Source organism: Sphingomonas sp. (assembly GCF_036402235.1).
Classification (GTDB): Bacteria; Pseudomonadota; Alphaproteobacteria; order Sphingomonadales; family Sphingomonadaceae; genus Sphingomonas.
Window position 1 is genome coordinate 1 of the sequence record NZ_DASWTG010000046.1, and the last position, 56420, is coordinate 56420.

Consider the following 56420-nt stretch of genomic DNA (forward strand, 5'->3'; position numbering starts at 1 on the left):
GATCAGCGCGCCCGTGCCGTCGCTCACCGCGACGATGCTCCCGCGCTCGTCGGCATGCAGCCAGCGCCGGCCGCTGGTGCCGCTGCCCTCGTACCACACCAGCGGCTCGTCCATGCCCGGGCCATGGACATAGCGCCGCAGCACATTGCCGCCCGCATCGGTCTCGAATGCCAGGTCGAGCCCGTCCCACGCATAGCGCGTATCGGCGGCGCCGAGGGTGCGGATCAGCCGCCCGGCCGGATCGGGATAGAGCTGGCTCAACCCTCCGCCATGGGTCATCCAGTTCTCGACATCATAGCCATAGCCGACCGATCCGATCGCCGTGACATTGCCGCGCGCATCATGGCTCACCCCGGCCGCGCCGGTCGCCGTCACCTGGTTGAGGCCGTTGACCGTGTCGGTCCGGTTGACGTTGGCGAAACCCGGAAAGGCATAGCCGTCATTGCTGCGCGTCCGGCTCGCGATCTGGCCTGCGGGGTTGTGGTTGAACTGCAGGCTCATGTCGGCCACCGTCCCCGCATAGTCATGCGTCAGGGTCGCCAGCCGCGACACCGCGTCATAGCCGTAACTCGTCACCGCGCCATTGCCCCGCGTCAGGCTGGTCCGCCGGCCCAGATCGTCATAGCCGAACGACGCCAGCACGCCCGCCCCCGACGTCGCGCCATTCTCGCGGATCGCCGACACCTCCCCCGTCACCAGATAATCGTACTGGGCATAGAAGGCCCCGCCCGGATGCGTCACCCGCGTCCGCCGCCCCGCCAGGTCATAGTCATAGGTGAAGGTGCCCGAATTGGCCGCCGCGCTGATGTTGCGGCTCAGCGCGTCGAACCCGAAGGACAGCGCATGCCCATCGGTCCTCGACATGCCGGTCAACCGCCCGAGCAGGTCATAGCTGTAGCTGCTATCGGGGTTGCTGCCCGGCAGGTTCTTGAGCGTCAGCCGCGACAGATTGTCGTAGCCGAAGACGATCTCCTGCGTATCGCGCAGCCGCCGCTTCTCGATGTTCGATCCGGCATCGTAGAACAGCTCCTCATAGTCGCTGGCCGAGCTCATGCCCGCGGTCGCGGGATCGGGATAGCGCGTCTTCTTGAGACGATCATGCCCGTCATACTCGTACGTGGTCTTGTTGCCGTTTCCGTCGGTGACGGTCGCGACCTGTCCATTGTCGGTATAGGTGGCGGTCACCTCATCCGCCTGGACCCCGCTCACGCCATAGCCGGTCTGCACCTTGGTCGGCCGTCCCGCCGCATCGTAGCTGTAGCGAGTGATGCGGTCCGGCCCCGCCGGTCCCGTCGTCCCCAGCGTGCATGCCGAGGAGGGCAGCGAGGCCCAGCTCGCCGGGTTCATCCGCACCGCGACGCACTCGATCCGCCCGCGCGCATCATAGCCATATTGCGTCACCGCATAGTCGGTGCCGCCCGCCGAAAGCACGTCCTTCGCCTTGCGCCCGTTGGCCCAGCTCGTGGTCACCTTCTCCGCCGGAACGAATGCCGTCCAGGCGGTGTCGTCGGTGCCGGTGACCGTGCCGCGCTCGACGGTGGTCAGCCGCCCCGCCGAGTCATAGCCGCGCCGTTCGGCCCGGCGCTTGAGCGATCCGGCGCCGTCGGGATCGGGCGAGATGATGCCGGTCAACCGCCGCGCAGCATCGTAGCGATAACGTGTCGTGTCGTCTGTGCCGGCTAGCGGCCCGTCCACCGTCGCGACATCGCCCATCGCATTGTATGTCGCGATGGTCGTCGCCGTCAGGCTGCCGTTCCCCGCGCCCTTGCTCATGCTGGTGACGTTGCCCTGATTGTCATAGGCGATCACCGTCTTCACCTCGTCCGCGCCCGCTGCGCAGCTCGCTGTCGTCTGGCAGGTCGACGTGCTGGTCAGCACATATTCGCCATTGACCAGCGAGTAGCCGCCACGGACTTCCGGTCGCGGCGCGGTGCCGTCGGGCGACGGCGCCGTTGCCGCCGTAAGGCCGCCATGCGCGGCGTCGTAGCTATAGTCGGTCGTCTTGCCACGCGCATTGGTCACGCTGTTCGGCAGGTTGCAGGTCACGTCCGAACAGGTCGCGTCATATGCCGCGCTGGTGACGATGTCCGGCAGGCTCGATCCCGGCTTGGCGACGGCCCTGGTCTGGGTCGCATTGCCGCGCCCGTCCAGCGTCACCTCGACATAATTGCCCTCGTCGCCGGTAACGCGGGTCAGGCGCCCGTTCGCGTCATAGCTATAGCCGGTCGCACTGCCGGTGCCGTCGGTGACCGAGGTTGGGCGCATCTTGGTGAGATCCGACACGACTGTGGTCGTGTTGCTCAGCGCATCGGTCACCACCATCGTCGCGGTGCTGCCGCTGACGTTGCGCGCATAGCCCGTCGTGACGCCATCGCGCGTCACGCCTGTGACGGCCCAGGTCGTCCCGGACACGGTGAAGCTCGGCGTGCTCTCGCCCGGGCGGCGGATGCTGGTCGGCGTGACCTGCCAGACACTCCCCGCCATGTCCGTGATATCGACTGCAGGATAGGTGGCGGCAGCATAGCCGACGCTGGCCTGGACGCTGCTGCTCACTGCGTCGTTGCGAAAATCCGCGCTGGTGCGATCGTACCAGTTCGACGGCGGCGGCACATTGAACGACGCCGTTCCGGCATAGTTGAACGCGACCGAATAGCCGTAACTGTTGCTGACGCGGCTGATCCGGAAATAGAGATATGCGTCCGTCGGAAAGGTGAACGGGTCGTCATAGGTCGCGTGCGTCTCCCACTGGAGATCGACGGCCGCACCGTTCGGGCTGGTGATCGACACCGGCACCAGAACACAGGAAGTCTGCGGCACCTGGTCGGTGCAGATATTGCTCTGGCCACCCGCATAATAGCCGAGCGGATCGCCGAACATCCAGACAGTGCCGTCGGCTTCCCGATAGTAATAGTTTCCGCCGCTGTACGTCAGCGAAGCGCCATTTGCCTTCTCGGGCGCCAGGCTCCCCCCGGAGAACCGATCGTAGGTGCCGTCACCACGTCCGATCGTCACGACGTCCGACCCACCGGTGGTGACCTTGGTGAAGGTCATCAGGTCCCATTGCGTATGGCCGCTCAGTGTCGCGCGGCGGCGGATCAACGCGATCTCGGCTGCGCCCGATCCGATCGACCCTTCCTTGAACGCCATCACATAGTCGCCCTTGGTCAGGTCGACGCCGTTCTGGTCGAGATTGCGGTGAGCCGCGACATCCTGTGCGTGCGCAGGCAATGCCATACCTGCCGCCAGAATGCTCGTCGCCGCCAGCCATGTCCTGGCCCGGCGATATGGGCGCACGCCGCCCTGCCGTTGAATCAGCATGTTCAGATCTCCGTCGATTTCTTGAAAAATTGCGTTCCGCCGCGCGCCCGTTACGGCGCGCCGGTCACCGTCTTGTTGGTGCGGTTGTCCGCCTTGTCGTAGCTGTAATTGGCTTGGACGTTGTTGTTCACCGTCCCGCTGTGCTTCACCGCGACCAGCCGGCCGCGTGCGTCATAGCTATAGGTGACGGTCTCGCTCGCGAGCGCCGCCGCCGCGAGCCCCGTCAGCGCGGCAAGTCCAATCACCGCGCCGGTCCTGACGTTCTTCATGTTCCCACTCCGCCATTGAGGAACATTCTAGGAACATTTCAATTCCAACATTGCAAGCGCAAATATCCGCCGGCATAATCCGCCTGACGGTTCAATAACTTGCCAGTTGAAATGTTGGATTTCGCCTGCAAGCTTGGCTGACGGGCTTCATTTGTTGGATTCGCGGTGTCTCACGCGTGTAGCAGGATGACCTTTGCGACTTTCCGGTATCTAGATACCGCTCAGGCGTCCGCCCAGCGCCTCAGCAGATTGTGGTAGACGCCGGTCAGTTCAATCACGCTGCGGTCGGTGCCGCCGAGCTGGCCGGTCAGCCGCTGCACGCTCTGGTCGAGGTCGAACAGGATGCGCCGCGCGCCGTCGTCGCGGACCATCGACTGGAGCCAGAAGAAGCTCGCCACCCGCACGCCGCGCGTCACCGGAGTCACATGATGCAGGCTTGAGGAAGGATAGACCACCGCATGCCCCGCGGGCAGCTTCACCCGCTGCACGCCATAATGGTCCTCGACCACCAGCTCGCCGCCGTCATAGGCGGCCGGATCCTCGAGGAAGACGGTGATCGACAAGTCGCTGCGGATGCGGAACTCGCTGCCGCGCTTGATCCGGATCGCATTGTCGACATGCGTGCCGAAGGCCTGCCCCTCGCCATAGCGGTTGAACAGCGGCGGGAAGACCTTGAGCGGCAGCGCCGCGGCAAAGAACAGCGGGGAACGGCCGAGGGCATCCAGGATGACACCCCCGGCCTCAAGCGCTGCCGGGCTTCCCTCCGGCAGCTGCTCGTTCTTCTTGGCCAGCGCCGACTGGTGGCCGGAGGTGACGTTGCCGTCGACCCATTCCGCCGCATCGATGATTCGCCGCACTTGCGCCACCGCTTCGGCATCCAGCAGCTCGGGGATCGCGATCATCATGGCACTTGCCTAGCCTCAAGGGGTTGGAGCGGGCAACGGTCCGGGGACAGATGAACCGCCACCCGCTCCTCCCCCTTGTCTTCAGAAGCGGTAGCCGACGGTCAGCACCGCCGCCCGCGCATCGCCCGGGGTCGCCCAGCCATTGTTGCGGATGCGGGTGAAATAGAGCTCGTCGGTGAAATTCTTGACATTCACCAGCACGCTGAAGTTCGCGTTGATGTCGTAGGAGATCGACGCGTTGTGCACCCAATAGTCGTCGGAGCGGTAGACGATCGCCGACGCCGCGGTCGGCAGGTTCAGCGCGAAGCTGCCCTGATAGGTGACGCCGTACCCCAGCTTCAGCCCGAACGGCAGCGTGTAGGTGGTGTAGAGGCTGCCCGAATGGTTGGGCACGTTCTGCAGCTCTGCGCCTGCCGCCGGGTCCGGGCTGCCCACCGCGACCGACCGGATCAGCTTGGGCTCCAGATAGGTGTAGTTGGCGGTGATCGACCAGGCCGGGGTGATGTTGCCCGTCGCGCTCACCGCGATGCCGTCGACCCGCGAGTGGCCGTCGAGCACCTGGTCGGGCTCGACCGGATCGTTGGACGGCACCTTGTACTTGTCGCGCTCGTTGCGGAACAGCGCGACGCTGAACAGTGCATGGCCGATCTCGGCCTTGGCGCCGATCTCGTAATTCTTGGCGCTTTCCGGATCGACGTTGCAGCTGGTGGCGACGCAGGCGCCGTTGACCGCGCTCTGCGACGGCGTCTGCGAATTGCCATAGGCGGCATAGAGCGTCACCGCCTCGACCGGCTTGAACACCAGGCCGACGCGATAGGTGAACAGATCCGCCGCATTGTAGAAGCGTGGCCCGGTGACGATCGGTCCCTGCGGCGTCGCGGCGGTCGCCGCGGTCGACGTGTCGGTCTGGTAATTGCCCCTGTTGTTCTCGTACCGGATGCCGCCATTGATCTCGAACTTGCCGAACTTCATCGCGTCGAACAGATAGACCGCATAGTTGGTCACCTCGCCGCGCTGGCGACCGCCTTCGACATAGTTGACCGGGCCGGTGTAGACGTTGCTGCCATCAGTGAAGCCAGCAGGCCCGGCGACGACCTCGTTCGGGTTCGACCAGTTGACCAGCGGGAAAGTCGAATAGGCCAACGTACGATTGGCGTTGCGATAGACGTTTCCAGTCGACAGGAAGAACTTCTCCCACCCCGCCGACGCGCCCAGCACCAGGCTATGCTCGACCGGGCCGGTGGCGAACTGCGCCGACAGGTCGATCTGGTTGTACATCAGCTCGCTGGTCGTATCGCGCACGTTCCCGCGCGGGCCGCCGATCAGATAATAGCCCACCGGAACCGTTGCGGGGCAAGCCGTGCCGTTCGCCTGAACGCCGCCGGGCAGGCAATAGGTGCCCTGCGGCGGGCCGACGACCGTGCGCTGCGACACGCTCTGCCAGCGGGTCAGGTTGCGGAGCGAGAGCTTGTCGCTGAACGCATGGCTTGCGGTGATCGTCGCCTGGTCGATCGTGATGTCCTGCGTATCGACGTTGCGATAGCCGAAATAGTCGCTGCGATCGATGCCCGGCAGCGCGCCGTTGAAGGTCGCGTTCTTGTAATAGGGCACGCCATATTGCGGGATGTTGGTCTCTTCCTGATGCAGATATTGCAGCGTCAGGCTGGTCGGCCCGTCGATCCCGATCGTCGCCGAGGGCGCCACGCCCCAGCGATCGTAATCCTCGACGTCGCGCCCGGGCACGTCGGCCTTGTGGACCATCGCATTGAGGCGCAGCGCGACGAGGTCGCCGGCGCGGATATTGGCATCGATCGTGCCGCGATAATAATCGTCGGTGCCGATCCCGCCCTGCACCGCGATCGCGGTTTCCTTCTGCGGCTTCTTGGTGACGATGTTGATCGATCCGCCAACCGACCCTGATCCGTTGTAAACCGAATTGGCGCCGTTGGTGATCTCGACCTGCTCCAGGTTGAACGGGTCGCTGCGCGAATAGGGCGCACTGTCGCGCACGCCGTCGGTGGTGATGTCCGATGAGGCCGAATAGCCGCGCAGCGTGATCTGGTCGCTCGGCGCGACGCCGCCTTCGGCCGCGCCAAAGGTGATGCCAGGCACCGTCGACAGCACGTCGCGCAGCGTGAGCAGATTCTGCTCCTCGATGACCTTGTTGGTCAGGATCGTCACCGTCTGCGGCGTGTCGCGCACCGGCCGGGTCGCCTTGGGGCTGGCCTGTTCCGACCGCGTTTCCTGGCCGGTCACGACGACCTCGTCACGCTCCTGCGCCGCCGGGTCCTCCTTGGCGGCCGGATCGGCGGCGTGCGCGGGTGCGGAAGCGATGAAGCCGACCGCGGCAAGCGCAAGGAAGGCGGGCGCGGCCTTGCGGCCGTCGGCAGTGGTGCGAGTCATGTTGGCCCCTTTAGCCTTGTGTATTTTGGGGCCAGCTATTGAGAGTCGTTCGCAGAGTCAACGCTCTTGCGAATCATTTTCACCTTCGTCGCAACTTTGTCGCAACGCGAACAGCCAGCTGCGGATCGCGCTGGCAAGATTGGGAGGGTCCTCAGCACCGATCCGCAGGTGATCGATCTGTGCCACCAGCGCGTTGAGCGGCAGCCCGCGGCGCAGCGCCGCCCCCTCCAGCGCCGCCCAGAAGGCGGGCTCCAGGCTGATCGATGTCGGGTGGCCGGCAATGGTGATCGACCGCTTGACCGGCCCCTGGAACCCGCCGGGCGGGGCTTCGATCATGCGTCGACGTCGAACAGCGCGGCGAGCTGCTCGATCATCGTCCCGGCGAGCTGATCGGCGTCCATGATCGTCACCGCGCGATTGTAATAGCGCGTCACGTCGTGCCCGATGCCGATCGCGACCAGCCCGACCGGCGATCGTTGCTCGATCCAGCCGATCACCTGCCGCAGATGCCGCTCCAGATACGATCCGCTGTTCACGCTCAGCGTCGAATCATCGACCGGCGCGCCGTCGCTGATCACCATCAGGATCTTGCGGTCCTCGGGCCGTGCGATCAGCCGGTGGTGGGCCCATAGCAGCGCCTCGCCGTCGATATTCTCCTTGAGCAGCCCTTCGCGCATCATCAGGCCGAGCGACTTCTTCGCCCGGCGCCACGGCTCGTCGGCCTGCTTGTAGACGATGTGGCGCACGTCATTGAGGCGCCCCGGCTGCGGGATCCGCCCCTCGGCAAGCCATTTCTCGCGGCTCTGCCCGCCCTTCCACGCCTTGGTGGTGAAGCCCAGGATCTCGGTCTTGACCCCGACCCGCTCCAGTGTGCGCGCAAGGATGTCGGCGCTGATTGCGGCAATGCTGATCGGCCGTCCGCGCATCGATCCCGAATTGTCGATCAGCAGCGTCACGACGGTATCGCGGAACTTGGCGTCCTTCTCGATCTTGTAGCTCAGCGACTGCATCGGGTTGACGATCACGCGCGCCAGCCGTGCCGCATCGAGCAGCCCCTCGTCCTGATCGAAGTCCCAGCTGCGCGATTGCTGCGCCATCAGCCGCCGCTGCAACCGGTTGGCGAGCTTCGTCACCACGCCCTGCAGATGCAGCAGCTGCTGGTCGAGATAGGCGCGCAGCCGCTCCAGCTCTTCCTCGTCGCACAGCTCGGTCGCCGCGATCACCTCGTCATATGCGCAAGTGAACGCCTTGTAGTCGAACTGCGGCGGCAGGTCGGACCAGGGGCGATTGGGGCGGACCGGCATCATGCCCTCCTCGCCCTCGTCGCCCGGCTCGCCCTCGGCGTCGTCGAACTCGCCTTCTTCCTGCTCGCTCTCCTCGCCGTCCTCGGTCTCGGCCTCGCGCTCCTCGCCGCGCGCCTCGACCTCGCCTTCGCCGGTCTCGCCGTCCTGCTCGCCCTCGTCGCCTTCGTCCTGCTCCTGCTCCTGCGTGCCCTCGTCCTCGCCGCCGCCCTCATCGGCTTCGTCGGGCACCAGTTCGCCCTCGGTCAGCTCGAGATCCTCGAGCAGGTCGCCGACCAGCTTGGCGAACGCCGCCTGGTCGTCGACCGCCAGCGCCAGCGCGTCGAGATCGGCGCCACCCTTGTCCTCGATCCAGTCGCGCACCAGCGCCAGGCCCAGCGCTGCATCCGCCGGGGCCTCGCGCCCGGTCAGCCGTTCGCGCACCATCAGCTGGATCGCGGTCGACAGCGGCACCTCGTCGCGCGTCCGCGCACGGTTGATCGGGTCGGAGCGCATCCGCATCTCGAGCGCGCGGTCCAGATTCTCCGCGATCCCCGCATAGCCGCGCGATCCCAGCGCCTCGACGCGCGCCGTCTCGACCGCGTCGAACACCGCGCGCGCCACGGCCTCCTTGGGCGCGCGCTTCTGATGCAAGGCCGCGTCGTGCAACCGCATGCGCAGCGCGAAACTGTCGGCGAATCCGCGCGCTTCGGCGACCTGCTCGGGCGGCAGATTGCGGCCCGGCATCGGCACCTTGATGTGCCGTCCCGACTGGGCGGGCGCGTCGGCAGTGAAGGCGAGTTCGATCTCCGGCTCGCGCGCCAGCGCCCGCGCCGTGCCGGTGAGCACGGACTTGAACTGGTCGAGGGGCGAGTCGGCGGCCATCCGGGTCCGGCTTACGCCTTCCCCACCACGCTTTCGGGCAGATCCTTGCCGAACACGCGCTGGTAATATTCGGCCACCAGCGCGCGCTCCGCCTCGTCGCATTTGTTGAGGAAGGAGAGGCGGAAGGCGAAGCCGACATCCTTGAAGATCTCGGTGTTCTGCGCCCAGGTGATCACGGTCCGCGGGCTCATCACGGTCGAGATGTCGCCGCTGATGAAGCCGCGGCGCGTGAGATCCGCGACGCGCACCATGTTCTCGACCAGCTCCTTGCCGCCCGGCTTGTCATACTCACCGCTCTTGGCGAGCACGATCTGCGCCTCGGTCGCGGCGGGCAGATAGTTGAGCGTGACGACGATGTTCCAGCGGTCCATCTGGCCCTGGTTGATCTGCTGCGTGCCGTGATAGAGGCCGCTCGTGTCGCCCAGGCCCACCGTGTTGGCGGTTGCGAACAGGCGGAACCAGGGGTTCGGGCGGATCACGCGGTTCTGGTCGAGCAGGGTCAGCTTGCCCTCGGTCTCCAGCACGCGCTGGATCACGAACATCACGTCCGGCCGGCCCGCATCATATTCGTCGAAGACGAGCGCGGTCGGCGTCTGCAGCGCCCAGGGCAGCAGCCCCTCGCGGAACTCGGTGACCTGCTGCCCGTCCTTGAGCACGATCGCGTCGCGGCCGATCAGGTCGATGCGGCTGATATGCGCATCGAGGTTGATGCGGATGCACGGCCAGTTGAGGCGCGCCGCCACCTGCTCGATATGCGACGACTTCCCGGTGCCGTGATAGCCCTGGATCATCACGCGGCGGTTGTGCGCGAAGCCCGCCAGGATCGCGAGCGTCGTGTCCGGATCGAACACATAGGCGGGGTCGAGATCGGGCACCCGCTCGTCCGCCTCGCTGAACGCCGGCACCTCCATGTCGATATCGATGCCGAACAGGTCGCGCACGCTGACCTGCTTGTCGGGCGCCTCGAGGATCGTGGTTTCCCGGCTGTCGGGCTGGGTGTTGGGGATATCGGTCATGGCACGGCCTTTGGAGAGTCGGGCAGTCCCTAGCCCCCTGCGCGACCCCAAGTCGAGACACTTGTGCCGCGCCGCGTCATTTCCGCGACGGCGTCAGGCGAGTTTTTCGGGCAACGCGAACAGATCGACGAATTTCTGCGCCAGCGCGCGATCACCCGTCAGCCGCAGCCTCCCTTCCGCCTCCGACTCCTCGAACGGCCATTTGCCATAGACCAGGCTCACGAACCGCGTCGGATCGGTGTCGAAAACCACGTCGGCGCCATCGGTCTCGCCGCGCTCGATCGCCAGCTCATGCCTGTCCAGCTTGCCGACGAACGATGCGCCCGGAAAGCGGAAGCCGATCGTCATCTTAAGGTTCGGCCGATCGGGCTTGATCATCGTGCGCAGCGACAGCATCGCGGACACCGGCGAAAGCGGCAGCGTCGGATCGTGCAGCGGCGATCGCGTCGCCCAGCGCCCCATCGTCTGGAAGATCGGCTCGCTTTCATAGCCCCATTGCGTCAGCTCATAGACCTGCACGTTGGCCGGGGGCGGCAGCTTGCGCCGGACAAGGATCTCCGCGCGCTCGAGGCTTTCGAGCCGCTGGGTCAGCACATTGGCGCTGATTCCCATGAGGTCCGCCTTGAGTTCGCCAAAGCGCCGCGGCCCCAGCATCAGCTCGCGCACGATCAGCATCGACCAGCGCTCGCCCAGGAATTCCAGCGCCAGCGCGGTCCCGCACGCATCCGCGTACCAGCGCTTTTCCGCCACTTTTGGCTCTTTGGTCATTTTTTCTAACTTCATAGTTGCTTTTAATAACTCAATCGCGCATCAAGATCAAGCAAGCGATTCGCGGCCCCTCCGCGGCCTCGAGATGGAGATGTCCGATGCGTAACCTGTTCCGCGCATATCTGCCCGTCGCCCAGAGCGTAGCGATCGGCCTCGCAGCCTTCTGCCTGACCGCGGCCGCGATGCTCGGCCACGGCACGCTCAACGGCACCGGCCCCTTCGCCTGACCGCAACGGCAGGTCGTTGATCGAAAACCATTGGCGGGTCCCGCCTCGCGGGTCCGACATGAATTCAAGGAGAGAAACCATGACCAACCAACTCGTTACCTGCATCTGGTACAATCACACGGCCGAGGAAGCCGCGAACTTCTACGCGTCGGTGCTGCCCGGCGCCCGCGTCCTCGCGGTCCACAGGACGCCCTCCGATACCCCCTCGCAAAAGGCGGGCGACGTGATCACCGTCGACTTCGAGGTGGCGGGACAGAAGTTCGTCGGCCTCAACGGCGGCCCGATGTTCCCCCAGAGCGAAGCGGTCAGCTTCATGCTGCTGACCGACGATCAGGCTGAGACCGATCGCCTCTGGAACGCGATCGTCGGCAATGGCGGCCAGGAAAGCGCGTGCGGCTGGTGCAAGGACAAATGGGGCGTCAACTGGCAGGTCACGCCGCGCCGCCTGATGGAGCTGATCTGGGACAATAGCGACCCCGCCGCCGCCAAGCGCGCGATGGATGCGATGATGACGATGCGCAAGATCGACATCGCCACGGTCGAGGCCGCCGCCAACGGCGTTCCGGCCTGAGGGTGCGGCGATGATCAAGCTCCACTATCACCCGTTCGCGCAATACTGCCAGAAGGTGCTGATCGCGCTCTACGAGCATGACCTGCCCTTCGAGCGGGTGGTCGTGGACCTCGGCGATCCCGCTGAGCGCGCCGCGCTCGCCCGCGTCTGGCCCTTCACCAAATTCCCGGCGCTCGAAACCGGCGACGGGACGGTGCTGGGCGAGTCCGGGGTGATCGTCGAGTATCTCGATACGCTCGTCCCGCACCGCACCCCGCTGGTGCCGGAGGACCGGCTCGCCGGGCTCGAGCCGCGCATGCTCGAGCGGGTGATCGACCATTACATTGCCGATCCGCTCACCCGCCTCGTCCTCGCCCGCCTGATGGGCAAGCCGTGCGACGAGGATGCCGAGCGCGCGCTGATCGCCACTGCCTATGACTTCCTCGAAGCGCGCCTGCCCGGCCGGGCGTGGACGGCGGGTGCGGACTTCGGCCTCGCCGACTGCACCGCGGCGCCCGCGCTCTTCTACGCCAACCTCATGGTGCCGATCGGCGAGCGCCCGCTGCTCGCGGACCTGTTCGCACGGCTGCGTGCCCGCCCCTCGATCGCCCGCGTGATCGACGAGGCCCGTCCCTACCGCCCCGGCACGCCCTTCGACTGGCCAGACGGCTACTGAGCAAGAACAGGAAGGAGAGAGAAGATGCCAGCCACCCCGCAACCCGCCCAGCTCGAGATCACCGGCTTCGACTGGGTGCCCGATTTCGCCCGCGGCTTCGTCCGCGACCTGCGCCCGCGCTGGGCGTGCGAGGAGATCGGCCTGCCCTATTCGATGCGGCTGCTCAACGCCGCCGCGCCGCGCCCCGAAGCCTATTACAAGGAACAGCCCTGGGGGCAGGTGCCGGCGATGGTCGACCAGGGCTGCGATCTCACAATCTTTGAAAGCGGCGCGATCCTGCTGCACATCGGCGAGAAGGACGAGCGGCTGCTGCCGCGCGATCCCCAGGCCCGCGCCACGGCGATCAGCTGGCTGTTCGCGGCGTACAACAGCGTCGAGCCGATGGCCTTCGAGCTCTCGAACATCGAGATTTTCGCCGCCGGCGAGCAATGGGCGGAACTTCGCCGTCCCAGCCTCATTGAATTCGCGGGCCAGCGGCTCGATCGGCTCGCCACGGCGATCGAAGGACGCGAATGGCTTGCGGGCCAGTTCAGCGTCGCCGACATCGCGATGGCGACGGTGCTGCGGGACGTCGAGGGCAGCGGCCTGATCGAGGAACGCCCGGTGCTGATGGCGTATCTGGAGCGTGCGATCGCCCGGCCGGCGTTCAAGGCCGCGCTCGCCGCCCAGCTCGCCGATTTCAAGCCCGCCCCGGCCGCCGCGGCCTGAACGCAGACCTTACATTCCCAAGGAGAGAAACGATGACCTATGTCGAAGGATTCCTCACCCCCGTCCCCACCGCCAACAAGGATGCATACAAGAAGCACGCCGAGGGCGCCGTCGAGCTGTTCCGGAATCTCGGCGCCACCCGCTTCGTCGAAGCGTGGGGCGACGACGTGCCCGACGGCAAGGTCAACGACCTCAAGAAGTCGGTCGATCTCAAGGACGACGAGACCGTGCTGTTCAGCTGGCTCGAATATCCCGACAAGGCGACGCGCGACGCCGCCAACGAGAAGATGATGAACGACCCGAATGCGGGCGAGATGATGAAGGACATGCCGTTCGACGGCAGCCGCATGATCTTCGCCGGTTTCGAGCCGATCGTCGATGAGGGCTCTTCCCAAGGCGCCACTTATCTCGACGGCTATGTGCTGCCGGTGCCCAAGGGGAACAAGGATGCCTATCGCGACCTGGCGCAACGGATGAGCGGCGTCTTCAAGGAGTTCGGCGCGCTGCGTGTGGTCGAGGCGTGGAGCGAGGATACGCCCGACGGCAGCAAGACCGACTATAACCGCGCGACGCTCAAGAAGGACGACGAGGCGGTCGTCTACAGCTGGATCGAGTGGCCTGACAAGGCGACCCGCGATTCCGGCTGGGAGAAGATGATGAAGGACGAGCGGATGCAGAAGCAGGAGCAGCCGCCGTTCGACGGCCAGCGAATGATGTGGGGCGGCTTCGCGCCGATCCTCGACACCGCCAACTGACGCCCCCGCCGCCCGCAGCGGTGGAAACAGGCGCGGGCCGCCCCCTCCCGCGCCGCCCCCCGCTGCGGGCGGCTTCTCATGTCCGCAGGAGATTTCGCATGACCAATCCGAACGGAAGCTGGATCTGGTACGAGCTGCTGACCACCGATGCAGACGCGGCGATCGATTTCTACGGCCAGATCGTCGGGTGGACGGGGAGCAAGTTCCCCGGCGCCGGGATGGACTACAACATCATGTCCGCCGGCGAGGACAATGTCGCCGGGATCATGAAGAACCCGATGCCGACCGCGTCCGCCTGGCTCGGCTATATCGGCGTCGATGATGTCGATGCGGCCGTGGCGAAGGTCCAGTCGCTCGGCGGCACGGTGCATGTGCCGCCGACCGATCTCGAGGGCGTCGGCCGCATGTCGATGGTCGAGGATCCGCAGGGCGCGCATTTCTACGTCATGCGCGGCGCCTCGCCCGAAGCGAGCAAGGCCTATGCCCGTACCGAGTTCGGCAAGACGAGCTGGAACGAGCTCCAGACCACCGACGACGAGGCGGCCTTCGGCTTCTACAGCCGGATGTTCGGCTGGCGGAAGGACGGCGCCATGCCGATGCCCTGGGGCGACTACAGCTTCCTCAAGGGCGGCGGCAGCGACGAGATGTGGGGCGCGATGATGCCGCGCGAGAAGGCGGAGCATCCGGTCGCGTGGAACTTCTATTTCCGCGTCCCCGACATTGATGCCGCCTATGCCAAGGTGAAGGAACTGGGAGGCAATCCGGTGATGGAGCCGATGGAGGTTCCAGGCGGCGAACGCGTCTTCTTCGCCACTGACCCGCAAGGCGCCGGCTTCGGCCTCGTCGCCCCGAAATAGTCGCGCGAGCAGCGGGGCGGGCGTCCGTGCCATCTTGACAAAATCTCCTATTGTGATAGTAGGAGATCAGATGCGCGAAGCGGACCCCGTCCCCGCCTCAACCGCCGGACACCCGGTCTGGCAACGGATCTCCAGTTACGAATTCGGTCCCACGCAAGCGGCGCTGCCCTTCGCCGCGCGGCTCGCGCGCGACAATGGCTGGAGCGCCGAAAAAGCCGCACGGGTCATCCGGGAGTATCGCCGCTTCGCCTTCCTCGCCGCGACCGGCGAGACGCAGGTCACGCCGTCCGACGCGGTCGATCAGGCCTGGCACCTCCACCTTACCTACACCCGCGATTATTGGGAGCGCTTCTGCCCCGATGTGTTGGGCAAGCCGCTCCATCACGGCCCCACTGCAGGCGGGCAGGGCGAGCGCGACCGCTTCTTCCGCCAATATGCCGACACGCTGGCTCGCTACGAGGCCGCGTTCGGCACGGCGCCCCCCTCCGACATCTGGCCATCGGCCGCGCAGCGGCTGCTGGACGATCCCCGTGCGCGGCGGGTGCATCCGCGCGACGCGATCCTCCTTTCGCGCCCGCAGGCCGCGCTGCTCCTGCTGGCGTTCGTCGGGCTGGTCGCGCTCGCGCTTTTTCTGGGAGTGACCCTCTATGTCTCTCGGCCCCTTTGACTGGACCGGCGGACCCTTTCTCATTCTTTATCTGGTCCTGCTGGTGATCGTGGTGATCGCCGGTGTGATGATCCCGGCCTGGCAGTTGCCCGAAGGGCGGCGTCAGAAGGTGAGCGACCCCGACCAGCTTGCCATTCTTGCCGGCGGGCGCACGCGCTTCGCCGACAGCGTGGTCGCCCGCCTGCTCGCCGGACGCGCGCTGGCGATGAACGGCAAGGACAAACTCGACGTGCTGCTGCGCAACGGTGCGAACGCCGCGGAGAACAACGTCCTCGCGCTCCCGGCTCCGCTCGACTGGGCACGCATCGAACGCACGCTGCAGCCAACTGCCGACGGCCTGCTCGAACGCCTCCAGCGCGCTGGGCTGATGCTCACGGCCGCGGAGCGGTCGAGCCTGCGCTATTGGGCGCTGCTGCCCTATCTCGCGCTGCTGATGTTCGGCGCGGCCAAATGGTTCATCGGCGAAGCGCGCGATCGCCCGATCGGCTTCCTCACCGCGCTGCTGGTCGTCACCGCGATCTTCGCGCTGATCCGCGCCCTCACCATCCCCAAGCTCACCGATGCCGGGATCGCCGCGCTGCAAGACGCGCGCGAGGAAGCGGACCGCATCCGCCGCGCGCCGCTCGCGGGTGAGATGGGACTGGCGGTGGCCTTGTTCGGCACCGGGGTGCTGGCAGGCTCGGAGTTCGGCGCCTTCCACACGATGCGCGCAGGGGGTGGCGACAGCGGCTCATCGGGCGGTGATGGCGGCGGCGACGGTGGCGGTTGCGGCGGCGGAGGGTGCGGCGGATGTGGCGGCTGCGGCGGCTAACCCGCGACTTCACGCAAAGGCCGGGGACCCTTTGAGCTGCTGATACGCCTCGATCACCCGCTGCAACATGCCCTCATGGCTGCGGTCGCCACCATTGCGGTCCGGGTGATATTTCCGCACCAGCTCCGAATAGCGCCGCCGCAGCGCCATCCTGTCGGCATCGATCTCCAATGCCAGCGTGCGCAGCGCCTCGCGGTCCTTGCCCGACAGCGGCCGTCCGTCCTTGCGCTCGGCCGGCATGGCGTTGCGCCAGCGCGCGCCGATCGCGTCCAGCGGATCGCTGAAGTCGGCCCAGCGCGGCGGACGATCGACGCCCCCGGTCGCAAAGGCGCGCGTCTCGCGCTCCCACCCGGCCAGCGGCCGCTGCGCTTCATGGATCTCGTCGGGGCTCATCCCGCTGAAGAAGTTGTAGCTCGAGTTGAACGCGCGGACATGGTCGAGGCACAGCCAGCGATATTGCGGCGGCTGATCGCTCGGCCGCCGCTCCCCCAGCAGCGGCGCGCGGAACTCGCCCGGCTCGTTGCAGCCCGGCTCGGCGCATGGCCGTCCGGGCGCCTCCACCCGGCCGTGGAAACGCGTGTTGGGACGATATTTGGGCGGCTGACGAGACACTCGAACTCCGAGGGGTAAACCGCCTATATAGGCGCGATGACTCATCCCGCCACCGGCCCCGCCGCCCAGGAAATCACCGCCCGCCTCACCGCGGCGCTCGCCCCGTCGAAGCTCGACGTGATCAACGACAGCGCGAAGCATCGCGGCCATATGGGCGACGACGGCAGCGGCGAATCGCATTTCACCGTGGTGATCGAAAGCGCGGCCTTCGCCGGCAAATCCCGTCTCGAGCGCCAGCGCATGGTCAACCGCGCGCTCGGCGACATCATGGTCGAACGAGTCCACGCCCTCGCCATCCGCGCGACCGCGCCGGGGGAGTAGGGCCTGCGCCCATAGATGGCATGAGCGTTAGGTGCGGGCGCTGGCGAAGAACATCAGATAGACCAGCCGCCCATTCTCGATCCCGTCGCCAAAGGCCTTGCCCGCGGTGTGCCATAGCCAGGGGCGCAACAGCACCAGCCGGTTGAACCGCATCGGCACATGCATCGTCGTCTCCCATTTGTCGGGATCCAGCGTGTCGCGGTCGAGGATCGTCTGTACCATTTCGGGCGCGGACGCATGGCCGTGCGCCTGTGCCTGCGCATGGGTCAGCGGCGCATGATCGAGTCCGCTCTCCCTGTGCCGAAAGAAGTCCGTGCCGCCGCGGCAGTCCTCGGGGCGTGAAAGATAGAGGATACCCGACCAATAGGCCCGATCGATATGCACGCCGGCACGGCCCGGATCGCCCGCCAGGGTGATCCTGCATTTCGAATGCGATTCGAGCGGCTCCACCGGCCGCAGCGGTTCACCGGTCAGACGCGAACATTCCTCGGTCAATCCCTCGATCGCCAGCCGCTGCTGCGAGTTGCGCCCCGGAAAGGCGCCTTTCTGGTCGGGATAGTCGAGGCGGAGCGCGGCTTCGCGCAACGGCATGGCATTGTCGAGAAAGTCATCGACGACGATCAGGCTGGTCGGCATGAGTCGCGTTGTGGCGCAGGGGCGTATATCGCTCAAGCCGCCGGTGACAGCAGCTCTGGAGACCTCGAATGACTGACGACCTGTTCATCCAGACCATCACCCCCACCACGCACGATCTCGGCGGGTTCAAGGTCCATCGCACTCTGCCCTCGCGCCCGCGCACGATGGTCGGCCCGTTCATCTTCTTCGACCAGATGGGGCCGGCGCATCTCGAGGTCGGCACCGGCATCGACGTGCGCCCGCATCCGCACATCAACCTCGCCACCGTCACTTACCTCTTCGCCGGCGCGATCGACCATCGCGACAGCCTCGGCACGTTCGCGACGATCGAGCCGGGCGCGGTCACTCTGATGACCGCGGGCAACGGCATCGTCCATTCGGAGCGCTCGCCCCAGGCGCAGCGCGATGCAGGCCCCGAGCTCTCCGGCATTCAGACCTGGCTCGCGCTGCCCGAGCGGTTCGAGGAAATGGACCCGGCGTTCGAGCATGTCGCCGCGGCGGACCTCCCCATCATCGACAGCGGCGGCGCGCGCGCACGCGTCATCATGGGCTCGCTCTGGGGAACACGCGCGCCGACCACCACCTATGCCGGCACCATTTACGCCGATATCGAGCTGTCGGCCGGCGGCAGCGTGCCGATCGATGCCGAAGCCGACGAGCGCGCCGTCTATCTCGCAGTCGGGCAGGCATCGCTCGACGGCTGGGAGCTCGAGCCCCAGACCCTCTATGTCCTGCGCCCCGGCACCGCCGCGACGCTGCGCTCGTCCAGCGGCGGCCGCGTGATGCTGTGCGGCGGCGAGGCCTTTGCTACCCCGCGCCATGTCTGGTGGAACTTCGTCTCCTCGGACCGCGACCGGATCAACCAGGCCAAGGAGGACTGGAAGGCCGGCCTCTTCCCCAAGGTTCCCGGCGACGACAAGGAGTTCATCCCGATCCCCGAAATCCCCAAGACGGTCAGCTACCCCTGAGGGCTTGATCACGGCCTCGCGCCTCGCCATACCCTATCTTCTAAAATATGGAGAGACACATGGCGGGCTTCGAGCTTCAGCGCATTGCATTGCCCACCGGCGTCGAGCTCGACGTCGCCACCGCGGGCGATCCGGCCGCGCCCGCGATCGTCCTGCTCCACGGCTTCCCGGAGTCGCACCGCACCTGGCGCCACCAGATCCCTGAGCTCGCGAAGACCCATTTCGTCATCGCTCCCGACCAGCGCGGCTTCGCCCGCTCGTCCAAGCCCGAGGGCGTCGCCAACTACGCCCCCGACAAGACCGTCGCCGACCTGCTCGCCCTCGCCGACCATTTCGGCAAGGACCGCATCGTCCTGGTCGGCCATGACTGGGGCGGCGCGATCGCGTGGATGGCAGCGCTCCAGCACGCCGACCGGGTCGAGCGCCTCATCATCGTCAACGCCCCCCACCCCTTCGTCTTCCAGAAATCGCTGTTCGACGACATGGAGCAGCGCAAGGCGAGCCAATATATCCGCTTCTTCCGCGACACCTCGATCGACCGGGGCCTGACCGGCAAGGCGCTCGAAGGCTTCTTCGACAGCACCTTCGTCAAGCATGTCGCCACCGCGATCGCGGGCGAGGATCGCGCCGCCTATCTCGACGAATGGGGCCAGCCCGGCGCGATGACCGCGATGCTCAATTGGTATCGCGCGAGCGCGATCATCGTCCCCGCGATGGACGAGACGCCCGAGCGGCCCACCTTCCTCGACGGCCCCTTCCCGCCCGTCACTCAGCCGACGCTGGTGATCTGGGGCGTAGGCGACAAGGCGCTGCTGCCCGTCCAGCTCGAAGGCCTCGACGCGCTCGTCCCCGACCTCAAGGTCGTCAAGGTGGATGCCGGTCATTTCGTCCCTTGGGAGAATCCGGCAGCGGTCAACGCCGCGATCCGCGCGTGGCTGGCGTAGCTGAAGAAGTTTTTTGGTTCACGCGAAGGCGCGAAGACGCGAAGAGGTTTCGCTTGGCGCGAAGCGCGTCCTCCATCTCAATAGCTGCGGCAAGCACTGCATTGTGGAGATGAGAGCCGCTGACGCGGCACGGCAACATCTTCGCGCCTTCGCGCCTTCGCGTGAACCAAAATCTTTTCTTAGCGCAGCCACTCCGCCCACGCGCCGTGCGGATGCGCCTTGCCCAGCAACCGCGGCTCAGCCCCACCCGGCCAGTAGCGCACCACCAGCTCATGCTGAAGTGTCTCGCGATTCGCCTCGAGCATGATCCACGCCAGCGGCCGCTCCGCGCTCGCCCGTGCGCCCGCTGCCTCCATCGCCGCGGCGATCCGCGCGCGCCGCGCGTCGCCCAGATACTGCCAGACGATCGAGTGCATCAGCACGCGCGTGGTCCCCGCCGCCTGCGGTCGCGCCAGTTGCGCCTCGACGAACTCGGCCGCGTCGGCCTGTACCAGATCGGGCCTCTTCTCCCGCGCCGACTGCGCCGCGAAATCCAGCCGCGCGAACCGCTCGACATGCTCCCGCCACACGAACGCGCGCAGCCGCAGCAGCTGCTCGGGATCGGTCAGATCCACCGGCGCCACATCGCATCCACGGATCGCCTCGAACCCCCAGCTGGCCGGCACCTCCGGCGGCGCCGCGCCGCGCCATTCCGGCACGATCCGCATCCCCGACCCCGCCGGTCCCACGCCGACCCCGCCCAATTCATAGCGATAGCGATCGATCATCAGATTGATCCCCGCGCTCGACCCGATCTCGACACAGTCCCAGCGCGGCGGCAGCCCCTGCCCCGCCAGCCACAGCAACGCCGTCACATAGCCCCATGACCGCCCCGCCTCGTTGGTCTGCGGCGGCCCGTCGAGCCAGGACAGCAATTCCGCATCGTGCCGTGCGATCGCCTCGCCCACCAGCCGTTCGGCATCCGCCAGCGCTTCCGGATCTCCCGCATAGAGCGGCGCCAGCACCGGCTCCGCCCCGCTCAGGTTCAGCGCATGCAGCCCCGCCGCCGCGCGCAACGGCAGCGCGTCGGCCATCGGAATGCCCGGCCACTCGCGGATCGCCTTCAGGAACGCGCCCGGCCCACCGAGATTGGCGAGGATCGCCTCGACCACGCGCATCGTGATCGTGCCCCCGTTCGCCCGGCAATAATCGACCTGATTGGCGAACGCCGCCCGCACATCGCCCGAAGTCATCCAGTCGCGCATGCCGAATCTCCCTCCGCGTGTTGCGCCGATCCCGCCCCCCAAGTAAAGGCGCCGCACCATGCCGGAACCGATCATCCTCGCCGTGCCCAAGGGACGCATCCTCGAAGAGGCGCTTCCCCTGCTCGCGCATGCCGGGATCATCCCCGAACCCGCCTTCGCGGACGAGGGCAGCCGCGCGCTGCGCTTCAGGACCAACCGCCCGGACATCGACCTGATCCGCGTACGCGCGTTCGACGTCGCCACCTTCGTCGCGCATGGCGCGGCGCAGCTCGGCATCGTTGGTTCGGACGTGCTCGGCGAGTTCGCCTATTCGGAACTCTACGCCCCGGTCGATCTCGGCATCGGCCATTGCCGCCTGTCAGTCGCCGAACCGGCCGAGCTCGCCGCGACCGACGATCCGCGCGGCTGGAGCCATGTCCGCGTCGCGACCAAATACCCTTCGCTCACCCGCCGCCATTTCGAGGCGCGCGGCGTGCAGGCCGAGTGCATCAAGCTGAACGGCGCGATGGAGCTGGCGCCGTTGCTGGCGCTCGCCCCGCGCATCGTCGACCTCGTTTCCTCGGGCCGCACGCTCAAGGAGAACGGCCTGGTCGAGGTCGAGACGATCATGGAGGTATCGAGCCGCCTGATCGCCAACCGCGCCGCGTTCAAGACCCGGCCGGAGATCGTGCCCCTGGTAGATGCCTTCCGCCGTGCGGTCGAGCGCGAGGCCGCATGATCCGCCTCTCCACCTCCGAGCCCGGCTTCGCCCAGGCATTCCGCGAGCTGGTCGATGCCCGGCGCGAGGCCGATGCCGACGTCACCCGCGACGTCCGCACCATCGTCGCCTCGGTCCGCGACGAGGGCGATGCCGCGCTCCACGCCTTCACGCGCAAGTTCGACCGCCACGACCTCAACGAAACCGGCTGGCGGATCGAAAAGGCCGATTGCGTCGCGGCGTACGACGCGCTCGATCCGAAGCTGCGTGACGCGCTCCAGCTCGCCGCCGACCGCATCGCCGCCTATCACGAGAAGCAGAAGCCCGCCGACAACGACACCACCGATGCCGCGGGGGTGCGCACCGGCGCGCGCTGGCAGGCGGTCGAGGCCGCGGGCGTCTATGTCCCCGGTGGCCGGGCGGCCTATCCCAGCTCGGTGCTGATGAATGCGATCCCCGCCAAGGTCGCGGGCGTCGATCGCCTCGTGATGGTCACGCCGACCCCGGATGGCGAGATCAACCCGCTCGTCCTCGCCGCCGCGCATATCGCGGGGGTGGACGAGATCTGGCGCGTCGGCGGTGCGCAGGCGATCGCCGCGCTCGCCTATGGCACCGGCCGCATCGCCGCGGTCGACGTCATCACCGGCCCCGGCAACGCCTGGGTCGCGGAGGCCAAGCGCCAGCTCTATGGCGTGGTCGGCATCGATATGGTCGCAGGCCCCTCGGAGATCGTCGTCATCGCCGACGGCAAGAACGACCCCGAATGGATCGCCGCCGACTTGCTCAGCCAGTCCGAGCACGATCCCACCAGCCAGTCGATCCTGCTCACCGACGATGCGGTCTTCGCGGGCAAAGTGGCCGACGCGGTCGATCGCCAGATCGGCACGCTGTCGACCAAGGCCGTCGCGCGCGAGAGCTGGGACGCCAACGGCGCGATCATCCTCACCGGCTCGCTCGACGAGGCGATCCCGCTGGTCAACAAGCTCGCCCCCGAGCATCTCGAGCTCGCCTGCGACGATCCCGACGCCTTGTTCGCGCGCGTCCGCCATGCCGGTTCGGTGTTCCTCGGCCGCATGACGCCCGAGGCCATCGGCGATTATGTCGCCGGCCCCAACCACGTCCTCCCCACCGGCCGCCGCGCACGCTTCGCCAGTGGCCTGTCGGTGCTCGACTTCATGAAGCGCACCAGCTTCCTTGCGCTCGACGCCGCCGGCCTCGCCGCGATCGGCCCCGCCGCCGTCGCGCTGGCGGAGGCCGAGGGATTGCCAGCGCACGCGAAGTCGGTCGCTCTCAGATTGAACCCATAACCCCGTTCGGGCTGAGCTTGTCGAAGCCCTGTTCTTCCTTTTCCGCCGCCGGACAGAAAGAACAGCCCTTCGACAAGCTCAGGGCGAACGGACTAAGAGAGAATTTATGCCCAGCCCAACCGCAAAGTCCCGCTCCAAAGCCCGCGCCGCCGCGCGCCTTGCCGCCGTCCAGGCACTCTACCAGCAGGAAATGGAGAAGACCCCGCTTCCCCAGCTGCTCACCGAATTCCACCAGCACCGGCTCGGCGCGACGATCGAGGAGGCCGAATATATCGACGCCGACCCGATGTTCTTCGACGATATCGTCAAGGGCGTCGACGCGCGCCGCGACGAGATCGACGCGTTGATCGCGTCCAAGCTCAGCAGCGACTGGAGCTTCGACCGGCTAGACCGCCCGATGCGCCAGATCCTGCGCGCCGGCGCCTATGAGCTGCTCGCCCGCAACGACGTCCCCACCGGCGCCGCGATCAGCGAGTATCTCGACGTCACCGACGCCTTTTACGACCGCCGCGAGAAGGGCTTCGTCAACGGCCTGCTCGACGCCATCGCCAAGGCGGTGCGGAGCTAGGCGGCGAGACCTGGGCGGTAGACGCTGTTGAGTTCAATCCTCCCCCGCCAGGGGGAGGTGGCGCCGAAGGCGACGGAAGGGGAGGACTCCCTAACTCGTGTTGTGGCTTCCTCCCCCTCCGTCAGGCTGCGCCTGCCACCTCCCCCTGACGGGGGAGGATTTACCTTGTAATGTTGGATTTCATTTGCTCCGCTAGCAGCGTGCCCGGACGGTCAGGCCCCGCTCTTTGATATCGCAAATCCGTACACCCGCGCTGACACGGCCGCATGAAACCACGTCGATAGTGTCAACCTTCTGTCGACTTCGATCCTTTTGGACAGGCTGGCCGCTTATCGCGGCGTCACATCCTTGACCCGTCCCAGCGCCGGAGGCTCCACCACCTGCCCGCGCGCGAACCATGCCTCGAGCGCGTCGAGATCGAGCATCCCGCCCGCGACGTCCTTGCCCGCCTTGAACGCGGTGAAGCCGTCACCGCCCCCGCCCAGGAAGCTGTTCACCGTCACGCGATACACCGCATCGTCGCGCATCGGCTGGCCATCGATCATCGGCGCGACGATCCGCTGCCCCTCGGGCCTCGACAGGTCGTAGCTGTAGGTCAGGCCGGCCGGGAACAGCAAAGCCGTCCCGTCCTTCTTGGCGAATTGCTGCTCCAGCACCGCACGCAACTGCGCCCCGGTCATCTCCTTGACCTGCAGGTTGTTGCCGAACGGCTGGACGGTATAGATGTCGCCGAACGTCACCTTGCCGCCGTCCGCCGCGATCGAGGCGCGCACTCCGCCCGGGTTCATCAGCGCGACCTGTGCCCCGCTCGCCCGCGTCGCCGCCAGTTGCGAATCCGCGATCAGCAGACCAAGCGGCGACTCCTTCATATCGTCATCCTCGTCGCGCAGGATCGGTCCGGACGCCCGGCCCACCACCCGCTTCGCTCGCGGCTCGGCCGCCGCAGCATAGCGCGCGACATGCGCTGCGACCGCCGGATCGGCGGCAAAGGTGGGGAAGGCAGCCGACGGCTTCACCGGCCCCGCGCTGCTCGTCACGCCGTCGCCCTGCACGATCACCTGCGAAGCGCGCTTCGCCGTCACCCGCTTGGTCGCACGGTCGAAGCTCAAGTCGATATCGGTCAGCATCACGCCATTGTTGCCCGCGCTGGTCAGCAGCACCGGCTTGGCGGGGTTAGTCGCGCCATAGTCGCAGATATAGGCGCGGTGCGTGTGGCCCGAGACGATCACGTCCACTGCCGGGCTCAGCCGCTGGACGATATCCACGATCGGCCCCGACAGCCCATCGCACTTGTCGGGCTGATCGGACCGCGCTGGATAGCCGCCCTCGTGCACCAGCATCACCACGGCATCCGCCCCCCTGACCTTGAGGTCCGCGGCCAGCTTGTTCGCGGTGTCCGCCTCGTCGGCGAAGGTGATGCCCTTGATCCCGGCCGGATCGACATAGTTGCCGGTCAGCCGCGTCGTCAGGCCGATGAACCCGATCGTCACCTTGCCCCGCCCGCTTCCGAAGCTGCGCAGCGCCGTGCCGGGCAACAGGCTCGTCCCGTCCGCCTGGATCGTGTTGCCGGCAAGATAGGCGTAGCCCGCGCCCTTGAACGGCTCGATCTGGCACGGCTCGACCTTGGTCAGCTTGGCGCAGCCGCCGCGCTGGAGCCGCTTCAGCTCGTCCGTCCCGCGATCGAACTCGTGATTGCCCGCCGCGTTGATCTCCAGCCCCGCCATGCTCAGCGCCTTGACCGTCGGCTCGTCGAGGAACAGCGAGGAGATCAGCGGGCTCGCGCTGGTCAAATCCCCCGCGGAAACGACCACGCTGTGCGCCGCCTTCGCCTTCAGCGACTTCACCGCCGTCGCGAAATAGGCCGCCCCGCCCGCGGGCACCCTGGCCACCGATCCGTCCGGCGCCTGCACGTCGATCGCCCGCCCCGGCGTCTCGAGCGCGCCATGGAAGTCGTTGAAGGCGATGATCTTGACCGTCACCGGCGCGGCCGGGCCTTCGACCCGGCCCTGCGCACAGCCCGCCAGCGCCAGCGCGCCCAGCGCTGCGACCGTGATCCGCTTCATCGAAATGCTCCCGCGACTCGTTTAGCCGCGGATACCAGCGTGGACCTCAGCCGTCACCGACGCGTTCGATATCCGCACCGACGCCCTGGAGCTTTTCCTCGAGCCGCTCATAGCCGCGGTCCAGATGATAGATGCGGCTGACCTGCGTCTCGCCCTCGGCAACAAGGCCCGCGAGGATCAGGCTCATCGACGCACGAAGGTCCGTCGCCATCACCGGCGCGCCGACCAGCCTGTCGACCCCGTGCACCACCGCGGTCCGCCCGCGCACATCGATGTTCGCCCCCATGCGCGCCAGCTCGGGCACGTGCATGTAGCGGTTCTCGAAGATCGTCTCGGTCAGCACGCTGGCGCCGTCAGCCTTGCACAGCATCGCCATGAACTGCGCCTGCATGTCGGTGGCGAAGCCCGGATAAGGCGCGGTCGAGAGCGTCAGCGGCTTCAATGGGCCACTCGCAGCGATCCGCACGCCATCGGTCTTCTCCTCCACCGTCACCCCGGCCTCGGCCAGCGCGTCGAGCGTCGCGCGCATGTCATCCGCCTTGGCGCCCTGAAGGAACAGGTCGCCGCCGGTGATCGCCGCGGCGCAGGCATAGCTGCCCGCCTCGATCCGGTCGGGCATGACCTTGTAGGTCGCGCCGTGCAGCCGTTCGCGGCCCTCGATCGTCAGCGTCTCGCTGCCGATCCCGTCGATCGACGCGCCCATCGCCACCAGCAGGTTGCAGAGATCGACGATCTCCGGCTCGCGCGCCGCATTCTCCAGCACCGTGGTGCCCTTGGCCGTTGCCGCCGCCATCAGCGCATTCTCGGTCGCGCCGACCGACACCACCGGGAAGCGATAGCGCCCGCCTGCCAGCCGCCCGCCCGGCGCCGTGGCTTTCACATAGCCCGCCGCCAGCTCGATCTCCGCCCCCATCGCCTCGAGCGCCTTCAAATGCAGGTCGATCGGCCGGTTGCCGATCGCGCAGCCGCCCGGCAGTGACACCGTCGCCTCGCCCGCGCGGCCCAGAAGCGGCCCCAGCACCAGGATCGAGGCACGCATCTTGCGGACGATGTCGTAGGGCGCGACGGTCGAGGTGACGCGCGAGGCACGCACCGTCAGCACCCGGCCGAAATCGTTGGGCCGGGTTCCCTCGATCGCGGTCGAGGCGCCCAGCTCATTGAGCAGATGCCCGAAGCCATCGGCATCGGCGAGCCGCGGCAGGTTGCGCAGCGTCAGCGGCTCGTCGGTCAGCAGCGCGCAGGGCATCAGCGCAAGCGCCGAATTCTTCGCGCCCGAGATGGCGATGGTTCCGGAAAGGCGCTTGCCGCCGCGAATGAGGATACGGTCCATTTGCGGGCTTCTATCGACTCACGGGCCGGGTGCAAGCGCGGCTGACGTCAACAGGCTCGAGTGGGGACCGGCTACGCCTTTTCCAGCGTGCACTGGAGCGGATGCTGGTTCTGGCGCGCGAAATCGATCACCTGCGCCACCTTGGTCTCGGCGACCTCATAGGTGAACACGCCGCATACCCCGACGCCACGCTGGTGCACGTGCAGCATCACCTGCGTCGCTTGCTCCATGTCCATCTTGAAGAAGCGCTGGAGCACCAGCACGACGAACTCCATCGGCGTGTAGTCGTCGTTGAGCATCAGCACCCGATAGGGCGTCGGTTTCTTGGTCCTGGCGCGGGTGCGCGTGGCGACGCCGGTCGACGTGTCGCCATCATCGTCGCGGTCGGCATCGTCAGCCATCGTAATCGGGGTGAGCGGCACTGTCATGAGGACATCAAAAATATGGCACCGGTGAATCGAGGGCAAGGGCGCTAACCCTGATTTTGTGTGACGCGACCGGACCGGCGCCAAATCCTCCCCTGCCAGGGGGAGGTGTCAGCGCAGCTGACGGAGGGGGGCGGATCCGATGCCCGACGTTGGGGAGTCCTCCCCCTCCGTCGCCTTCGGCGCCACCTTCCCCTGGCGGGGGGAGGATTGCGCGCCGCCCAAGAACAGCAAAAAAGGGCGACCGCTCGCGCGGCCGCCCCATTTGTTCGTTCAGTCCCGAGGTTTTTCGGGCCGTGGCGATTACGCCGCGGTCTTCACCTTCTCGACCGCAACCGCCAAGCGGCTGGAGATCGGCTGCGCGGCGTCGCCGGCCAGCTTGATGAAGGCTTCGGTGTTCTTCGAGGTCTCGGCGACGACCGAGTCGAAGGCCGAGCGGACATAGTCGCTCTGCAGCTTGAAGAAATCGGCCGGGGTCTTGACCGCCGACAGGCTCTTCAGCGTCGCGGTCGCGTTCTCGAACGACTTGCGGCTATACTCCGCGGCGTCCTGGCCCAGCGCCTCGAAGCCCTTGGCAGCGATCTTGCCGCTCTCGACGAGCGCTTCGACATTGCCCTTGGCGAAGTCGGTGAACTCGCCGGCCAGCTTGGTGTTCTTCTCGACCGCGGCCTTGGCGCGCTCGTTGAAGTCGGCGAACAGCGCCTGGGTCTTCTCGATCGTGTTTTCCATGATGTCAGTTCCCTTGGTTGCGGTTTCCGCCATCTTTGGGGCGGTATCTTCGATGGTTTCTGCGACCGGCGCGGCGGCTTCCGCGGCGGCCCTGGTAAGCGTCTCCGCCACGACTTCGGCGGGCTCGGTAACTTCAGGTGCGATCCCGACCGGCTCGACGACCGGGGTCTCGATCACCGGCGCCGGTTCCGCGACGCCCGATTCGATCTTTGGCGCTTCGACCTTCGGCGTTGCCGCCTTGGGCTTGCTCACCGGGGTCTTCGCAACCGGCTTCTTCGCGCCGGCACGTGGAGCCTTGCTGGCCATTGAACGTCCTCGCAGCGATTGTTGCGATGCAGCATATACGCTTCGAGCGAGACAGTTTCAAGACAGTTTTTGTGCAGTGCACAAAAATTCTCAGCGTGACCTTACATAGCTCCCAGGAGCTTCACCAAGCTCCTCATTTAACCTGGGAATCCGTGAGCCTTTCGCAACAATACGCGGTTCACCAAACCCTTCGATCCAGCTGATCCAGTCGGGCCACCAGCTGCCCTTGGTTTCAGTCGCACCCGCAACAAACTCCTCAAGAGTCTCTGCGCCCGCCTCGTTGGTCCAATATTGATATTTCTGCGCCGCAGGCGGGTTGACCACCCCGGCGATATGCCCGGATCCCGCAAGCACGAAGCGCAGCGGACCCGCGAAATGCTCGGTGATCTTCCATACGCTGCGCGCTGGCGCGATGTGATCCTCGCGCCCCGCCTGAATATAGGCCGGGGTCACCACCTTGCTAAGGTCGATCGGCGTCCCGCCTATGCTCAGCGCTCCGGCCTGCGCCAGCCGGTTGTCGCGATAGAGATCGGCCAGATAGCTGGCATGCCATTTGGCGGGCAGGTTGGTGACATCCGAATTCCAGTGGAGCAGGTCGAACGGCATATAATCCTCGCCGAGCAGATAATTGCTCGACACATAGTTCCAGATCAGGTCGCGCCCGCGCAGCAGGTTGAAGGTCGCGGCCATGTAGCGCCCGTCGAGGAAGCCGTCGGTGGTCAGCGACTGGATCAGCGCCAGCTGCTCGTCATCGACGAAGACGTTGAGGTCGCCCGCCTCACTGAAATCGACCTGCGCGGTGAAGAAGGTCGCGCTCTTCACCTTACCGGCCTGCCCGCGCGCGGCGAGCACCGCCAGCGTCGCGGCGAGCGTCGTCCCGGCGACGCAATAGCCGATCGCGTGCACCGCATCGACGCCGAGCAGCTCGCGCACGCTATCGATCGCGTCGATCTGCCCGCGCTCGACATAATCGTCCCACACCACGTCGGCCATCGATGCATCGGCCGACTTCCACGAGACCACAAACACCGTCAGCCCCTGCGCCACCGCCCAGCGGATGAAGCTCTTCTCGGGGCTCAGATCGAGGATGTAGAAGCGGTTGATCCACGGCGGGAAGATCAACAGCGGGGTCTCGATCACCGTCTCAGTGGTCGGCGAATACTGGATCAGCTCGTACAGGGGCGTACGCTTGACGACCTTGCCCGGCGTGGTCGCGATATTCTCTCCCAGCGCGAACACGCCCTCGGCGGTCTGGGTCATCTGCCCCTTGCTCATATCCTTGAGCATGTGCGCCAGCCCCTTGAGCAGGCTCTCGCCCTTGGTCTCGACGATCTTCTCGAGCACCACCGGGTTGGTCGCGGGGAAGTTGGACGGGCTCATCGCATCGATGAAGCCCTGCGTCGCGAACCGCGCCTGCTCCTTCTGCTTGGGGCTAAGCCCCTCGATCGCATCCACCCCCTTCAGCAGATGCTCGGAAAGCGTGAAATAGCTCTGGCGGATGAAGTCGAACACCGGCTGCTCGCGCCATTGCGGTGCCTTGAAACGCTTGTCGCGCGCCTGCTCCGGCGTTTCCTCGAACGCCGCCGCCTTGGAGGGATCGAGGAAGCGCTGCCAGAGCGACATCGTGTCGGCCCAGAAATCGGCGCCCACGCGCATCGCCGCGGCGGGATCGGGAACCGCCGGCATCGCCGGCGCCTTGGCCATCAGGTCGAAGCCCTGCTCCATCAGCATCTGCTGCGCGCGGCCCCACACCCAGGTCCAATGCTGGAGTTCCTCCAGGCTCGGCGCCGCAGCAGCGGCCTCGGTCTCGGGCGGCGGCACCTCGGCCTTGGGTTCCGGCTTCATCTTCGGCTTGGCGGCGGGCTTGCGGTTCCTGGTCGGCTTCGCGGCCTTGGGCGCCGCCGTCTTTTTCTTTTCCGCCACCACTCGCCTCTCCTCTGGCACCCCTGCCCGGTCCCTGTATAACGGCCCTGCGCATCCAGCGCGACCTCAAGAGGAGCTCACCGAGAAATACGATGTCCGAGGAATTCTACCGCATGAAGCGCCTGCCGCCCTACGTCATCGCCGAAGTCAACGGCATGCGGGCAGCAGCACGTGCGGCGGGTGAGGACATCATCGATCTCGGCATGGGCAACCCCGATCTGCCGCCGCCCCAGCATGTCATCGACAAGCTGTGCGAGGTGGCGCAGAAGCCTTCCGCGCACGGCTATTCGCAATCCAAGGGCATTCCCGGCCTGCGCCGCGCCCAGGCCAATTATTATGGCCGCCGCTTCGGCGTCGACGTCGATCCCGAGAGCGAGGTGGTCGTAACGATGGGATCGAAGGAGGGGCTGGCCAGCCTCGCCACCGCGATCACCGCGCCGGGCGACGTGATCCTGGCGCCCAACCCGAGCTATCCGATTCACACCTTCGGCTTCATCATCGCCGGCGCCACGATCCGCGCGGTGCCGACCACGCCCGACGAGCGCTATTTCGAGAGCCTCGAGCGCGCGATGAACTTCACCGTGCCGCGGCCCAGCATCCTGGTGGTGAACTATCCGTCCAACCCGACGGCGGAGACGGTCGATCTCGCCTTCTACGAGCGGCTGGTGGCGTGGGCGAAGGAGAACCAGGTCTGGATCATCTCCGACCTCGCCTATTCCGAGCTCTATTATGACGGCAAGCCGACCGTCTCGATCCTGCAGGTCAAGGGCGCGAAGGACGTGGCGATCGAATTCACCTCGCTGTCGAAAACCTATTCGATGGCGGGCTGGCGGATCGGCTTCGCGGTCGGCAACAAGCAGCTGATCGCGGCGATGACGCGGGTGAAGTCCTATCTCGACTATGGTGCGTTCACGCCGATCCAGGCCGCGGCCTGCGCCGCGCTCAACGGCCCGCAGGACATCGTCGAGAAGAACCGCGAGCTGTATCACAAGCGCCGCGACGTGCTGGTCGAGAGCTTCGGCCGGGCGGGATGGGACATCCCCTCGCCCGCCGCCTCGATGTTCGCCTGGGCGCCGCTGCCCCCGGCGCTGGCGCATCTCGGCAGCCTCGAATTCTCGAAGCAGCTCCTCTCCCACGCCAAGGTCGCGGTCGCACCCGGCGTCGGCTATGGCGAGAATGGCGAAGGCTATGTCCGCATCGCCATGGTCGAGAACGAGCAGCGGCTGCGCCAGGCGGCACGCAACGTGCGGAAGTATCTCCAGTCGATGGGCGTCAACACCGGCGCCAAATCGGCCTGAGACACATGGGACGCGAAGGCTTCGGCTTCTCGACGCGCCTTCGCGTCCGCTATTCCGAGATCGACGGGCAGAGGGTCGTCTTCAACTCGCGCTATCTTGAATATGCCGATGTCGCGATCAGCGAATATTGGCGCTGGCTGGGACTCGCCGATCTGCCCGAATGGCGCGGCATCGAGTTCCACGTCGCCCGCGCCACGGTCGATTTCAAGGCGCCCTTCCGCTACGATGACGAGATCGACGCGTGGGTCCGCACCGATCGGATCGGCAATTCGAGCCTCACCAGCCGCGTCGAGCTGTGCCACGCGCAAACCGGCGCGCTGCACACGGTGATCGAGCTGGTCTACGTCAATGTCGATCTGGACGCGGGCACATCCTCGCCCGTTCCGCCCGCCATCCGTGCGCGCATGCTGCCCGGCGGCTGATCCGCTATTCCGCGGCTTCCTGTGCCGCCTTGCGCCCTTCGCCCACGACGTCCTCGGGCAGCGACCAGAGCAGGTCGTGCTTGGTCAACGGCCGCCCGTCATGGCTCAGCACCTGAACCGGAGCGATCCGCCGGTGGTCGCGGGCATCGACCAGCACCGGGGTTGCCGGCATGCCCGTCTCCCAGCGCTCGCCCCATTGGCGCAGCGCCACCATCGTCGGCAGCAGCGCAAAGCCCTTCTCGGTCAGCCGGTACTCCACCTTGCGGCGGTCGTCGTCGCAGGTCTGCCGCGCGAGGATGCCGTGATCGACCAGCCGGGCGAGCCGGTTGGCCAGGATGTTGCGCGCAATGCCCAGCTCCGACTGGAATTCCTCGAAATGATAGAGGCCGTTGAACGCCGCGCGCAGGATCAGGAAGGACCAGCGCTCCCCCATCGCCTCCAGCGCGGCGGGCAAGCTGCAGTTGGTGGCCAACTGACGAAGCGGCTCTCGCAGTCCATTGTGACCCATAACCGCTGAACCTACTCCAATTTCCCTTGTGGACAAACCGCTTAAGTTGCCGCAATGCAGCACCAGTTTTCGATTGCAACTTAATGCCTAACGATATAAGTAGCGATTCGCAACCTTTGTTGCGTACCCCAGGGAGAGTATCATCATGACCCGCCTCGTCTCGCTTGCCGCCGCCGCGCTGTCGGCCGCGGCGCTCATGCCCGCCGCCGCACTCGCTCAGTCGGGCGGCTATTATTCCGCGACCGCCGTCGAAGCGCCGAAGAAAGCGAGCTTCGTCACCCAGAACACCATCTGGAAGTGCAAGGACGGCGTTTGCTCCGCGCCCAAGACCGCGACGCAGGACAAGGTGATGTGCGAACGTGCCGCGCAGCGCATCGGCGCACTGTCTGCGTTCAGCGTCGGCGGGGCCGCGTTCGATGCCGAAGCGCTCGCCGCATGCAACGCGCGCGCCAAGTAAGTCACACCAAAGCCACACCATTGCGGGCATCGGCATTGCCGGTGCCCGCCTTGCGTGAAACTTATTGCAAAGCAGCAGCCGCCCGCACCATCTTGAACGCGTGTTGCGTCAATATGAACTTGTCGACCGGGTCCTGAGTTACGACCCCGAAGCGGACGAAGCGCTGCTCAACCGCGCTTACGTCTTCTCGATGCATGCGCATGGCAGCCAGAAGCGCGCGTCGGGCGACCCTTATTTCAGCCATCCGATCGAAGTCGCGGGCATCCTGACCGACCTTCATCTCGACGACGAGACGATCGTCACCGCGATCCTGCACGACACGATCGAGGATACGGTGGCGACGCCCGAGGAGATCCTCGCCCGCTTCGGGCCGAACGTGGCCCGGCTGGTCGATGGCGTCACCAAGCTCTCTAAGATCGAGGCGCAGACCGAGAATGAGCGCGCCGCGGAGAATCTCCGCAAGTTCCTGCTCGCCATGTCGGACGACATCCGCGTGCTGCTGGTCAAGCTCGCCGACCGGCTGCACAACATGCGCACGCTCCATCACATCCCCAAGCCCGAGAAGCGCCGCCGCATCGCCCGCGAGACGATGGATATCTACGCGCCGCTCGCCGAGCGCATCGGCATGTACGAATTCATGACCGAGATGCAGACGCTCGCCTTTCGCGAGCTCGAGCCGGAGGCCTATGAATCGATCACCAAGCGGCTCGAGGCGCTCAAGGTCGAGGGCGAGGATCGCATCGCCAAGATCGGATCGGGCTTTAAGCTGCTGCTCTCGCGCGGCGGCGTCGATGCCGAAGTGACCGGGCGCGAGAAGCACCCCTATTCGATCTGGAAGAAGATGTCGGAGCGTCACGTCAGCTTCGAGCAGCTTTCGGACATCATGGCCTTTCGCGCGACCGTCGGGAGCGAGGAGGAGTGCTACCGCGCGCTGGGCATCATCCACCGCCGCTGGCCGTTCGTGCCGGGCCGGTTCAAGGACTATATCTCGACGCCCAAGCGCAACGGCTATCGCTCGCTGCACACCACGGTGATGCACGCGGGCGACACCCGCGTCGAGATCCAGATCCGCACGCACGAAATGCATGCGCAGGCCGAATATGGTCTCGCCGCGCACTGGGCGTACAAGCAGTCGGGCGTGCGCCCCGATACCCAGGTCCGCTGGATCCAGGATCTGGTCGAGATTCTCGAGACCGCCGAAAGCCCGGAGGAGCTGCTCGAACATACCCGGATGGCGATGTATCAGGACCGGATCTTCGCCTTCACCCCCAAGGGCGAGCTGATCCAGCTGCCCAAGGGCGCGACACCGATCGACTTCGCCTATGCGGTGCACACCGACCTTGGCGATCAGGCGGTCGGCGCCAAGATCAACGGCCAGGTCGTTCCCCTACGCACCGAGATCCAACAGGGCGACCAAGTCGCCATCCTGCGCTCCAAGGCGCAGCGGCCGCAGGACAATTGGCTCAATTTCGCGATCACCGGCAAGGCGCGCGCCGCGATCCGCCGGCATCTGCGGCACAAGGAGCTGGACGAGACGATCGCGCTCGGCCGCAAGCTCTATGACGACATCGTCCGCCGCCTGCCCGTGCCGATCGGCGAGGAAGCGCTGGGCGCCGCCCTCACCCGCCTCAAGCTCGACGATGCCGATGCGCTGATGGAGGCGATCGCGCGGCGCAAGCTCTCCGACGTGCAGGTGATGGAAGCGCTGATGCCGGGATCGACCGAGGGCGACCTCGCCCCGCTTCCCGCGGCGCGGGAGCCGATCTCGATCAAGGGCCTCACCCCCGGCGTCGCCTTCACCCTCGCCCCCTGCTGTCATCCGATCCCGGGCGACCGCATCGTCGGCGTGCGCCAGCCGGGCGAGCCGATCGAGATCCACCAGATCAGCTGCCCCAAGCTCGACAAGGTCGAGGACAAGGACTGGATCGACATCGGCTGGGGCGACAAGGCCGAGGGCGGCACTGCGCGCATCGCCGTCACGCTCAAGAACGAGCCGGGCGCGCTCGGCGTGGTCGCGACGATCCTTGGCCAGCACAAGGCGAACATCCTCAACATCCGCTTCGACACTCGCGACACGACCTTCCACACCAACATGATCGACCTCGAGGTGCGCGACGCGGCGCATCTGATGAAGCTGATCGCCGCGCTGCGCGCTGCCGAAGCGGTGAATTCGGCGGAGCGGGTCTGACCTAATTTAATCCTCCCCGCCACAATTCGACCAACAGCGTTGCAATGTTGGAATTGATTTGCTTGCCTCTGGCGATGCGCTCGCGCCTACCCGCATCGGTCTCCTTCCCTTCCCGCCGATGGCGGCCCCAGGACGAGGATTCCGGCGCGATAGTGTCAAGCTAGTGTAAACTTCCGCATCGCTGCGCCCGTCAGACGTCGCGCATCTCTTCCGAAAGGCTCGCTCATGGATCGCCGCACCTTCCTTGCCTCCAGCACCGCGACCGCTGCGCTCGCCGCCTCCCCCGCCGCAGCCCGCGCGCTGCAAGCCGCTGCGAACCCCGCCGCCGGGCCGGGCGATGCCGGCCTCAATGCGATCTTCGACGACGTGCTGCGCAAGACGATCCAGCGCTCGCCCGAGCTCGCCACCTCGATCGGATTCGACAAGGGGCCTGGGGCGGCATTGAAGCGACAGCTCACGGACCGCTCGCCCGCGGCCAAGGCGAAGGCGCAGGCCGAGACCAAGGACGCGCTCGCCCGGATCGAGGCGGTCGATCCCGCGACCCTCTCCGAATCCTCGAAGCTGGACCGCGAGATCGTCGCCTATTCGCTCAAGACCCAGCTCGTGCCGCGCGAGCGCTTCGATCTCGACGCGGTGATGCGCCCGTTCGCGATCTTCCAGCAGGGCGGCATCTATTTCTCGATGCCCGATTTCCTCAATACGGCGCACACGATCGCAACGGCGGACGATGCCGAGGCGCTGCTGTCGCGGCTCGAACAGATGGGTCAGGCGCTCGATTACAACACGCAGGAGCAGGCAGAGCTGGGCAAGCGCGGCGTGGTCGCGCCCGATTTCTGCCTCGACCTGACGATCGAACAGATGGCGAAGCTGCGCGCGCCCGCCGCAGCCGACAACACGATCGCCAAATCGCTGGTCCAGCGCACCGCGGCCAGGGGCATCGCCGGCGACTGGGGCGCGCGGGCGGCGAAGATCATCGACGCATCGGTCTACCCCGCACTCGACCGCCAGATCGCACTGATCAAGCAGCAGCGGACCAAAGCGCGCACCAGCGCGGGGGTGTGGGACGTGCCGCAGGGGAATGATATCTACGCCGCAGCGCTGGCGCAGGCGACCACCACCAACTTCACCCCCGACGAGGTCCACAAGATCGGACTGGAGGAAGTGGCTGAGATCAGCGCCGAACTCGACAAGATCCTGAAGGCGCAGGGCCTGACCAAAGGCAGCGTCGGCGAGCGCCTGACCGCACTCAACCAGCGCCCCGACCAGCTATACCCGGACACCGCAGCGGGCCGGATCGAGCTGATCAAGTCGCTCAACGCGGACAATGAGAAGGTGGCGAAGCTGCTGCCGCGCATGTTCATCGATCCGACCAAGGCACCGCTCGAGATCCGCGCGGTGCCGGTCGAGATTCAGGACGGCGCATCGAACGGCTATTACAACCGCGCCGCGCTCGATGGCTCGCGGCCGGCGATCTACTTCATCAATCTGAAAAGCGTCGGCGACTGGCCCAAATACACCCTGCCGTCGCTGACCTATCACGAAGGTCTGCCCGGCCATCATTTGCAGATCAGCACGTCACAGGCGGCCGAGGGGCCGCTGATCCGCAAGTTCAGCTTCTTCGGCGCCTACACCGAAGGCTGGGCGCTCTATGCGGAGCAGGTCGCCGACGAACTCGGCGCCTATGCCAGCGACCTCGAGCGCGCGGGCTATCTCCAGTCCTTCCTGTTCCGCGCCGCGCGGCTGGTGATCGACACCGGCATCCACGCCAAGAAGTGGAGCCGCGAGCAAGCGACCGACTATATGGTCGACACCGTCGGCTTCGCCCGTCCGCGCTCACAGCGCGAGATCGAGCGCTACTGCACCCAGCCGGGGCAGGCCTGCAGCTACAAGATCGGCCACACCAGCTGGGTCCGCGCGCGCAAGAAGGCGCAGGAAATCGCTGGCGCCAAGTTCGACATCCGGCAATTCCACGAGGTGATCCGCCGCGGCGCCGTTCCCCTCACCACGCTCGAGCGGCTGGTGGAGGAAGACGCGCGGCGGATGGCGGCGGGGTGACGGGCCGGCGGGTTCCAGAATTATCCTCCCCGGTACGGGGAGGGGGACCGCTCGCGAAGCGAGTGGTGGAGGGGGCCCGCCACAGATGGCGTCGTTTGAGGAGGACCCCCTCCGTCAGCGCTGCGCGCTGCCACCTCCCCGTTCCGGGGAGGATTGAAGAGCCGCCTACTTCCCCCCGAGCCGCAGCGTCAGCGCCGCGCCCCACATGCGCGGCTCCCCTGCGATGAAGGTCGGCATGCCCAGGCCGTCGCCGGTGTTGCCCGCGTCCTTGATATATTCCCGGTCGAACAGGTTGGTGACGAAGCCCTCGATCCGCCAGCGGCCGTTAGCGGTCTCGATGCCGAAGCGCGCGTTGACCGTGGCATAGGCGCCCTGCACCTCGTCCTGCACCGTGTCGGGGATGAGGTTGCCGGTCTGCAACCGGGCGATGTCATTGTCGTCGTCGAAGAAGACGCGCGACTGCCAGGTGACGTCCGGGGTGAAGTCGATCGCCACCGGTCCGACATCGCCACGCAGCGTCACGCCCGCCGAGGCGCTGTGATCGGGCGACAAGCGGAAGCTGTTTCCTTCCCGCGCGCCCGCCTTGAAGCGGCTGTGGTTATAGGCATAGGTCGCGAACAGATTGACCCAGTCCGCCGGGTTCCAGCGCATCTGGCCCTCGAAGCCGTAGCTTTCCGCCTTGCCGGCATTGACCGTGACGAAGGTCGTGCCGACCTGCTCCGTCGTCTGGAAGTCGCTGTAGTCATAGTAGAAGAGCGCGCCGTCGAGGAACAGGGTGCGGTCCGCCAGCTCGGTCTTCACGCCGATCTCGAAGCTGTCCACCGTCTCGGCGGGCAACAGATTGAACCGCGCCGCCCCGCCCGGCGCAGCGGGCGGCGACACGCCAAGCACCTCGGGCCTGCGGCCGCGCGCATAGTTGGCATAGATGTTCGCCTGCGGGCTGAGCTCATAGCGCGCCGTGACGCGCCAGGTGAAGCCGCCGCTCTCGTTGGTCGCTTCGGCCAGATTGCCGTTGCCCGTGGTCGGCTGAAGGCCAAGGCCGAACAGCGGCACCGGATAGAGCGCGGATTGCGGGACGTTCGCCGCACCCGGCATCGCAAGCGCGTTGAGCAGCGCGGTGCGCGTCGGCTCGGTCTGGCTGAGCGCGCCGATGAAACCGCCCAGGATCGAACGGCCATTCTGCACCGACGCGGTGTAGCGGGTCCGCTTGTCGTCGCGGCTGTAGCGGATGCCGCCGCCGATCTCGAACGCGTCGGTCACGTCGAACGTCACATCGGCGAACAGGTCCCACGCCTTGGTGCGGCTGAAATTGGTGCTGGTCTCGCGATGTGCGCCCTTGAGATTGGCGGCGATTGCCTGCGCCAGCGGGGCGGACAGGGCATAGCCGCGCGCAGCCGCGACGCCCTGAAGCAGCTGGCCGGTGAAGGCGGTGTTAGAGAAGAGCGCAATCGGTGCCGGATCGGTCGCCGGGCGGCCCGGGATCGCACCGCCGCCGTTCAGGCGGTCGGTGAGCCGCGCCAGCGCGACGCGCTCGTCGAACTGCGACGGGGTGCGCTGGTGGCCGTCCTCGTAGAAATAGGTCGCGCCGGCAAAGCCCTTGAGCGGGCCGCCATTATCCCAGTTGAGGCGGAGCGTCGCCATGGTCTGCGTGCCCGCCGCATCCTCCGCCGCGGTCAGCGCGGGGAGCGAGATGCCGTCGGCGTCGAAGATCTCGGTGCCGCTGAATTCGCGATAAGCGATCGTGCCATTGAGCGAGAAGCCGTTGCCGAGCTCTGCATTGGCGATGCCGGTGACACCCCACACCTCGCGCTCGAGGCCGAGGCGCTTGCCGCCCTCGAACCCCGGCCCCGCAGCGAGCGCCGCACCGCTGTTGCGGCCGCGATCGCCGATCACCGCGCCGGTGATCGTGTCGGTCGGGTTGTAGGCGATCGACTTGAACGCGGTGCCGGTGGCGCGATCGGTCTGATAATTGCCGATCAGGTCGAAAGTGAAGCCCGCCGGCTCCCAGCGCAGGCTGCCGCGCACCGCCTCGCTCTCGATCCCGTTATAGTCGCGGCCGCCCAGCAAATCCTCGACGAACCCGTCCCGCTTCTTGACGCGCGCAGCGGCGCGGACCGCGAGATCGTCGGCGAGCGGGATGTTCCACGTCCCGTCGACGCGATACATGCCATAGTCGCCGCCCGATACGCGGAGCATGCCATAGCCCGCATCCGGATCGGCCTTGGCCTGGATCAGGTTGACCGCGCCGATCAGCGCGCCGCGGCCATACAGCGTCGATTGCGGCCCCTTGGCCACCTCGACGCGCTCGAGATCGAGCAACTCGACATAGGAGCCGCGCGACTTGGAGATCGAGACGCCGTCCTGAAACACCGACACGCGCGGCTCGTTGAACGCGCTGCCCGAGTCAGAGGTGATGCCGCGCATCACGAAACCGGGGTTGTTGGGCGATTGATTCTGCACCTCGAAGCCCGGAACGTAGCGCGAGAGGGCGTCGAACTCCTGGATGTTCAGCCGCTCGAGGAAGCGTTCGTCATAGGCGGTGAGCGCGAAGGGGACCTCGATCGGGCGCTGCTCGACGAACTGCGCGGTGACGACGATCTCGTCATCCGCGGGAGCGCCGGCCGGCGCTTCCTGTGCCAGGGCAGGTGCAGCGGCGAGCGCGATCGGGCTGGCGAAGGCGAGAAGCGGGAAGCGGATCGACATGATGGAAGCCCCTGTTGACGTGGACGGAATGTCCCCTGCGCGGCTCCATGTCGGCAATTGGTGACGAACCTGTTGCAGCGCACCATCGCGCAAAGAAAAATGCCCGCCCGGCACGGGGCCGGACGGGCAAGGGATCGGCACATGGGGTGCCGGAGGGTCTCGTGAAACTCAGTTTGCGGCGGCGGCCCCCTGCCCCGCCGCGCGCGTCGCCTGCTCCATCAGCGCGCGGGCGGTCTTGATGCCGTCGGCCTCCTTGGTCTTGCCGCTCTGGATCTCGTCGGCGATGCCGAGCAGGCGGCTGGCGATCACCGTCCCGGCCTCGGCCGCCTCGGTGATGCGGATGCCGTTCTTGGCCGCGGCGATGCGATCCCATTCGGCGCGGATCGCCGCCCAATAGCCCTTGGTCGCGGCCCAGTAATCGTCGGCGGCCTTCACCGCATAGCCGTCGAACTTGGTATAGGTGTTCAGGACATATTCCTGCACCACCGGCTCGAGCTTGCCGTCGAACTGGCCCATCTTGGTGTTGTCCTGCCAGTGGATCCAGCCGGCAGGGCTGATCTGGTGGCGGTTGATCGCATAATAGCGGTCATAGACCGGGCCGCGCACCGCATCGCGGCGGGCGAGCGGGCGCCAGGTCCAGTTGGAGCGCCAGCGGCGGATTCCCGCCTCGGTGGTCCACTGCCCCCAGCCGCCATAGCGCGGGCTGTCGTCCACCTGCCACACGGTCTGCGACCAGCGGCCCTTGCGCATCCGCTCGGGCACGTCCTCCCAGGTCCAGCTGTCGGGACCGGAATAGACGAGCACCCTGGCCGGCTCATATTCCCAGTCCTGGCGCCAATGCTTGATGACCATGTCCTTGCCCTCGTGACTGACGACGAGGAGGTGCTGGAGCACGATCTTGCGGCCGGTGTCCTCGATCACGCGGACCGATTCATGCCCGCCCGAGACCTTGGCCGCGATCGGCGTGTAATCGGCGCGCCACGGCGTCGATTCCTGCATGTCGAACTTGACCTTGTAGTTGCCGGCCATCGCCAGGATGTCCTTGCGGTCGGCCTCGAACAAGGCCTTGGCCTCCGCCTCGCTGCCCTGCTTGACCGGTCCGTCAGCCAGCGCCGGGGTGGCGCAGGCGATCAGCGCGGCGCCGGCGATCCACATCATCTTCTTCACTGTTCTTGCCCTCTCTTTGGTCGTTCGGAATTTCAGAAGCGGACGCTCACCGAGATGCTGCCGTTGCGGCCGGGCTGGGTGTAGGCGTCCTTGATGGTCGAGGTCGGCGACAGGCCGCGCACGTCGCTCCACCACGCATATTTCTCGTCGGTCACGTTGAAGAGGCCGCCGCGCAGCGTGACCATGTCCGCGATCTTGACGAAGGCGGTCACGTCGAGCGTGGTGAAGCCCGGCGGCGCGTACTGGCCGCCCGCGCGGCTCGCTTCCTTCTGCGCGCTGTGCGTCGCGATCACCTGCCCGCCGAAACGGCCGGCGGGCTCGCGCCAGCCCGCGCCAATGACGACCTTGAGCGGATCGACCGACAGCAGCGGCGTCTTGCCCCCCGTCGGGCTGATCTCGTCGCCGGTGGCGTAGGAGATGGCGAGGCGGCCGGTGAACCCGGCGTCGTTCCACGCCTCGAACCGCGCCTCGGCGCCCTTCACGCGCGCCCGGTCGATGTTGATGAACTGATAGACCGCGGGGTCAGCCGGGGTGAAGCTGCCGCTCACCACCTCCTGCGAGATGAAGTCGTCATAGTCGACATGGAAGGCTGTCAGGTCGAGCCGGACATTGCTCCCAAGGAAGCGGATCCCCGCCTCGAACGCCTCGCTGCTCTCGGGCTTCAGGTTCGGGTTGGGCCGCGAGGTGTAGCCGAAAGCGAGATTCTCGAAGAACTGGTTGACCTGGCTCGGCTCAGGCGCCTTGAAGCCCCGCGCGTAGTTGGCGAACAACCGCACCGCCTCGCCCAGCTTCACCACCGCGCCGATCTTGGGCGATACCCGCGACCCGTCCTGCTTTGCTGCGGTGAAGGCCGGCAGCAGCGGATCCCTGTCGGGCGACAGATTATAGTGATCGAAGCGCAACGCCGGATGCAGCGTCACCGGGCCAAAGGTGATCTCACCCGCCGCGAACGCACCGACCAGCGCATAGTCGGTCCGGGGGAAGGCGCGGGTCGGGAACACCTCGCCCGCAGGCGGCACGGTGCCGTCGCGCAGCCCCTCCTGCTGCGTGACGCTGACGTCGCCGCCCAGGATCAACCGTAGGGGCGCCTCCACGCTGCCGAAGTTGAGCCGCACATCGCCGGCCCCGCCATAGATGCGGTTCTCGAAGGTATTGATGCGCGTGCGATCGACTGCGGGGGTACGGTCCTCGAAGGTGAACTGGCGATCTTCCGCATCCTGCAGATAGGCGGTCAGCCGCGCCTGCTCGACCGTGCCGTCGCCGGTCCAGGTCCAGTCGAGCGCCGCACGCCAGCGATGGCCGGTGTCGGTCGCGTCGAGGTTGACGACGGTCGCCGAATGGCCGGTCAGCACATCGGTGAACAGGTGCGTGTCGAGATATTCGCCGGTCAGCCGGATGCGGTGCCCGCCGCTCTCGTAGGCGATGCGGCCAAGCGCCGCGTTCGATCGCCCGTCCTGCGGATTGGCGAGCGTGCGCGCCGCGCCGGTCCCGCCGACCGAGCCGTGATTCTCGTACTCGTTGAAGTCGCGGCGGGTATAGGCCGCCATCGCCGACCAGTCGCCCGAGCGTCCCGCGACGATCAGCGTCTCGCTGAACTCATTGTCCGCCGAGGACCAGGCCGCGCGCGCGCGGCCGCCGAAATCCTGCCCCTCGCGCAGGAAATCCTTGGGATCGGCGGTGATGAAGCTCACCGCGCCCGCCAGCCCGTCGCTGCCATAGAGCGCCGAAGCGGGCCCGCGCAGGAGCTCGACCGACTTGATCAGGCCGAGATCGACATAGTCGCCGCGGCCCACGCCCTGTGCGCCGAAGCTGAACCCGTCGGGCACGCGCACGCCGTCGACCTGGATCAGCACGCGGTTGCCGCCCATGCCGCGGATGTTGAAGCCTTCATTGCCCGCGCGGCCGGTCGTGCCGAGCGCCGCGCCGAAGCGGGTCGGCTGGCGCGTGACGCTCACGCCCGGCTCGAACCGGACCAGCTCCTTGATGTCGGTGACCAACTCGTCGGCGATCTGCTCCTCATCGATCACGCTGACCGTCGCGGGCGCATCCTGCGTCGCCAGCGGCGAGCGGGTCGCCGTGACGGTGACGGTATCCCGCGCATCGCTATCGGCTTCCTCGGCAAAAGCCGGGGCCGCGCCGAGCGCCAGCATGCTGGCTCCGGCGACAAGGAAGCTGCGTGATCGGTACATGATTTCCCCTTGCTCTTTGCGATTGCGACTGACTCGCATTATTAGATCGCGCCTAGGCTTGTTGCGAACCGCTGTCAATTGCGCGGGTGCAGCACCCGGCGTGCAAATCGCACATGACGTTTCGCGGGCGGCGCGCTAAAGCCGCTCGTCATGCAACGTCCCAAGCTCTCGGTCGTCGTGCCGTGCTACAATGAAGAAGGCTGTCTCGAGCTGCTGCACGGTCGGGTCTCCGCCGCCGCGCGCGCCGCGGTCGGCGACGATTACGAGATCGTGCTGATCAATGACGGCTCACGCGACGGCAGCTGGGCCGTCATGCAGCGCCTCTCGGCCGCCGACCCCCGCCTCGTCGCGATCAACCTGTCGCGCAACCACGGGCACCAGCTCGCGCTCACCGCGGGGCTCGACCTGTGCGCGGGCGACGAGATCCTGGTGATCGACGCGGACCTGCAGGACCCGCCCGAGCTGCTGTCCGAGATGCGCGCCACGCTGCGCGAGCAGGGCGCCGACGTCGTTTATGCGGTGCGCCGCAAGCGCGAGGGCGAGACCTTCTTCAAGAAGGCGACCGCGGCGCTGTTCTATCGCATGCTCGATCGCATCACCGACACCCCCATCCCCCTCGACACCGGGGACTTCAGGCTGATGACCCGCCGTGCGCTCGACGCGTTCCTGTCGCTGCCCGAACAGGCGCGCTTCATCCGCGGCATGGTCGCCTGGGTCGGCTTCCGGCAGGTGCCGTTCGTCTACGACCGGCATGAGCGGCATGCCGGCGAGACCAAATATCCGCTCGCCAAGATGATCCGCTTCGCGCTCGACGCGGTCACCGGCTTCTCGACCGCGCCGCTGCGCTTCGCCAGCCATGCCGGCCTTGCGCTCACCGGCCTGTCGGCGCTGCTGTTCCTCTATATCGTCGTCGGCTGGTTGATGGGCAATGCGGTGCAAGGCTGGACCTCGACGATGTTGGTGGTCGTCTTCCTCGGCGCGGTGCAGATGTTCGTGCTCGGCATGATCGGCGAGTATCTCGGCCGGCTCTATGTCGAATCGAAGCGGCGGCCGCTCTATCTGGTCGCGGACGTCGCCGGGCCGGTGAAGGGCCATGCGTCGCTCGGCTATCGCTTCGCCGATTCGGGCGAGGTGACCGTCTCACCGCACGCGCCGGCGCGGATCGAACCGGCCGAGGCCGCCCCAGCCCCCAAGCCGCCTCGCCGCAAGGCCGAGGCCACCGGGACCGACGAACCGCCGACGCTGCTTTGAAGCGCGCGCTCGTCCTCCTTGCGCTCGTCGCCGCGACGCCGCTTGCCGCGCAGCAGGTTGCGCCGATCCAGAGCCGCGTCGAGGCCGAACTCGCCAAGGCGGCACCCGGAACCCGATACGGCCTGGTCGTGACCGACGCGCAGGGGCACGAGATCGTTGCGGTCAATCCCGACCAGCGCTTCATCCCGGCATCGAACACCAAGATCATCACCACCGCCGCGGCCTATATGACCCTGCCCGGTATCGCCCGGCCCGACAGCGAAGGCGGGGCGACCGTCCGGATCGAAGGGCGCAACGTGGTGCTGACCGGGCGCGGCGACGCGCGGCTGTCGAGCGCGGCGGACTGCACGACCGACTGCCTGGCGCAACTCGCCGATGCGATCGCGGCCAAGACCAAACGCGTGCGCAACATCACGGGCGACGCCACGCTCTTCCCCGACGAGCGCTGGAGCGCGGGGATGAGCTGGAACAACATTCCCAGCCCCTATGGCACCGCGCTGACTGCGCTGACGCTCGACGACAATGAGCTGATCGCGATCGCGGCGCCGGGCAAGGCAGGCGCGGCGCCGAACCTGGCGCATCTCGGCTATCTTGCGATCGACAACCGTGCCGTCACCGTGGCAGCGGGCGGCAAGACCGATCTGAACGTCGACCGGTTGCCGTTCGACCGCACGATCCGCCTGACCGGCACGATCGCGGCGGATGCCACGCCGCAGCGGATCCGCATGGGGATCGACGATCCCGCCCATTATGCAGCCTGGCGCCTCGCCGCCCTGCTGCGCGAGCGCGGGGTCAAGGTCTCGGGCAAGATCGCATCGCGTTACCGAACGCCGGATGCGAGCGACGACCCGCGCCAGCGCAACGGCACGCCGCCGCCCCGGGTGACACCCCCCACCCCGCTTGCGACACTGACCCCGCCGCCGCTCAGCGAGGACATGCGCGTCATCAACAAGGTCAGCCAGAACCTGCATACCGAGCTGCTGCTGCGCCGCGTCGGACTGGTGAACGGCACCGGATCGGTGGCCGACGGGCTGGTGCAGGTCGAGGCGATGTTCGCCGCGGCGGGCGTGCCGCGCACGTCATGGGACTTCTCCGATGGATCGGGCATGTCGACCTATAACCGCATCGCCCCGCGCGGGATGGTCAAGCTGCTGAGCTGGATCAGCGCGCAGCCCTGGAGTGCGGAGTGGCGCGAGACCCTGCCCATCGGCGGTGTGGACGGGACGCTGGCTCGGCGGTTCAAGGGCACGGTGCTGGAGGGCAGGATCTTCGCCAAGACCGGTACGATCAACGCGACCAACGCCCTTGCGGGCTACATGACGGCGAAGAGCGGCAAGACGCTGACCTTCGCCTCCTATGCCAATGACGTGCCCTCGGGCACCTCGGCGACGCCGGCGATGGACGCGGCGCTGGTGGCGGTGGCCGAGGCGAATTGATCAGGGTCGGCGTACTGGCCGCTTGCGCGAGGGGGCACCACGCTTTCACAGCGCCCGCCCCCTCGCGGATCAGATAACCTGTCGCGCTCAGCAATTGCCCATATAGATACCGCTGCGGGAGACGCATACCGGTCCGCCTGGAAGCTCCCTGGTGTCGTATACACCCTCGCCCGCCCCCTCCGGTGCGATATCAATGAACATCTGAGACATACACTGGCTTACCGAAGTATAGCCTAGCGACGCATAGTCGCCATTCTCACAAAAATAGTCCACCAACGCCCTAACTTCTTCATTAGTCGTATGGCCAATAGGGCTTTCATTTTCGTAGCGCTGGGCGCTAGCATAAGGAATAGATTGCCCGCACAGAACGATAGCGAGCGCACCGAGCTTGATAAGCTTCATAAGATACCCCTTCTGCCAGTTATTCCGCTTCGACCATCTCTCAACCCGGGCATTCGCACAAGGCCGCACGACGTTCAAATCACGCCAAGCTCACCATATAATACAATAACTATCTAATAATATTGGATTATAATACAGTCCGAAAGAGTTCTATTTGGACCAGTCACCTGAAGGGCAGGCCGTCAATCTTTCGGCTGGGCCAGCACGATCAGCGACAGGCCGGGCGGCAAGGGAACGCGGCCGAGCAGGTGGCGCTCGAGCCCGAACACCTTCTCGAAGATCGCGTTGAGCGGCTTGGCGGGCGGCGAATCGTCGCTGTCGTCCTTGCCGGTGAGCTTGCCCGCGAGCCGCGCGGCGACCGCCGCCGGGAACAGCAGCGAATTGAAATAGCCGAGCTTGCGCCACTTCAGGCCGGCGCGCTCCAGCGCGGCGATCAGCGTCGCCTTGGAATAGCGGCGCTTGTGATGGTTCACCACGTCGTGTGCGCTCCACATCCATTGATGCGCGGGGACGGTGATCAGGATCGTGCCGCCGGGCTTCAACCGCTTCGCCATCGCCTCGAGTGCGGCGACGTCATCCTCGATATGCTCGACCACGTCGAGCACCGCGATCATGTCGTACTGGCCATCGGCGACGCCCGACAGCTCGGGCAGCGGCGCGCTGCCGACCGGCTTGCCGAGCCGCTTGCTCGCGATCTCGCGCGCGGCGGGATCGATCTCGATCGCGTCGACCTCGCCGAACGCGCCAAGCATGGGCAGGTTGTGGCCCGTGCCGCAGCCGATCTCGAGGATGCGCGCACCCTTGGGCAGGCTCACCTCGCGCGCGATGAAGTCGGCGAGGATGTCGCGGCGCGCAACATACCACCAATGGGTGGAATCATGCTCGGCCATGCGGTCGTAAACGATGCGGTCCATGTCAGCCGAATACCCATTGCCGGTTGAGCGCGAAAGTCGCGAGGGGGGTTATGGTGACGATCGGGATCAGCGGCACCCATTCGGGATAGTGCAGCAGATCGGCGATTGCCCAAGTGAACAGCGCGTTGAGGGCCAGGCCGAACCCCTGGACGACCAGGAATTTGAAGTGCTGCCGCCCGCTATTGTCGCGGCTGCCATGCCCCTTGAAGCTCCACGCACTGTGCATGAAGAAGCCGCAGGTCACCGCGACGGCGAAGGCAAAGGGCACCGCCGCGACCGCGAGGTTGGGGAACACCCACCAGACGAGCGGCAGATAGACGGCGGAGTAGATCACCGTCGAGGCAAGACCCGCGATGCCGAAGCGCACGAGCTGCCCGAGGACGCCGCTGCGCTGCAATTCGCCTATTCTGTGGATGATCGCCGTCACGCCCGTCTTGCCCTGAAGCCGCGCGCCGCACTAATGCCCATCTGTCGGTAGGGGAAGCGGTTTTGACCAAGGCTGAAGGCGGCTTCGAGCTGGAGCGGGAATTGTCGGTCCATTGGCTGCGCTGGACACTGCTCGCCTGGGCCGCGATCGCCGCGTGGTTCCTGTGGGACCGCTGGGGGCAGGTTAACGCGCTGGCCCTGGGCGATACCGACGACAATATGCGGCTAATGCAGGTGCGTGCGCTGCTCGACGGGCAGGGCTGGTACGATCTGCGCCAATACCGCCTGAGCCCGCCGGGCGGCCTCGACATCCACTGGTCGCGGCTGGTGGATCTGCCCATCGCCGCGCTGATCCTGATCTTCAAGCCGTTCGTCGGGACGCCGATGGCGGAGCGGCTGGCATGCGGCATCGCCCCGCTCCTCCCGCTCGCCGTGACGATGGGCGCGCTCAGCGTCACCGTGCGCCGCCTGGTCGCGCCCGCCGCCTGGCCGATCGCGGCGATCATCCTGCTCGGTTGCGGATCGACGATGCTGATGTTCATGCCGCTGCGCATCGATCATCACGGCTGGCAGCTCGCCTGCCTCGCGCTCACGCTGGCGGGGATCGCCGATCCCAGGGGCGCGCGGGGCGGGCTGACCGTCGGGCTTTCGAGCGCCGCGTCGCTGACGATCGGACTCGAGCTGCTGCCCTATTGCGCCATCGCGGGGGCGATCGTGACGCTGCGCTGGGTATGGGACGGCGGCGAGGTGCGGCGGATGCAGGCCTATGCGCTTGCCCTTGCGGGCGGGGGCACGCTGGGCTTCGCGCTGTTCGCGTCCAACGCCAATCATGCGATGCGCTGCGACGCGCTGACCCCGGCCTGGCTCTCGGTGACGATCGCGGCGGGCGTGCTGCTGTTCGCGGTCGGCCTGCTCAATCCGGCGAACCGCATGGCGCGGCTCGGCCTTGCCGCTGTCGCCGGTGCGGCGATCGCAGGCGGGTTCGCCGCGCTGTTCCCGCAATGCCTGTCGCGCCCCGAAGGCGTCTCCGACGAGCTCTACGACATCTGGCTGAGCAATGTGCGCGAGGCGCGGCCGATTTATCGCCACAGCTTCGCGATGGGCTTTCCCGTTGCGGTGCTGCCGGTGATCGGCGTGATCGGTGCGGCGGTCGCAGCATGGCGGGCGCGCGCGTCGGCGGTGCAGCTCAGCAGCTGGATCGCGATCGGGCTGTTCACCGCCTTTGCCGGCGCGATGCTGTTGTGGCAGATCCGCGCGGGCCCGGCTGCACAGCTGCTCGCCGTGCCGGGCGCGACGGCTCTGGTGTGGCTGGTGGTGCCGTGGTTCCTCAACCAGAAGCACATGGCGGTGCGCGTGCTGGGCGCGGTCGCGGCGTTCCTGCTGCTGTCGGGCCTCTTCACCGGCTTCGTCGTCAAATATGTGAAGGTCGACAAGCCGCAAAAAGCGCGCAACGTCGTCGCGCGCGCCAATGCCCGGTGCGCGAGCGCCGCCGGCATGTCGCTGCTCGACCGCTCGCTGCCACCCTCGACGCTGTTCACGCATGTCGACCTGGGGCCGCGGCTGATCGTGATGACGCATCACAAGGGGATCGCCGGGCCGTATCACCGCAACGAGCGCGCGATCCTCGACGTCCACCACGCCTTTACCGGCAGCCCCGCGGCGTTCCGGCCGATCGCGCAGCGCTATGGCGCACAATACCTGCTGGTCTGCCCCAACATGGCGGAGACCACCATCTATCGCAGCCGCGCGCCCAACGGCTTCTACGGCCAGCTGGCCAAGGGCCAGGTGCCGGCGTGGCTCGATCCGGTGCGGCTGCCGGCGAAGGCGCCCTACCGGCTCTGGCGGATCCGGTACGACAGGTAATAGCGCCTGACTATCAAGCGACCCTTCATTCCATTTCAATCCGTCACCCTGCCCCGGACTTGATCCGGGGTTCAGGGCCCATTTCTCCATAGGCGACTGAGCCGCTGGTGGCAGGACGGACGCTGAAACAGGTTCAGCATGACGGAAGCGGGATTTGGTTCGCTACAGCCCGAAGCTGCGTTTGACCCCGTCGATCACGAACTGGATCGCCAGCGCCGCGAGCAGCACGCCGAGCAGGCGCGTGATCACCGATTCGATCTTGGCGCCGAGCAGCCGCATCAGCGGTCCGGCGGCGAGCAGCGCGATGAGGGTGAGCACGAGCACCAGCCCGAGCGCGGCGAACACCACCGCGGTCTCCCCCGCACCCTCGCTGCGCGAGACGAGCAGCATCACGGTGGCGATCGAGCCGGGGCCGGCGATCATCGGCATGCCCATCGGGAAGACCGAGACGTCCTCGATCTCGGGCGTCTCCATGATCTTGCTCGCGCGGTCCTCGCGGCGTTCCTGACGCTTCTCGAACACCATTTCGAGCGCGATGATGAACAGCATGATCCCGCCCGCGATGCGGAAGGCGTTGAGGCTGATTCCGAGCGTCTTGAGCAGCGCCTCCCCCACCAGCGCGAACACCAGCAAGATCGCGCTGGCGATCAGCACCGCGCGGATCGCCATCGAGCGCTGCTGCGCATGCGTCGCGCCTTTGGTGAGGCCCGCATAGATCGGGGCGCAGCCCGGCGGATCGATCACCACGAACAGCGTCGCGAAGGCCGAGAGGAACAGCTCGATCATGCGGGCCTGCGCTCGGCCAGATGCCGCTCCCAGGCGAGCGCGTCCTTCACGATCCGGTCGAGATCGTCATGCTGCGGCCGCCACGGCAGCGCGTCGAGGATCGCGCGATTGTCCGACACCAGCTCGTCCGGATCACCCGCACGGCGGCCTTCCAGCCGGCGCTCGATCTTCATGTTGGTCACGCGATCAACCGCATCGAGCACCTCGAGCACCGAATAGCCGCGGCCATAGCCGGCATTGAGGAAATGGCTCTTGCTTGGGTTCGCGATCAGCAAGTCGAGCGCATCGACATGCGCGGCGGCGAGATCGCTGACATGGATATAGTCGCGCACGCCGGTTCCGTCGCGCGTGGCGAAATCGGTGCCGAACACGCTGACATGGCCACGCTTGCCGGTCGCCGCCTCGGCCGCGATCTTGATGAGATGCGTCGCGCCCGCGGTGCTCTGGCCCGAGCGGCCCTGCGGGTCGGCGCCGGCGACGTTGAAGTAGCGCAGCGCCGCGAAATTCAATGGATGCGCCGCAGCGACGTCGCGCAGCATATGCTCGGTCATCAGCTTCGACATGCCATAGGGGTTGATCGGGCGCTGGGCCGCATCCTCGGCGATCGGCACGATCTCGGGAATGCCATAGGTCGCGGCGGTGGAGGAGAAGATGAAGTGCTTGACGCCTTCGGTCACCGCGCTCTCGATCAGGCTGCGGCTCGCGGCGGTGTTGTTGCGGTAATATTTGAGCGGATCGCTGACCGATTCCGGCACCACCACCGATCCCGCGAAGTGCATGATCGCGGTGACGCCATGCTCGCGGATCGCCGCGCGCACCTTCTCGTCATCGGCGACGTTGGCGACGACCAGCGCCGCGCGCGGATCGACCGCCCAGTCGAAGCCTGTGACGAGATTGTCGACCACCACCACGCGCCAGCCCGCATCGAGCAGCGCAAGCACCGCATGGCTGCCGATATAACCCGCTCCGCCCGTCACCATCACCGTGCCGTCGCGCATATGCTCACCTCTAGTTGGACGCCCCGCTCAACCCTATCTTGCATCGGGTAGCAAGGAGTTGAAGTGAATGACGACCGAAACCGCAATTTTCGCGGGCGGCTGCTTCTGGTGCGTGGAGGCGGTGTTCAAGGACCTGATCGGCGTCGAGAGCGTCGAGAGCGGCTATATCGGCGGAAGGGTCGACAACCCGACCTACAAGCAGGTGTGCGGCGGCGACACCGGCCATGCCGAGGCGCTGAAGGTCGTATTCGACCCGGCGCAGATCACGTACGACGACCTGCTCGACATCTTCTTCGCGACGCATGATCCGACCCAGCTCAACCGCCAGGGCAACGACGTGGGCACGCAATATCGCTCGGCGATCTTCCCGCAATCGCCCGAGCAGGAAGCGGCGGCAAAGGCCGGGATCGAGCGCAATGCGAGCGAATGGCCCGCGCCGATCGTCACCACGATCGAGGCGAACGACACCTGGTGGCCCGCCGAGAGCTATCATCAGGACTATTGGGAAGGCGAAGGCCAGCGCAATCCCTATTGCCTGGCGGTGATCCCGCCCAAGCTCAACAAGCTGCGCAAGAGCTTCGCCAACCGGATCAAGGAGGGGGCGGCCGCCTGACGGGAACCGTCACCCCGGCGAAAGCCGGGGTCTCCCACCGCAAGCCCTTCGCTTGCCGCACGAGATCCCAGCTTTCGCTGGGATGACGGATGAAGGTCAGGGGAGCGGCTCGCCCTCGACCGGCGGCCGCTTCGCCCCTTCGGCGCCGAGCGCCTTGTAGAAGATCCCGCCAAGCACGCCGCCGACGATCGGCGCCGCCCAGAACAGCCAGAGCTGCTGGATCGCCCAGCCGCCGACCACCAGCGCCGGCCCCGTGCTGCGCGCCGGGTTGACCGAGGTGTTGGTGACGGGGATCGAGATGAGATGGATCAGCGTGAGCGCGAGGCCGATCGCGATCGGCGCAAAGCCCGCCGGCGCGCGGCTGTCGGTCGATCCCATGATGATGAGCACGAACATGAAGGTCAGCACCACCTCGATCGCCAGCGCCGACTGCAGGCTGAACTTGCCCGGCGAATGCTCGCCGAAGCCGTTGGATGCGAGACCGCCGGCTAGATCGTATCCGCCCGGCGCGCCGCTGGCGATGCAGTAGAGCAGCCAGGCCGCGATCGCGGCACCGATCACCTGCGCGATCACGTAGAGCGGAATGTCCTTGCCCGCGAAGCGCCCGCCCGCCCAGAGGCCGAAGGTCACCGCCGGGTTGAGGTGGCAGCCCGAGATATGGCCGATCGAATAGGCCATGGTCAGCACCGTCAGGCCGAAGGCGAGGGATACGCCCAGCAGCCCGATCCCCACTTCCGGAAACGCCGCGGCCAGCACCGCGCTGCCGCAGCCGCCAAAGACCAGCCAGAATGTGCCGACCAGCTCGGCCAGACCCCGTTGCACATTGGTCATCATGTCTCTCCCACTCTCGTGTTCGAACACTCGCCCGGTACGCGGCAAGCGGGAGACTAGGGGTCGTTGCGAGTGTGTAAAGACCCGACGGAACGGAGCATGCGCACTCCTCCCCCGCCAGGGGGAGGTGGCAGGCTCAGCCTGACGGAGGGGGAGGAAGCCCAACAGACGTCGGGAGTCCTCCCCCTCCGTCGCCTTCGGCGCCACAGTGCGAGGTCGGTCGTGCTCCCAGCACGACCTTGGATTGCCGGGGGCAATCCCACCTCGCACTCCCTGGCGGGGGAGGATAAGGGTTAGCGATGCGCGGCGCGGCGGAGGCGATCGTTGATCGCGATGCCGATGCCTTCCTCGGGAACGGGCGCGACCGCGATCGCGGCGCACTCCGAATCGTCCGCGCGATGGAGCGCATCGAACAGGCGCGCCGCCGCCTCGATCAGGTTTCCGGAGGCGGAGAGCGTGTCGTTGCCCGCGACCGCGCCAAAGCCGATCAGCCATTCGTCGGCACAGCGCTCGGTAGCATCGAGCCGGACGGGCTTGGCCGGCGCATAGTGGCTGGCGAGCTGGCCCGGCGCCTCGATCGCCCCGCTTCCGCCGGAAAGCCAGCGCCCGATCTCGCGCTCGATCGCCTCGGCCGCGATCGGCCCGGGGCGCAACAGCCGCGGATTGCCGCCCAGCGCGATGATCGTGGATTCGATGCCGCCGCTGGTCGGGCCGTCGTCGACGATCAGCGGGATGCGGCCGTTGAGGCTCGCCGCAACATGCACCGCGCGGGTCGGGCTGATCGTGCCGCTGGCATTGGCCGAGGGCGCGGCGAGCGGCTTGCCCGAGGCAGCGAGCAGCGCCTGCATCGCGCGATGCTGTGGCACGCGTATCGCGACGGAATCGAGCCCCGCGGTCACGATTCCCGCAATCTCCGCGTCCGGCCGCAGCGGCAGAACCAGCGTGAGCGGTCCGGGCCAGAAGGCATCGGCGAGCGCGCGCGCGTCGCGGTCGAACCGGGCGATCCGCTCGGCCGCCTGACGGTCCGCGACATGCACGATCAGCGGGTTGAACGACGGGCGCCCCTTGGCGGCGTAGATCCCCGCGACGGCATCGCGATTCGTCGCGTCGGCGGCGAGGCCATAGACCGTTTCGGTCGGCACGGCCACGCAACCGCCCGCGGCGATCACCTCCGCCGCACGCGCAACCGCCGCCTCGCCGTAGGGTAAGGTCAGGGTCTCGATCGGCGGATTTGGAACGGGCATTTCCACTGGCTATAGCGAGGGAAAAATGACGGCAAGAGAGGACCGATGAGCTTCACCCCCGCCACCACCGAGCAGCGTTTCGTGCTGGAGCATGTCGCCGGCATCTCGCAGCTGTCCGAAGCCGCGACGCCGGACCTTGTCGAAGCGGTGCTGGAGGGTGCCGGCGCGTTCGCGGCGGGGGAATGGGCGCCGCTCGACCGGGCGGGCGATACGGTGGGCGCGAAGTGGACGCCGGAAGGCGTGAAGATGCCCGAAGGTTATCCTGAGGCATATAAAGCCTATGTCGAGGGGGGCTGGGGCACGATCGGGTCTCCGCAAGCATTCGGCGGCCAGGGCCTGCCCTTCACGCTGGCGACCGCGGTGCTCGAGACGCTGGGCACCGCCAATATGGGCTTCGCGCTATGCCCCACGCTCAATGTCGGGGCGATCGAATCGCTGGCCCATCATGGCACGCCCGAGCAGCAGGCCCTGTGGCTTCCGAAACTGTCGACCGGCGAATGGACCGGGACGATGAACCTGACCGAGCCGCAGGCCGGATCGGACGTCGGCGCGCTCAAGACCCGCGCCGAGCCGCGTGCGGACGGCAAATGGTCGATCACCGGGACCAAGATCTTCATCAGCTTCGGCGATCACGACATGGCGGACAATATCGTCCACCTCGTCCTTGCCCGCACGCCCGATGCGCCGCCGGGGACCAAGGGCATCTCGCTGTTCCTGGTGCCCAAATACCGGCTCGATGCCGACGGCAATCCAGGCGAGTTCAACGACGTCCGCGTGGTCTCGATCGAGCACAAGATGGGGTTGCACGCCTCCCCCACCTGCGTCCTCTCGTTCGGCGACCATGGCGATTGCGTCGGCGAGCTGATCGGGCCGGAGCTGGGCGGGATGCGCGCGATGTTCACCATGATGAACAATGCGCGGCTCAATGTCGGGCTGCAGGGCGTGCAGGTCGCCGAGCGCGCCACCCAGCGCGCCGTCGCCTATGCCCGCGAGCGCATTCAGAGCGCGCGGGCAGGCCATGGCCGCGAGCCGGTGGCGATCATCGAGCATCCCGACGTGCGCCGCATGCTGCTGCGGATGAAGGCGCAGACGATGGCGGCGCGGGCGCTGGTCTATCTCGCCGCGAGCCAGGTCGACCGCGCCAATGCGGGCGACGCGGCGGCCAAGGCGCGGCTCGAGCTGCTCACCCCGCTCGCCAAGGCGCACGGCACCGATCTCGGCAACGAGGTCGCGAGCCTCGGGGTGCAGGTGCATGGCGGCATGGGCTATATCGAGGAGACCGGCGCCGCCCAGCATTTCCGCGACGCGCGCATCACCCCGATCTATGAGGGGACGAACGGCATCCAGGCGGCCGATCTGGTCGGGCGCAAGCTCAGCATGGACAATGGCGGCACGCTGCTCGCGCTGACCGGGCAGATGCGCGGCGAGGCGCAGGATGCCGGGCTGATCGCGCTGATCGAGGCGTGCGAAGAGGTCGGCCGCCACATGCTGGCGAGCGAGATCGACGATCGCCTCGCGGGCAGTTACCCGTTCCTGACGATGCTGTCGGTGGCGGTGTGCGGCTGGCTGATGGAGCAGCAGGGCGGGATCGCGAGCGGCGCCGAGGGCGACCCGGCGTTCCTCGCGATGAAGCAGGCGGCGGCACGCTTCTATGTCGAGCAGATCGTGCCCGAGGCGCTGGGGCTGAAGGCTGCGGCGGTGGCGAAAGCGGAGGTGCTGTACGCAGTCAGCGCGGAGACCTTCGCGGCCTAAAGCGTCAACTCACACGTTCGGCGCGGAGATGCTCGATCGTGGCGCGCTCGAAGGCAAGCGGATCGCGCCGCGCCGTCTGAATCGCATCGTCGTCGATCTGGAACGCGACGCGCCCTTCGGCGAGAAGCGCTCCCGCATCGCACGACCCGGCCAGCGTGGTCAGATCGTGCAGCGCAGTGACCAGCGTCAACCCGGCATCGACCCGCGCCCGCAAGGCGCGGCGCAGATCATAGGCCGCCAGTGGATCGAGCCAGTTGAGCGGCTCGTCCAGGATGACGATGCCGGCCGGACGTGCGAAGGCGCAGGCGATCGCGATCCGTTGCCGCATTCCCGCCGAGCACGCACCGATGTGGCGATCGATCAGCCGCTCGATCTCGAGCGCGGGCGCCAGCGCGCCGATCGCCGCCAGGGCCGGTTCGAGCGCCCCGCCGGCAAGCGTCAGAATTGCACGCGCGGTAAGCGCCTCGGGCAGCATCGCCGGGTCGGGTGCGAATCCGATCGCGCGGGCGCGGGCGGCGCGGTCCGCGGTCACATCGACGCCGCCGATCCGGACCTGCCCGCCCTGCGCGGCAAGCCGTCCCGCGACCGCTCGCAGCACGCTTGTCTTGCCCGATCCGTTTGCGCCGATCAGCCCGAACCAGCTGCCCGCCGGCACCTCCAGCGTCACGTCGCGCACCGCAAGCGTCTGGCCGCGCACCACCTGCAGCGCCTCGACGGCCAGCGCTGCGTTCATGGCATCGCCCAGGTCA

At 66.9% G+C, this 56420-nt stretch carries 53 protein-coding genes (1 of these 53 running past the window's edge); 24 read left to right on the forward strand and 29 right to left on the reverse strand.

The window, feature by feature from the left end; translation table 11 throughout:
• The 8 genes from VGD28_RS09395 to VGD28_RS09430 form a co-directional block, all read right to left on the reverse strand.
• The coding region (locus VGD28_RS09395) for a hypothetical protein (RefSeq protein WP_331028081.1) at positions 1-3318 on the reverse strand (3318 nt) is incomplete at its 3' end.
• A 50-nt stretch (positions 3319-3368) separates the two neighbouring features.
• The gene (locus tag VGD28_RS09400) at positions 3369-3587 is read right to left on the reverse strand and encodes a hypothetical protein (RefSeq protein WP_331028082.1); all 219 of its coding nucleotides are present in this window, start codon (positions 3585-3587) and stop codon (positions 3369-3371) included.
• A 221-nt stretch (positions 3588-3808) separates the two neighbouring features.
• Positions 3809-4492 carry a Fe2+-dependent dioxygenase gene (locus VGD28_RS09405; protein WP_331028083.1) on the reverse strand — a complete coding sequence of 228 codons (684 nt, stop codon included), beginning with the start codon at positions 4490-4492 and terminating at the stop codon, positions 3809-3811.
• Between the two features lie 81 nt (positions 4493-4573).
• Positions 4574-6895 carry a TonB-dependent siderophore receptor gene (locus VGD28_RS09410; protein WP_331028084.1) on the reverse strand — a complete coding sequence of 774 codons (2322 nt, stop codon included), beginning with the start codon at positions 6893-6895 and terminating at the stop codon, positions 4574-4576.
• A gap of 57 nt (positions 6896-6952) precedes the next feature.
• On the reverse strand, positions 6953-7231 hold the full coding sequence (locus VGD28_RS09415; protein WP_331028085.1) for a ribbon-helix-helix domain-containing protein: 279 nt from the start codon (positions 7229-7231) through the stop codon (positions 6953-6955).
• Positions 7228-9060: a cobaltochelatase subunit CobT gene (gene cobT, locus VGD28_RS09420; protein ID WP_331028086.1), complete on the reverse strand. Its 1833-nt coding sequence runs from the start codon at positions 9058-9060 to the stop codon at positions 7228-7230. The genes VGD28_RS09415 and cobT overlap by 4 nt, the downstream gene beginning before the upstream one ends.
• Positions 9061-9071: 11 nt before the next feature.
• The gene (cobS, locus tag VGD28_RS09425; protein ID WP_331028087.1) at positions 9072-10076 is read right to left on the reverse strand and encodes a cobaltochelatase subunit CobS; all 1005 of its coding nucleotides are present in this window, start codon (positions 10074-10076) and stop codon (positions 9072-9074) included.
• 93 nt (positions 10077-10169) lie between these two features.
• Entirely contained in the window at positions 10170-10844 is a 675-nt protein-coding gene (locus tag VGD28_RS09430) for a helix-turn-helix domain-containing protein (RefSeq protein WP_331028088.1), read from the reverse strand.
• A gap of 98 nt (positions 10845-10942) precedes the next feature.
• Between VGD28_RS09430 and VGD28_RS09435 the strand changes: the two genes are divergently transcribed.
• The 8 genes from VGD28_RS09435 (at position 10943) to VGD28_RS09475 (ending at position 16095) form a co-directional block, all read left to right on the forward strand.
• On the forward strand, positions 10943-11071 hold the full coding sequence (locus tag VGD28_RS09435) for a hypothetical protein (protein WP_331028089.1): 129 nt from the start codon (positions 10943-10945) through the stop codon (positions 11069-11071).
• 79 nt (positions 11072-11150) lie between these two features.
• The gene (locus VGD28_RS09440; RefSeq protein ID WP_331028090.1) at positions 11151-11642 is read left to right on the forward strand and encodes a VOC family protein; all 492 of its coding nucleotides are present in this window, start codon (positions 11151-11153) and stop codon (positions 11640-11642) included.
• A gap of 10 nt (positions 11643-11652) precedes the next feature.
• On the forward strand, positions 11653-12297 hold the full coding sequence (locus VGD28_RS09445; RefSeq protein ID WP_331028091.1) for a glutathione S-transferase family protein: 645 nt from the start codon (positions 11653-11655) through the stop codon (positions 12295-12297).
• A 24-nt stretch (positions 12298-12321) separates the two neighbouring features.
• The gene (locus VGD28_RS09450) at positions 12322-13005 is read left to right on the forward strand and encodes a glutathione S-transferase family protein (RefSeq protein ID WP_331028092.1); all 684 of its coding nucleotides are present in this window, start codon (positions 12322-12324) and stop codon (positions 13003-13005) included.
• Between the two features lie 32 nt (positions 13006-13037).
• On the forward strand, positions 13038-13760 hold the full coding sequence (locus VGD28_RS18675; RefSeq protein ID WP_414714485.1) for a DUF1428 domain-containing protein: 723 nt from the start codon (positions 13038-13040) through the stop codon (positions 13758-13760).
• 98 nt (positions 13761-13858) lie between these two features.
• Positions 13859-14617, forward strand: coding sequence for a VOC family protein (locus VGD28_RS09465; protein WP_331028093.1), 759 nt, complete (start codon positions 13859-13861; stop codon positions 14615-14617).
• A gap of 70 nt (positions 14618-14687) precedes the next feature.
• Positions 14688-15284: a hypothetical protein gene (locus VGD28_RS09470; protein WP_331028094.1), complete on the forward strand. Its 597-nt coding sequence runs from the start codon at positions 14688-14690 to the stop codon at positions 15282-15284.
• A complete protein-coding gene (locus VGD28_RS09475) occupies positions 15265-16095 on the forward strand; it encodes a TIGR04222 domain-containing membrane protein (RefSeq protein ID WP_331028095.1) in 831 nt (276 codons plus the stop codon). Before VGD28_RS09470 ends, VGD28_RS09475 begins: the two co-directional genes overlap by 20 nt.
• A 9-nt stretch (positions 16096-16104) precedes the next feature.
• Here VGD28_RS09475 and VGD28_RS09480 read toward each other — a convergent pair whose 3' ends face one another.
• On the reverse strand, positions 16105-16707 hold the full coding sequence (locus tag VGD28_RS09480; RefSeq protein ID WP_331028096.1) for a J domain-containing protein: 603 nt from the start codon (positions 16705-16707) through the stop codon (positions 16105-16107).
• 36 nt (positions 16708-16743) lie between these two features.
• On the opposite strand from VGD28_RS09480, the gene VGD28_RS09485 reads away from it, so the two are divergent.
• A complete protein-coding gene (locus VGD28_RS09485; protein WP_331028097.1) occupies positions 16744-17028 on the forward strand; it encodes a BolA family protein in 285 nt (94 codons plus the stop codon).
• A gap of 27 nt (positions 17029-17055) precedes the next feature.
• Here VGD28_RS09485 and VGD28_RS09490 read toward each other — a convergent pair whose 3' ends face one another.
• Complete coding sequence (locus VGD28_RS09490) at positions 17056-17664, reverse strand: DUF6445 family protein (protein WP_331028098.1); 609 nt, start codon at positions 17662-17664, stop codon at positions 17056-17058.
• Between the two features lie 68 nt (positions 17665-17732).
• Here VGD28_RS09490 and VGD28_RS09495 point away from each other — a divergent pair, with 68 nt between their 5' ends.
• Both VGD28_RS09495 and VGD28_RS09500 read left to right on the forward strand, forming a co-directional pair.
• Positions 17733-18632: a pirin family protein gene (locus VGD28_RS09495; protein ID WP_331028099.1), complete on the forward strand. Its 900-nt coding sequence runs from the start codon at positions 17733-17735 to the stop codon at positions 18630-18632.
• Between the two features lie 59 nt (positions 18633-18691).
• Positions 18692-19576: an alpha/beta hydrolase gene (locus VGD28_RS09500; RefSeq protein ID WP_331028100.1), complete on the forward strand. Its 885-nt coding sequence runs from the start codon at positions 18692-18694 to the stop codon at positions 19574-19576.
• Positions 19577-19755: 179 nt separating this feature from the next.
• Here the strand turns inward: VGD28_RS09500 and VGD28_RS09505 are convergent, their stop codons facing one another.
• The gene (locus VGD28_RS09505) at positions 19756-20820 is read right to left on the reverse strand and encodes a DUF2332 domain-containing protein (protein WP_331028101.1); all 1065 of its coding nucleotides are present in this window, start codon (positions 20818-20820) and stop codon (positions 19756-19758) included.
• Between the two features lie 58 nt (positions 20821-20878).
• Between VGD28_RS09505 and hisG the strand changes: the two genes are divergently transcribed.
• From hisG to nusB, 3 genes are all read left to right on the forward strand, one after another.
• Positions 20879-21538 carry an ATP phosphoribosyltransferase gene (hisG, locus tag VGD28_RS09510; RefSeq protein WP_331028102.1) on the forward strand — a complete coding sequence of 220 codons (660 nt, stop codon included), beginning with the start codon at positions 20879-20881 and terminating at the stop codon, positions 21536-21538.
• Entirely contained in the window at positions 21535-22824 is a 1290-nt protein-coding gene (gene hisD / locus VGD28_RS09515) for a histidinol dehydrogenase (RefSeq protein ID WP_331028103.1), read from the forward strand. Before hisG ends, hisD begins: the two co-directional genes overlap by 4 nt.
• A gap of 106 nt (positions 22825-22930) precedes the next feature.
• Positions 22931-23392, forward strand: a complete 462-nt coding sequence (gene nusB / locus VGD28_RS09520) for a transcription antitermination factor NusB (RefSeq protein ID WP_331028104.1) — start codon at positions 22931-22933, stop codon at positions 23390-23392.
• A 329-nt stretch (positions 23393-23721) separates the two neighbouring features.
• Here nusB and VGD28_RS09525 read toward each other — a convergent pair whose 3' ends face one another.
• The 5 genes from VGD28_RS09525 to VGD28_RS09545 form a co-directional block, all read right to left on the reverse strand.
• On the reverse strand, positions 23722-25455 hold the full coding sequence (locus VGD28_RS09525; RefSeq protein WP_331028105.1) for a bifunctional metallophosphatase/5'-nucleotidase: 1734 nt from the start codon (positions 25453-25455) through the stop codon (positions 23722-23724).
• Positions 25456-25501: 46 nt separating this feature from the next.
• Positions 25502-26785, reverse strand: a complete 1284-nt coding sequence (murA, locus tag VGD28_RS09530) for a UDP-N-acetylglucosamine 1-carboxyvinyltransferase (RefSeq protein WP_331028106.1) — start codon at positions 26783-26785, stop codon at positions 25502-25504.
• Between the two features lie 71 nt (positions 26786-26856).
• The gene (gene clpS, locus VGD28_RS09535; RefSeq protein WP_331028107.1) at positions 26857-27186 is read right to left on the reverse strand and encodes an ATP-dependent Clp protease adapter ClpS; all 330 of its coding nucleotides are present in this window, start codon (positions 27184-27186) and stop codon (positions 26857-26859) included.
• A gap of 327 nt (positions 27187-27513) precedes the next feature.
• Positions 27514-28245 carry a phasin family protein gene (locus tag VGD28_RS09540; RefSeq protein ID WP_331028108.1) on the reverse strand — a complete coding sequence of 244 codons (732 nt, stop codon included), beginning with the start codon at positions 28243-28245 and terminating at the stop codon, positions 27514-27516.
• Positions 28246-28335: 90 nt separating this feature from the next.
• Positions 28336-30090, reverse strand: coding sequence for a class I poly(R)-hydroxyalkanoic acid synthase (locus VGD28_RS09545; RefSeq protein ID WP_331028134.1), 1755 nt, complete (start codon positions 30088-30090; stop codon positions 28336-28338).
• Positions 30091-30260: 170 nt separating this feature from the next.
• Between VGD28_RS09545 and VGD28_RS09550 the strand changes: the two genes are divergently transcribed.
• Entirely contained in the window at positions 30261-31466 is a 1206-nt protein-coding gene (locus VGD28_RS09550; protein ID WP_331028109.1) for an LL-diaminopimelate aminotransferase, read from the forward strand.
• Positions 31467-31471: 5 nt separating this feature from the next.
• The gene (locus tag VGD28_RS09555) at positions 31472-31888 is read left to right on the forward strand and encodes a thioesterase family protein (RefSeq protein WP_331028110.1); all 417 of its coding nucleotides are present in this window, start codon (positions 31472-31474) and stop codon (positions 31886-31888) included.
• A 4-nt stretch (positions 31889-31892) separates the two neighbouring features.
• On the opposite strand, the gene VGD28_RS09560 is transcribed toward VGD28_RS09555, so the two are convergent.
• Positions 31893-32396, reverse strand: a complete 504-nt coding sequence (locus VGD28_RS09560; RefSeq protein WP_331028111.1) for a helix-turn-helix domain-containing protein — start codon at positions 32394-32396, stop codon at positions 31893-31895.
• A gap of 145 nt (positions 32397-32541) precedes the next feature.
• On the opposite strand from VGD28_RS09560, the gene VGD28_RS09565 reads away from it, so the two are divergent.
• From VGD28_RS09565 to VGD28_RS09575, 3 genes are all read left to right on the forward strand, one after another.
• A complete protein-coding gene (locus VGD28_RS09565; protein ID WP_331028112.1) occupies positions 32542-32853 on the forward strand; it encodes a CC_3452 family protein in 312 nt (103 codons plus the stop codon).
• 100 nt (positions 32854-32953) lie between these two features.
• Positions 32954-35041 (forward strand): bifunctional (p)ppGpp synthetase/guanosine-3',5'-bis(diphosphate) 3'-pyrophosphohydrolase, encoded by a 2088-nt coding sequence (locus tag VGD28_RS09570; RefSeq protein ID WP_331028113.1) that lies wholly within the window; start codon positions 32954-32956, stop codon positions 35039-35041.
• A gap of 225 nt (positions 35042-35266) precedes the next feature.
• Positions 35267-37096, forward strand: a complete 1830-nt coding sequence (locus tag VGD28_RS09575; protein WP_331028114.1) for a DUF885 domain-containing protein — start codon at positions 35267-35269, stop codon at positions 37094-37096.
• A gap of 165 nt (positions 37097-37261) precedes the next feature.
• Here VGD28_RS09575 and VGD28_RS09580 read toward each other — a convergent pair whose 3' ends face one another.
• The 3 genes from VGD28_RS09580 to VGD28_RS09590 form a co-directional block, all read right to left on the reverse strand.
• Positions 37262-39799: a TonB-dependent receptor gene (locus tag VGD28_RS09580; protein WP_331028115.1), complete on the reverse strand. Its 2538-nt coding sequence runs from the start codon at positions 39797-39799 to the stop codon at positions 37262-37264.
• Between the two features lie 168 nt (positions 39800-39967).
• Entirely contained in the window at positions 39968-40957 is a 990-nt protein-coding gene (locus VGD28_RS09585) for a DUF6607 family protein (RefSeq protein ID WP_331028135.1), read from the reverse strand.
• A 41-nt stretch (positions 40958-40998) separates the two neighbouring features.
• The gene (locus VGD28_RS09590; protein WP_331028116.1) at positions 40999-43155 is read right to left on the reverse strand and encodes a TonB-dependent hemoglobin/transferrin/lactoferrin family receptor; all 2157 of its coding nucleotides are present in this window, start codon (positions 43153-43155) and stop codon (positions 40999-41001) included.
• A gap of 150 nt (positions 43156-43305) precedes the next feature.
• On the opposite strand from VGD28_RS09590, the gene VGD28_RS09595 reads away from it, so the two are divergent.
• Positions 43306-44406, forward strand: coding sequence for a glycosyltransferase family 2 protein (locus VGD28_RS09595; protein WP_331028117.1), 1101 nt, complete (start codon positions 43306-43308; stop codon positions 44404-44406).
• The gene (gene dacB, locus VGD28_RS09600; protein ID WP_331028118.1) at positions 44403-45842 is read left to right on the forward strand and encodes a D-alanyl-D-alanine carboxypeptidase/D-alanyl-D-alanine endopeptidase; all 1440 of its coding nucleotides are present in this window, start codon (positions 44403-44405) and stop codon (positions 45840-45842) included. The genes VGD28_RS09595 and dacB overlap by 4 nt, the downstream gene beginning before the upstream one ends.
• Before the next feature lie 87 nt (positions 45843-45929).
• On the opposite strand, the gene VGD28_RS09605 is transcribed toward dacB, so the two are convergent.
• From VGD28_RS09605 to VGD28_RS09615, 3 genes are all read right to left on the reverse strand, one after another.
• On the reverse strand, positions 45930-46244 hold the full coding sequence (locus tag VGD28_RS09605) for a hypothetical protein (RefSeq protein WP_331028119.1): 315 nt from the start codon (positions 46242-46244) through the stop codon (positions 45930-45932).
• Between the two features lie 182 nt (positions 46245-46426).
• Positions 46427-47158 (reverse strand): class I SAM-dependent methyltransferase, encoded by a 732-nt coding sequence (locus VGD28_RS09610; RefSeq protein ID WP_331028120.1) that lies wholly within the window; start codon positions 47156-47158, stop codon positions 46427-46429.
• 1 nt (position 47159) lies between these two features.
• Positions 47160-47585, reverse strand: a complete 426-nt coding sequence (locus VGD28_RS09615) for a GtrA family protein (RefSeq protein WP_331028121.1) — start codon at positions 47583-47585, stop codon at positions 47160-47162.
• Positions 47586-47647: 62 nt separating this feature from the next.
• Between VGD28_RS09615 and VGD28_RS09620 the strand changes: the two genes are divergently transcribed.
• Positions 47648-49447: an AcrB/AcrD/AcrF family protein gene (locus VGD28_RS09620; protein WP_331028122.1), complete on the forward strand. Its 1800-nt coding sequence runs from the start codon at positions 47648-47650 to the stop codon at positions 49445-49447.
• Between the two features lie 162 nt (positions 49448-49609).
• Here VGD28_RS09620 and VGD28_RS09625 read toward each other — a convergent pair whose 3' ends face one another.
• Positions 49610-50233 carry a MarC family protein gene (locus VGD28_RS09625; RefSeq protein ID WP_331028123.1) on the reverse strand — a complete coding sequence of 208 codons (624 nt, stop codon included), beginning with the start codon at positions 50231-50233 and terminating at the stop codon, positions 49610-49612.
• Positions 50230-51231 carry a UDP-glucose 4-epimerase GalE gene (gene galE / locus VGD28_RS09630; protein ID WP_331028124.1) on the reverse strand — a complete coding sequence of 334 codons (1002 nt, stop codon included), beginning with the start codon at positions 51229-51231 and terminating at the stop codon, positions 50230-50232. Before galE ends, VGD28_RS09625 begins: the two co-directional genes overlap by 4 nt.
• Before the next feature lie 67 nt (positions 51232-51298).
• Between galE and msrA the strand changes: the two genes are divergently transcribed.
• Positions 51299-51844: a peptide-methionine (S)-S-oxide reductase MsrA gene (msrA, locus tag VGD28_RS09635; protein ID WP_331028125.1), complete on the forward strand. Its 546-nt coding sequence runs from the start codon at positions 51299-51301 to the stop codon at positions 51842-51844.
• 96 nt (positions 51845-51940) lie between these two features.
• Here msrA and aqpZ read toward each other — a convergent pair whose 3' ends face one another.
• The gene (aqpZ, locus tag VGD28_RS09640) at positions 51941-52675 is read right to left on the reverse strand and encodes an aquaporin Z (protein WP_331028126.1); all 735 of its coding nucleotides are present in this window, start codon (positions 52673-52675) and stop codon (positions 51941-51943) included.
• A gap of 293 nt (positions 52676-52968) precedes the next feature.
• Entirely contained in the window at positions 52969-53919 is a 951-nt protein-coding gene (locus VGD28_RS09645) for an L-threonylcarbamoyladenylate synthase (protein WP_331028127.1), read from the reverse strand.
• 45 nt (positions 53920-53964) lie between these two features.
• On the opposite strand from VGD28_RS09645, the gene VGD28_RS09650 reads away from it, so the two are divergent.
• Positions 53965-55671 (forward strand): acyl-CoA dehydrogenase, encoded by a 1707-nt coding sequence (locus tag VGD28_RS09650; protein ID WP_331028128.1) that lies wholly within the window; start codon positions 53965-53967, stop codon positions 55669-55671.
• A gap of 4 nt (positions 55672-55675) precedes the next feature.
• Here the strand turns inward: VGD28_RS09650 and VGD28_RS09655 are convergent, their stop codons facing one another.
• Both VGD28_RS09655 and VGD28_RS09660 read right to left on the reverse strand, forming a co-directional pair.
• Entirely contained in the window at positions 55676-56404 is a 729-nt protein-coding gene (locus VGD28_RS09655) for an ATP-binding cassette domain-containing protein (protein ID WP_331028129.1), read from the reverse strand.
• On the reverse strand, positions 56401-56420 hold the 3' portion of the coding sequence (locus VGD28_RS09660) for a hypothetical protein (RefSeq protein ID WP_331028130.1). 901 nt of this gene lie beyond the right edge of the window; the window shows 20 of its 921 coding nt (coding positions 902-921); its start codon lies beyond the right edge, outside the window; it ends in the stop codon at positions 56401-56403. The genes VGD28_RS09655 and VGD28_RS09660 overlap by 4 nt, the downstream gene beginning before the upstream one ends.

Bases quoted from the DNA above. Each gene is read 5' to 3' on its own strand.
- VGD28_RS09400 (WP_331028082.1), bottom strand. From the start codon at position 3,587: ATGAAGAACGTCAGGACCGGCGCGGTGATTGGACTTGCCGCGCTGACG.
- VGD28_RS09405 (WP_331028083.1), bottom strand. From the start codon at position 4,492: ATGATGATCGCGATCCCCGAGCTGCTGGATGCCGAAGCGGTGGCGCAA.
- VGD28_RS09410 (WP_331028084.1), bottom strand. From the start codon at position 6,895: ATGACTCGCACCACTGCCGACGGCCGCAAGGCCGCGCCCGCCTTCCTT.
- VGD28_RS09415 (WP_331028085.1), bottom strand. From the start codon at position 7,231: ATGATCGAAGCCCCGCCCGGCGGGTTCCAGGGGCCGGTCAAGCGGTCG.
- cobT (WP_331028086.1), bottom strand. From the start codon at position 9,060: ATGGCCGCCGACTCGCCCCTCGACCAGTTCAAGTCCGTGCTCACCGGC.
- cobS (WP_331028087.1), bottom strand. From the start codon at position 10,076: ATGACCGATATCCCCAACACCCAGCCCGACAGCCGGGAAACCACGATC.
- VGD28_RS09430 (WP_331028088.1), bottom strand. From the start codon at position 10,844: ATGACCAAAGAGCCAAAAGTGGCGGAAAAGCGCTGGTACGCGGATGCG.
- VGD28_RS09435 (WP_331028089.1), top strand. From the start codon at position 10,943: ATGCGTAACCTGTTCCGCGCATATCTGCCCGTCGCCCAGAGCGTAGCG.
- VGD28_RS09440 (WP_331028090.1), top strand. From the start codon at position 11,151: ATGACCAACCAACTCGTTACCTGCATCTGGTACAATCACACGGCCGAG.
- VGD28_RS09445 (WP_331028091.1), top strand. From the start codon at position 11,653: ATGATCAAGCTCCACTATCACCCGTTCGCGCAATACTGCCAGAAGGTG.
- VGD28_RS09450 (WP_331028092.1), top strand. From the start codon at position 12,322: ATGCCAGCCACCCCGCAACCCGCCCAGCTCGAGATCACCGGCTTCGAC.
- VGD28_RS18675 (WP_414714485.1), top strand. From the start codon at position 13,038: ATGACCTATGTCGAAGGATTCCTCACCCCCGTCCCCACCGCCAACAAG.
- VGD28_RS09465 (WP_331028093.1), top strand. From the start codon at position 13,859: ATGACCAATCCGAACGGAAGCTGGATCTGGTACGAGCTGCTGACCACC.
- VGD28_RS09470 (WP_331028094.1), top strand. From the start codon at position 14,688: ATGCGCGAAGCGGACCCCGTCCCCGCCTCAACCGCCGGACACCCGGTC.
- VGD28_RS09475 (WP_331028095.1), top strand. From the start codon at position 15,265: ATGTCTCTCGGCCCCTTTGACTGGACCGGCGGACCCTTTCTCATTCTT.
- VGD28_RS09485 (WP_331028097.1), top strand. From the start codon at position 16,744: ATGACTCATCCCGCCACCGGCCCCGCCGCCCAGGAAATCACCGCCCGC.
- VGD28_RS09490 (WP_331028098.1), bottom strand. From the start codon at position 17,664: ATGCCGACCAGCCTGATCGTCGTCGATGACTTTCTCGACAATGCCATG.
- VGD28_RS09495 (WP_331028099.1), top strand. From the start codon at position 17,733: ATGACTGACGACCTGTTCATCCAGACCATCACCCCCACCACGCACGAT.
- VGD28_RS09500 (WP_331028100.1), top strand. From the start codon at position 18,692: ATGGCGGGCTTCGAGCTTCAGCGCATTGCATTGCCCACCGGCGTCGAG.
- VGD28_RS09505 (WP_331028101.1), bottom strand. From the start codon at position 20,820: ATGCGCGACTGGATGACTTCGGGCGATGTGCGGGCGGCGTTCGCCAAT.
- hisG (WP_331028102.1), top strand. From the start codon at position 20,879: ATGCCGGAACCGATCATCCTCGCCGTGCCCAAGGGACGCATCCTCGAA.
- hisD (WP_331028103.1), top strand. From the start codon at position 21,535: ATGATCCGCCTCTCCACCTCCGAGCCCGGCTTCGCCCAGGCATTCCGC.
- nusB (WP_331028104.1), top strand. From the start codon at position 22,931: ATGCCCAGCCCAACCGCAAAGTCCCGCTCCAAAGCCCGCGCCGCCGCG.
- VGD28_RS09525 (WP_331028105.1), bottom strand. From the start codon at position 25,455: ATGAAGCGGATCACGGTCGCAGCGCTGGGCGCGCTGGCGCTGGCGGGC.
- murA (WP_331028106.1), bottom strand. From the start codon at position 26,785: ATGGACCGTATCCTCATTCGCGGCGGCAAGCGCCTTTCCGGAACCATC.
- clpS (WP_331028107.1), bottom strand. From the start codon at position 27,186: ATGGCTGACGATGCCGACCGCGACGATGATGGCGACACGTCGACCGGC.
- VGD28_RS09540 (WP_331028108.1), bottom strand. From the start codon at position 28,245: ATGGCCAGCAAGGCTCCACGTGCCGGCGCGAAGAAGCCGGTTGCGAAG.
- VGD28_RS09545 (WP_331028134.1), bottom strand. From the start codon at position 30,090: ATGAAGCCGGAACCCAAGGCCGAGGTGCCGCCGCCCGAGACCGAGGCC.
- VGD28_RS09550 (WP_331028109.1), top strand. From the start codon at position 30,261: ATGTCCGAGGAATTCTACCGCATGAAGCGCCTGCCGCCCTACGTCATC.
- VGD28_RS09555 (WP_331028110.1), top strand. From the start codon at position 31,472: ATGGGACGCGAAGGCTTCGGCTTCTCGACGCGCCTTCGCGTCCGCTAT.
- VGD28_RS09560 (WP_331028111.1), bottom strand. From the start codon at position 32,396: ATGGGTCACAATGGACTGCGAGAGCCGCTTCGTCAGTTGGCCACCAAC.
- VGD28_RS09565 (WP_331028112.1), top strand. From the start codon at position 32,542: ATGACCCGCCTCGTCTCGCTTGCCGCCGCCGCGCTGTCGGCCGCGGCG.
- VGD28_RS09575 (WP_331028114.1), top strand. From the start codon at position 35,267: ATGGATCGCCGCACCTTCCTTGCCTCCAGCACCGCGACCGCTGCGCTC.
- VGD28_RS09580 (WP_331028115.1), bottom strand. From the start codon at position 39,799: ATGTCGATCCGCTTCCCGCTTCTCGCCTTCGCCAGCCCGATCGCGCTC.
- VGD28_RS09585 (WP_331028135.1), bottom strand. From the start codon at position 40,957: ATGATGTGGATCGCCGGCGCCGCGCTGATCGCCTGCGCCACCCCGGCG.
- VGD28_RS09590 (WP_331028116.1), bottom strand. From the start codon at position 43,155: ATGTACCGATCACGCAGCTTCCTTGTCGCCGGAGCCAGCATGCTGGCG.
- VGD28_RS09595 (WP_331028117.1), top strand. From the start codon at position 43,306: ATGCAACGTCCCAAGCTCTCGGTCGTCGTGCCGTGCTACAATGAAGAA.
- VGD28_RS09605 (WP_331028119.1), bottom strand. From the start codon at position 46,244: ATGAAGCTTATCAAGCTCGGTGCGCTCGCTATCGTTCTGTGCGGGCAA.
- VGD28_RS09610 (WP_331028120.1), bottom strand. From the start codon at position 47,158: ATGGACCGCATCGTTTACGACCGCATGGCCGAGCATGATTCCACCCAT.
- VGD28_RS09625 (WP_331028123.1), bottom strand. From the start codon at position 50,233: ATGATCGAGCTGTTCCTCTCGGCCTTCGCGACGCTGTTCGTGGTGATC.
- galE (WP_331028124.1), bottom strand. From the start codon at position 51,231: ATGCGCGACGGCACGGTGATGGTGACGGGCGGAGCGGGTTATATCGGC.
- msrA (WP_331028125.1), top strand. From the start codon at position 51,299: ATGACGACCGAAACCGCAATTTTCGCGGGCGGCTGCTTCTGGTGCGTG.
- aqpZ (WP_331028126.1), bottom strand. From the start codon at position 52,675: ATGACCAATGTGCAACGGGGTCTGGCCGAGCTGGTCGGCACATTCTGG.
- VGD28_RS09645 (WP_331028127.1), bottom strand. From the start codon at position 53,919: ATGCCCGTTCCAAATCCGCCGATCGAGACCCTGACCTTACCCTACGGC.
- VGD28_RS09650 (WP_331028128.1), top strand. From the start codon at position 53,965: ATGAGCTTCACCCCCGCCACCACCGAGCAGCGTTTCGTGCTGGAGCAT.
- VGD28_RS09655 (WP_331028129.1), bottom strand. From the start codon at position 56,404: ATGAACGCAGCGCTGGCCGTCGAGGCGCTGCAGGTGGTGCGCGGCCAG.